This window comes from Rhodococcus sp. KBW08, from assembly GCF_003852455.1.
Lineage (GTDB): Bacteria > Actinomycetota > Actinomycetes > Mycobacteriales > Mycobacteriaceae > Rhodococcus_F > Rhodococcus_F baikonurensis.
This window is the reverse complement of record NZ_QAJJ01000018.1, coordinates 596,696-654,366: the sequence shown is the minus strand read 5'-3', so window position 1 is coordinate 654,366 and position 57,671 is coordinate 596,696. Positions and strand designations below refer to the sequence as shown.

At 62.9% G+C, this 57,671-nt stretch carries 43 protein-coding genes (2 of these 43 running past the window's edge); 21 read left to right on the top strand and 22 right to left on the bottom strand.

Annotated elements, in window-relative coordinates; genetic code table 11:
- Positions 1-16,030, bottom strand: partial view of a non-ribosomal peptide synthetase gene (locus tag DBV08_RS26810; RefSeq protein WP_124569405.1) — the 5' portion only. It extends 185 nt beyond the left edge of the window; only the first 16,030 of its 16,215 coding nucleotides appear in the window; it begins with the start codon at positions 16,028-16,030; the stop codon falls past the left edge of the window.
- Between the two features lie 192 nt (positions 16,031-16,222).
- Between DBV08_RS26810 and DBV08_RS26805 the strand changes: the two genes are divergently transcribed.
- Complete coding sequence (locus tag DBV08_RS26805) at positions 16,223-18,082, top strand: DUF4012 domain-containing protein (protein ID WP_124569404.1); 1,860 nt, start codon at positions 16,223-16,225, stop codon at positions 18,080-18,082.
- 182 nt (positions 18,083-18,264) lie between these two features.
- Complete coding sequence (locus DBV08_RS26800; protein ID WP_124569403.1) at positions 18,265-19,296, top strand: iron-siderophore ABC transporter substrate-binding protein; 1,032 nt, start codon at positions 18,265-18,267, stop codon at positions 19,294-19,296.
- Positions 19,297-19,332: 36 nt separating this feature from the next.
- Here DBV08_RS26800 and DBV08_RS26795 read toward each other — a convergent pair whose 3' ends face one another.
- From DBV08_RS26795 to DBV08_RS26770, 6 genes are all read right to left on the bottom strand, one after another.
- Entirely contained in the window at positions 19,333-19,836 is a 504-nt protein-coding gene (locus tag DBV08_RS26795) for a GbsR/MarR family transcriptional regulator (RefSeq protein WP_003942377.1), read from the bottom strand.
- A 74-nt stretch (positions 19,837-19,910) separates the two neighbouring features.
- Positions 19,911-21,149: a hypothetical protein gene (locus tag DBV08_RS26790; RefSeq protein WP_124569402.1), complete on the bottom strand. Its 1,239-nt coding sequence runs from the start codon at positions 21,147-21,149 to the stop codon at positions 19,911-19,913.
- Positions 21,150-21,180: 31 nt separating this feature from the next.
- On the bottom strand, positions 21,181-23,163 hold the full coding sequence (locus tag DBV08_RS26785) for a glycosyltransferase family 39 protein (RefSeq protein WP_124569401.1): 1,983 nt from the start codon (positions 23,161-23,163) through the stop codon (positions 21,181-21,183).
- A gap of 93 nt (positions 23,164-23,256) precedes the next feature.
- Complete coding sequence (locus DBV08_RS26780) at positions 23,257-23,769, bottom strand: GNAT family N-acetyltransferase (protein WP_124569400.1); 513 nt, start codon at positions 23,767-23,769, stop codon at positions 23,257-23,259.
- A 122-nt stretch (positions 23,770-23,891) separates the two neighbouring features.
- A complete protein-coding gene (locus DBV08_RS26775) occupies positions 23,892-25,190 on the bottom strand; it encodes an HNH endonuclease signature motif containing protein (protein ID WP_124569399.1) in 1,299 nt (432 codons plus the stop codon).
- Between the two features lie 48 nt (positions 25,191-25,238).
- Positions 25,239-26,132: a dihydrodipicolinate synthase family protein gene (locus DBV08_RS26770; RefSeq protein WP_124569398.1), complete on the bottom strand. Its 894-nt coding sequence runs from the start codon at positions 26,130-26,132 to the stop codon at positions 25,239-25,241.
- Positions 26,133-26,203: 71 nt separating this feature from the next.
- On the opposite strand from DBV08_RS26770, the gene DBV08_RS26765 reads away from it, so the two are divergent.
- Positions 26,204-27,112 carry a LysR substrate-binding domain-containing protein gene (locus tag DBV08_RS26765; protein ID WP_095969936.1) on the top strand — a complete coding sequence of 303 codons (909 nt, stop codon included), beginning with the start codon at positions 26,204-26,206 and terminating at the stop codon, positions 27,110-27,112.
- Between the two features lie 6 nt (positions 27,113-27,118).
- Here the strand turns inward: DBV08_RS26765 and nadC are convergent, their stop codons facing one another.
- From nadC to nadA, 3 genes are read right to left on the bottom strand one after another with little or no spacing between them, the layout of a single operon-like run.
- Complete coding sequence (nadC, locus tag DBV08_RS26760) at positions 27,119-27,991, bottom strand: carboxylating nicotinate-nucleotide diphosphorylase (protein ID WP_124569397.1); 873 nt, start codon at positions 27,989-27,991, stop codon at positions 27,119-27,121.
- The gene (locus DBV08_RS26755) at positions 27,991-29,562 is read right to left on the bottom strand and encodes an L-aspartate oxidase (RefSeq protein ID WP_124569396.1); all 1,572 of its coding nucleotides are present in this window, start codon (positions 29,560-29,562) and stop codon (positions 27,991-27,993) included. Before DBV08_RS26755 ends, nadC begins: the two co-directional genes overlap by 1 nt.
- On the bottom strand, positions 29,559-30,596 hold the full coding sequence (gene nadA, locus DBV08_RS26750; protein ID WP_095970016.1) for a quinolinate synthase NadA: 1,038 nt from the start codon (positions 30,594-30,596) through the stop codon (positions 29,559-29,561). Before nadA ends, DBV08_RS26755 begins: the two co-directional genes overlap by 4 nt.
- A 102-nt stretch (positions 30,597-30,698) precedes the next feature.
- Between nadA and DBV08_RS26745 the strand changes: the two genes are divergently transcribed.
- On the top strand, positions 30,699-31,427 hold the full coding sequence (locus tag DBV08_RS26745) for an NUDIX domain-containing protein (RefSeq protein WP_007733069.1): 729 nt from the start codon (positions 30,699-30,701) through the stop codon (positions 31,425-31,427).
- A 14-nt stretch (positions 31,428-31,441) separates the two neighbouring features.
- Here DBV08_RS26745 and DBV08_RS26740 read toward each other — a convergent pair whose 3' ends face one another.
- Complete coding sequence (locus DBV08_RS26740) at positions 31,442-31,774, bottom strand: SDR family NAD(P)-dependent oxidoreductase (RefSeq protein WP_095969933.1); 333 nt, start codon at positions 31,772-31,774, stop codon at positions 31,442-31,444.
- Positions 31,775-31,889: 115 nt separating this feature from the next.
- Positions 31,890-32,492 (bottom strand): TetR/AcrR family transcriptional regulator, encoded by a 603-nt coding sequence (locus tag DBV08_RS26735; protein ID WP_124569395.1) that lies wholly within the window; start codon positions 32,490-32,492, stop codon positions 31,890-31,892.
- A gap of 83 nt (positions 32,493-32,575) precedes the next feature.
- Between DBV08_RS26735 and DBV08_RS26730 the strand changes: the two genes are divergently transcribed.
- A complete protein-coding gene (locus DBV08_RS26730) occupies positions 32,576-33,406 on the top strand; it encodes an SDR family oxidoreductase (protein WP_095969931.1) in 831 nt (276 codons plus the stop codon).
- 11 nt (positions 33,407-33,417) lie between these two features.
- On the opposite strand, the gene DBV08_RS26725 is transcribed toward DBV08_RS26730, so the two are convergent.
- Genes DBV08_RS26725 through bioB form a run of 3 tightly spaced genes read right to left on the bottom strand, consistent with a single transcriptional unit; the run spans position 33,418 to position 35,239 of the window.
- Complete coding sequence (locus DBV08_RS26725) at positions 33,418-33,993, bottom strand: DUF2567 domain-containing protein (RefSeq protein WP_124569394.1); 576 nt, start codon at positions 33,991-33,993, stop codon at positions 33,418-33,420.
- 11 nt (positions 33,994-34,004) lie between these two features.
- Positions 34,005-34,229: a hypothetical protein gene (locus DBV08_RS26720; protein WP_095969929.1), complete on the bottom strand. Its 225-nt coding sequence runs from the start codon at positions 34,227-34,229 to the stop codon at positions 34,005-34,007.
- Positions 34,226-35,239 (bottom strand): biotin synthase BioB, encoded by a 1,014-nt coding sequence (gene bioB / locus DBV08_RS26715; protein WP_095970015.1) that lies wholly within the window; start codon positions 35,237-35,239, stop codon positions 34,226-34,228. Before bioB ends, DBV08_RS26720 begins: the two co-directional genes overlap by 4 nt.
- Positions 35,240-35,403: 164 nt before the next feature.
- On the opposite strand from bioB, the gene DBV08_RS26710 reads away from it, so the two are divergent.
- Positions 35,404-36,060 (top strand): TetR/AcrR family transcriptional regulator C-terminal domain-containing protein, encoded by a 657-nt coding sequence (locus DBV08_RS26710; RefSeq protein WP_095969928.1) that lies wholly within the window; start codon positions 35,404-35,406, stop codon positions 36,058-36,060.
- Here the strand turns inward: DBV08_RS26710 and DBV08_RS26705 are convergent.
- Together DBV08_RS26705 and DBV08_RS26700 are read right to left on the bottom strand one after the other, a co-directional pair.
- The gene (locus DBV08_RS26705; RefSeq protein WP_124569393.1) at positions 36,046-36,366 is read right to left on the bottom strand and encodes an AzlD domain-containing protein; all 321 of its coding nucleotides are present in this window, start codon (positions 36,364-36,366) and stop codon (positions 36,046-36,048) included. The genes DBV08_RS26710 and DBV08_RS26705 overlap by 15 nt on opposite strands.
- Entirely contained in the window at positions 36,363-37,058 is a 696-nt protein-coding gene (locus DBV08_RS26700; RefSeq protein ID WP_221621620.1) for an AzlC family ABC transporter permease, read from the bottom strand. Before DBV08_RS26700 ends, DBV08_RS26705 begins: the two co-directional genes overlap by 4 nt.
- A gap of 64 nt (positions 37,059-37,122) precedes the next feature.
- Between DBV08_RS26700 and DBV08_RS26695 the strand changes: the two genes are divergently transcribed.
- The 3 genes from DBV08_RS26695 (at position 37,123) to DBV08_RS26685 (ending at position 38,674) form a co-directional block, all read left to right on the top strand.
- Positions 37,123-37,755 (top strand): helix-turn-helix domain-containing protein, encoded by a 633-nt coding sequence (locus tag DBV08_RS26695; protein ID WP_260395772.1) that lies wholly within the window; start codon positions 37,123-37,125, stop codon positions 37,753-37,755.
- 101 nt (positions 37,756-37,856) lie between these two features.
- The gene (locus tag DBV08_RS26690; RefSeq protein ID WP_124569391.1) at positions 37,857-38,270 is read left to right on the top strand and encodes a glyoxalase/bleomycin resistance/extradiol dioxygenase family protein; all 414 of its coding nucleotides are present in this window, start codon (positions 37,857-37,859) and stop codon (positions 38,268-38,270) included.
- Positions 38,271-38,299: 29 nt separating this feature from the next.
- Entirely contained in the window at positions 38,300-38,674 is a 375-nt protein-coding gene (locus tag DBV08_RS26685; RefSeq protein WP_095969924.1) for a VOC family protein, read from the top strand.
- Between the two features lie 5 nt (positions 38,675-38,679).
- Here the strand turns inward: DBV08_RS26685 and DBV08_RS32435 are convergent, their stop codons facing one another.
- On the bottom strand, positions 38,680-38,844 hold the full coding sequence (locus DBV08_RS32435; RefSeq protein WP_166810477.1) for a hypothetical protein: 165 nt from the start codon (positions 38,842-38,844) through the stop codon (positions 38,680-38,682).
- Positions 38,845-39,132: 288 nt separating this feature from the next.
- Here DBV08_RS32435 and DBV08_RS33040 point away from each other — a divergent pair, with 288 nt between their 5' ends.
- The 7 genes from DBV08_RS33040 (at position 39,133) to DBV08_RS26655 (ending at position 46,140) form a co-directional block, all read left to right on the top strand.
- A complete protein-coding gene (locus DBV08_RS33040; protein WP_003941742.1) occupies positions 39,133-39,261 on the top strand; it encodes a hypothetical protein in 129 nt (42 codons plus the stop codon).
- Positions 39,245-39,778, top strand: coding sequence for a tail fiber domain-containing protein (locus tag DBV08_RS26680; RefSeq protein ID WP_260395771.1), 534 nt, complete (start codon positions 39,245-39,247; stop codon positions 39,776-39,778). Before DBV08_RS33040 ends, DBV08_RS26680 begins: the two co-directional genes overlap by 17 nt.
- 10 nt (positions 39,779-39,788) lie before the next feature.
- Positions 39,789-41,762: a helix-turn-helix domain-containing protein gene (locus DBV08_RS26675; protein ID WP_124569390.1), complete on the top strand. Its 1,974-nt coding sequence runs from the start codon at positions 39,789-39,791 to the stop codon at positions 41,760-41,762.
- Positions 41,763-41,873: 111 nt separating this feature from the next.
- On the top strand, positions 41,874-43,172 hold the full coding sequence (locus DBV08_RS26670; RefSeq protein ID WP_124569444.1) for a hydroxymethylglutaryl-CoA reductase, degradative: 1,299 nt from the start codon (positions 41,874-41,876) through the stop codon (positions 43,170-43,172).
- A 5-nt stretch (positions 43,173-43,177) separates the two neighbouring features.
- A complete protein-coding gene (locus DBV08_RS26665) occupies positions 43,178-44,146 on the top strand; it encodes a hydroxymethylglutaryl-CoA lyase (protein ID WP_124569389.1) in 969 nt (322 codons plus the stop codon).
- A 78-nt stretch (positions 44,147-44,224) separates the two neighbouring features.
- Complete coding sequence (locus DBV08_RS26660; protein WP_260395770.1) at positions 44,225-44,761, top strand: hypothetical protein; 537 nt, start codon at positions 44,225-44,227, stop codon at positions 44,759-44,761.
- Positions 44,758-46,140, top strand: coding sequence for a tripartite tricarboxylate transporter permease (locus DBV08_RS26655; protein ID WP_124569388.1), 1,383 nt, complete (start codon positions 44,758-44,760; stop codon positions 46,138-46,140). Before DBV08_RS26660 ends, DBV08_RS26655 begins: the two co-directional genes overlap by 4 nt.
- Before the next feature lie 55 nt (positions 46,141-46,195).
- On the opposite strand, the gene DBV08_RS26650 is transcribed toward DBV08_RS26655, so the two are convergent.
- From DBV08_RS26650 to DBV08_RS26640, 3 genes are all read right to left on the bottom strand, one after another.
- Positions 46,196-47,614 (bottom strand): sensor domain-containing diguanylate cyclase, encoded by a 1,419-nt coding sequence (locus DBV08_RS26650; protein ID WP_260395769.1) that lies wholly within the window; start codon positions 47,612-47,614, stop codon positions 46,196-46,198.
- 177 nt (positions 47,615-47,791) lie between these two features.
- Complete coding sequence (bioD, locus tag DBV08_RS26645; RefSeq protein ID WP_124569386.1) at positions 47,792-48,475, bottom strand: dethiobiotin synthase; 684 nt, start codon at positions 48,473-48,475, stop codon at positions 47,792-47,794.
- Positions 48,472-49,617 (bottom strand): 8-amino-7-oxononanoate synthase, encoded by a 1,146-nt coding sequence (locus DBV08_RS26640; RefSeq protein ID WP_124569385.1) that lies wholly within the window; start codon positions 49,615-49,617, stop codon positions 48,472-48,474. Before DBV08_RS26640 ends, bioD begins: the two co-directional genes overlap by 4 nt.
- A 38-nt stretch (positions 49,618-49,655) precedes the next feature.
- On the opposite strand from DBV08_RS26640, the gene DBV08_RS26635 reads away from it, so the two are divergent.
- The 5 genes from DBV08_RS26635 (at position 49,656) to DBV08_RS26615 (ending at position 57,640) form a co-directional block, all read left to right on the top strand.
- A complete protein-coding gene (locus DBV08_RS26635) occupies positions 49,656-50,948 on the top strand; it encodes an adenosylmethionine--8-amino-7-oxononanoate transaminase (RefSeq protein WP_124569384.1) in 1,293 nt (430 codons plus the stop codon).
- 57 nt (positions 50,949-51,005) lie between these two features.
- A complete protein-coding gene (gene glgX, locus DBV08_RS26630) occupies positions 51,006-53,357 on the top strand; it encodes a glycogen debranching protein GlgX (protein ID WP_124569383.1) in 2,352 nt (783 codons plus the stop codon).
- A gap of 13 nt (positions 53,358-53,370) precedes the next feature.
- Positions 53,371-55,737 (top strand): malto-oligosyltrehalose synthase, encoded by a 2,367-nt coding sequence (gene treY / locus DBV08_RS26625; RefSeq protein WP_124569382.1) that lies wholly within the window; start codon positions 53,371-53,373, stop codon positions 55,735-55,737.
- A 94-nt stretch (positions 55,738-55,831) separates the two neighbouring features.
- Entirely contained in the window at positions 55,832-56,644 is an 813-nt protein-coding gene (locus tag DBV08_RS26620) for a mycofactocin-coupled SDR family oxidoreductase (protein ID WP_019748832.1), read from the top strand.
- A 66-nt stretch (positions 56,645-56,710) separates the two neighbouring features.
- Positions 56,711-57,640 (top strand): NADP-dependent oxidoreductase, encoded by a 930-nt coding sequence (locus DBV08_RS26615; protein WP_124569381.1) that lies wholly within the window; start codon positions 56,711-56,713, stop codon positions 57,638-57,640.
- On the opposite strand, the gene DBV08_RS26610 is transcribed toward DBV08_RS26615, so the two are convergent.
- Positions 57,630-57,671 carry the final stretch of a PaaI family thioesterase gene (locus DBV08_RS26610; RefSeq protein ID WP_234036647.1) on the bottom strand. It continues 405 nt past the right edge of the window, so 42 of the gene's 447 nt are visible here — the last part of the coding sequence; its start codon lies beyond the right edge, outside the window; it ends in the stop codon at positions 57,630-57,632. The two genes, DBV08_RS26615 and DBV08_RS26610, sit on opposite strands and share 11 nt — an antisense overlap.

The following is a 57,671-nucleotide window of genomic DNA, read 5'->3' as shown; positions in this document are numbered from 1 at the left end:
CAGGCAGATCGTGCTGCGCCACAAACAGTTCCACCGAGCCCGAATAGGGTCTGGGCCCGTGATCCCGAACGATCCGTGACAGCTTTTCCACCCGCCCCACTACCGATTCCAGAACAGTATCGGTCAGGAAATCCATATCGGTCTGCCGTCGGATCTCTGCCGCAACCTCCGCAAAAGTCACTGGCGCAGAATCAGTTTCGACCTCTGCCAGTCCGATCTGCGCGAACAACTCGGAAGGCTTCGGGGCTGATTGCACAGACGGCATCATCTCGGGCAGCAGCGCGTCGAGCAACACGACCGAACCGACCAGATCGCCGGCCTCTTCGAGCTGGCTCGCCATCTCGAGAGCGATCGTTCCGCCGGCTGACCAGCCCAGCAGATGGAATTCACCCGACGGCTGCACCGTCCGTACGGCATCGACGTACCCCGACGCCAACTCCGCCACCGTGCCTGGCAATTCACCTGCACCCGTTGCCTGGATTCCGTACACCCGTCGACCCCGCAAGTGACCGACGAGTCCGGCGTAGCACCAGGCAATTCCGCTGACCGGATGCACACAGAACAACGGCGGCCGTTGGTCGTCGGGGTCGCCGCCGAGCATGACGACCGTGTCCAGCGGATCCGAATGAAGCGAATCACCCTCGAAGACATCGTCATGAACGAGGTCCATCCGAGACGCAAGCTCCGCCACAGTTCGATCGGTGAAAATCCATTGAACCGGGAATTCCCTGTTCAAGGTCTCACGCAAGCGCGAAGCCACTTGAACTGCACCCATGGATGTCCCGCCGAGCTCGAAGAAGTCGTCGTAGCGACCGACCGACTTCGCGCCGGTCACACCTTCGAATGCCTGTGCCACGTGACGTTCGGTATCCGAGACAGGTCGATCCACACTCGACCCTAGCTGGGGTGCAGGAGCAGGAAGTGCCGCTGCGTCTATCTTCCCCGAAGCGAGCAACGGTACCTCGCCCACTACCGTCACCGACGAAGGCAGCAGGTGCTTCGGCAGCAGGCCGGAGACGAACCCGCGAAGCTCCGATTCCGTCGCCGAACCGTTTTCCGCCAACGTCACATACGAACGGAGTTCAGCGGATCCGTGTCCGTCGTCAGCGACAACGGTTACCGAGAAGGTCACTGCTCCATGGCTTGACAGAGCCGCGTCGACCTCCGCCGGTTCCACGCGGACACCCCGCACCTTCACCTGTGCGTCGTTGCGACCCAGGTACTCGAGCGCTCGGTCGTGACGCCTACGACGCACGAGGTCACCCGTGCGATACATCCGAGTCCCCACCGCGTGAGGATTGGCAACAAAACGCTCGGAAGTCAGACCCGGGGAGGCGACGTACCCGCGTGCCACATTCTCACCGGCGAGGAATAGTTCTCCCTCAACGCCATCCGGAACCGGTCGGAGCCTCTGATCGAGAACAAATGCCGTCGTGCCAGGTACCGGGGTGCCGACAGTGACGTCCCCGTCAGTGATCCGAGCGGAAATCGATGCCGCAATCGTTGATTCGGTCGGTCCGTATCCGTTGACGATGCAATGTCGGCTCGACCAAGCCGACGCAAGACGGGCAGAGAGTGGTTCCCCCATCGATTCGACGATCAGCGGGGGTACTGCATCCGGATCGATCGTGGCCAGGACGGTCGGCGTCACGATCAAATGCGTGACGTCGGCGGCTACCACCAGATTCGTGAGTTCCTCTCCCCCGTAGACGAAGTCAGGAGCCAGAATCAACGTTCCACACCCTGCAGCCGCGAGAAGGATCTCGATCACCGACGCGTCGAACGTCGACGACGCCAATTGCAGGACGCGGGGGCCACGATCGAGCTGAGCGATCTCGGCGTGCGCGGTGCAGACATTCATGATTCCGCGGTGTGAAACCTCGGCACCCTTGGGTCTTCCCGTGGAACCCGACGTGTAGATGACGTAGGCAAGGTTGTCTAGGTCAGCCCTACTCGCCGAAACCGCGGCAGGCTCACTCGCAGTGCGGGATTCATCCATTGACAGCCACTCGACGCAGGCAGGCAGACTTGCGGCCGCACCGTCCGCCGTCAAACCGACAACCGAACCGCACTCCTCGATCATGGTCTGCCGACGCGCTGTCGGCAGCGCCGGATCGAGCGACAGCCACGCTGCGCCTGCCCGCGCTACCGCCCACAACGCAACGATCCACAGATGCCCGCGCCCGAGCGCAACGGCCACCACGTCATCGGGTCCGATTCCTCGGACCACCAACTCGCGCGCCCAGTACGACGACTCCTCGTGCAGGTCGCGATAGGTCCAGCGCCGGCCGTTCTCCTCCAGCGCGATGCCGTCGGGTACCTGCCGCAGCGCGCGTTCGAATATGTCCGCAATCGTCAGCGGTTCGACATGGCGAGGATTCGCAGCCGTCAGCGCCGAGCGTTCGAAACTGGACAGCAATTCGATCTCCCCGACCACGATCTCGGGTTCACCTGTCACTGATTCGGTGACACGTGCCACCCGCTGCATGAACAGTTCCGCGGTCGACTCGCGGAACTTGTCCGTGGCATACAGCAATCGAATCGTCAGACTGTCACCGGTGTCGACCAGGTCCCACGTCAAGTCGTAGCCGGTCGAGGACCCTGCGTTGTCGATGTCGAAGACGGTGATGCCGTCGATCTGCGGCACGTCGAGCGCTCGTCGATAGGCCAGCATGACCGTGAACAGCGGATGCTCGTTCATCCTGCGCGGCGGATCGACCCTCGCGACTACGTCGTCGAACGAGACGTCCGCGTTCGCCATTGCTTCCAGATCGACGCGGCGCACCTCGTCCAACACCGTGGTGAAGCGGTCGGCGGAGTTGATTCTCGTGCGCAATGCGACGGTGCCCACCATCATGCCGGCGACGTTCAGTAGCGCCGGATCGTTCCGCAGACTCACAGCTGCTCCCACCACGACGTCGTCCGTGACGCACTCGCGGGCGAGCAGTACGGCGATCACGCTGTGGACGACCATGAATACCGTGACGCCATGTGAACGAGCCAACGCCGACAACGCGTCGTAGGTGGCGCCGTCGAGGACTTCCGTCACCATCTCCTCGGATCGTGAAGACACGGCACTCCGGGGGTTGTCGACGGGTAGAGCCAGCACATCCTCGACGCCACGAAGTGCGCTCGACCAATAGTCGAGTTGCCGGTGAGCCACGCTGAGAGAATCCTCGGGGTCACCCAAACTCTCTCGCGCCCAGTGGCTGTAGTCGCCGTAGCTGACTCCGTCAGTGGAGCGGACCCATTCCTTTCCAACAGCCCTGGCCTCGAAGGCTGACGCGAAATCGGCCAGGATCGGGTCCATCGACGCACCGTCGACGGCAATGTGGTGAACCACAATCACCAGGACAGTCACTCCTGCAGAGTCGACTCCGTCATCCTCGGTGAATACACGCACCCGGAACGGAACATCGCGTTCGAGATCGAACGGCACAGTCGCGAAAGCCCGAGCGCTCGCTTGGAGATCGTCGACGGACACTGTCGTGAGATCGAATGCGACAGAGCCCATTTCAACCTGTTGTGGACCGAATTCACCCGGAACAAACACAGTTCGCAATACGGCATGGTGATCGACGACGTCACCGAGGGCGCTGCGCAAGACCGAACGATCGACTTCGTCTGCCAGGACCGCTGCAAACGTCAGGTTGTACGCAGTCGATTCCGGCTCGAGCTGATTGATCAGCCAAAGTCGTTGTTGCGAGGGCGCCAGAGGTGCCGGCATGCCAGAATCACGTCGAGTCAGTTCGCGGCGCTTGTCATCGGTCGCGCTTGCCGACAGCCACTGAGACATCGCTCGCGGCGACGGATTGTCGAAGACCGCGCGAACGGGCACATCCCGCGCGAAGATCGAGGCAAGTCGACCTGCCACCGCTGCCGCTGCCAACGAATCACCACCTGATTCGAACAGGTTGTGCAGAGCGCCGAAACTTCCGGACACGTGTTCCGACATGACAGCGGTGACGAGTTCCTCCGAGACCGTCACTGCGGCATCGGGCGCCTGGCTCTCGAACACGTGGCGCCGCAACGCATCTGCGTCCAACTTTCCGTTCGACGTGAGTGGGATCGACTCCAGCACGACAACTCGGCCGGGCATCAAATACGCAGGCAACATCGAGGCCAACTCGATTGTCAGCTGATCCGATTCCAAACAATCGCCGACCGCACACGCAACGGCGATCTCGTCGACGAGGACAACCGCAGCGGCCTCGACGCCCGTGCATCGACGCAGAGCTGATTCGATTTCGGCAGGCTCGACGCGGATTCCGCGCACGCTCATCTGGCGGTCGGAGCGTCCGACGAATCCGAGCGTGTCATCCGTGCGGCGGTGGACCAGGTCACCGGTCCGATAACGTCGGCGTCCCCCTGGTGCTGCGATGAACGAGCTGGCGGTGCCGGCGGGATCTCCGGCATAGCCCATCGCAAGCCCGGGCCCGCTGACATACAACTCACCGATCCCGGCCCACGGCACCGGACTTAGTCGAGTATCGAGTACCTCGGCACCGATTCCGGCGAGCGGGACTCCGATGGTGACCCGATGATCCACCTCGGCGACAGTCGTGACCACCGTGCATTCCGTCGGTCCGTACGCATTGAGCATCCGCGCGCGGCGACTCCACGCACGCGCGGTGGACGGTGAGAGCACATCGCCACCGACTGCCACCACCTCCAACGAATCGAACCGCTCCGGAGCCATCGTGTCGAGTACGGCTGGAGTGGACAGCATGTGAGTGACGCCGCGTTCTGCAACGAATTCTTCGAGTGCCCGTCCGCCGAAAGCCTCGCGAGGAGCGACAGCCAAGGTAGCCCCGGCGCCGATCGCCAACATCATCTCGAGGATCGCTGCATCGAACGTCGGTTTGTATCCGTGCAGCACAACCGAGTCCGACGTCACGCCGTACTTCCGGACAGCATCGTCGGTCAGCAGGCCCAGTCCTCGGTGCGTAACTGCAACGCCTTTCGGTTCACCAGTCGACCCGGACGTGTGAACAACGTACGCGACTGAATCCGGATACTGCCGACCTGGAACGGGACTGCGGTCGACGAGCACTGTGCGCAGTTGCTTCAACCGTGCCGGCGGCAGGTCGGGGTCGATCGGCACGAATGCCGCGCCCGTTTTCGAGATCGCCAACATTCGGACCAGGTACGCGATAGTCCGTACCGCCGGAATCTCGTACACCGCACCAGGTCCCGCTCCGCGAGCCACCAGTTCCCAGGCTTGCGCATCCGAGGCAGAGTCGAGTTCGGCATACGTCACCGTGCGCTGTCCGTCGTCGAGAGCAACGTTGTTCGGGAATCGCGCCGCGGTGGCGGTGAAGATGTCGGTCAGTGTCCGGGACGAATCGACGTCGACAGCAGCCCAACTGGGCGCCGTGCCCACCGCGAGATCCGAAACGAGTACAGGCACATCCTCGGCGATCGAGGCGAGCACTCTCGACAGTTGTCGAGTAACTGCGTCGGCGCTCGAAGGATCGAAAGCGCTCGCGGCATAGATGACAGCGCCGGTCAATGATCCGTCGACAGCGGGTGAGAACGAGACATGCATGGGGAACTTCGTCGTTGCGGTCTCGATTTCGCGAGCCTCGATCCTCAGACCCGCCACCTCCACGGCAGGAACCGCGAAATTCTGCAGACCGAGCGCAACCTGCGGAGTTCGTCCGCCGAGCACATCACCAACCAATTCGGCAGGAACAGAGCTGTTTTCGAACGCAGCCACATCAGCGTCGAAAGCTGCACCTATCAGAAGATCGATCGGCACATCCCCGTCGACCCGAAGGCGAAGAGGCACCGTATCCACGAACATGCCGACCACGCCGTCGAGCTGAGGCGTCCGCCGTCCGTCGACAGCTGTCGCGATCACGACATCGGGATTTCCACTCAGCTTGGCAAGCACCACGGACAACGCCGCATGAACCACCGCAAACAGCGAGACCTTCAAGCGGTCGGCTCGCGCCTGCAGTGCCGAGGTGATGACGGTTGGTATCACGAAGTTCACTCGCTGCGCCACGGAATCCGGCCCGCCATCAGAGTGATCCACCGTCAGCGGCGACACAGATGTCACACCGTCGAGCGTTCGGCGCCAGAACTCTTCGACGACAGGGGAAACGTCACGTGCTGCCTCCCACGCGGCAAAATCCCCGTACTGGATCGGCAGCGGAGACCATTGCGGATCCAGTCCCACTCGTCGCTTGCCGTAAGCGGTCAGCAGGTCGCCGACCACCGTTCGCATCGACACCCCGTCGACTGCGATGTGATGAAAACTCACTGCCAGAACGTGCCTGACCGGTGACACCTGGAGCAGCATCCAGCGCACCGGCAGGTCTGCTGCTACGTCGAAACCGCGCGAGCCGAACTCTTGCAGCAGGGCCTCGACCTCGATGTCGCCGACCAGTCGCGTTTCCACTGTCACGGCGGACGGAGGATCTACCACCTGAACCGGTGGGGTGCCCGGATACCGGGTTCTGAGGACGTCATGTCGGCCGACAAGATCCGTCATTGCCTGACGCAGCGCGGGCACGTCCAGTTCACCGTCGATCTCGATGCAGATCGGCAGGTTGTACGCACCGCTCGCCGTGTTCCGCTGGTTGAGTACCCACATCGAGCGCTGGTTCCGTGACAGGGGTGCGGGCGTGGGGTCGCGGCGCGGTTCCAGTCGGACAACATCGGTCGCCGTGCTGCTCCGCTCGAGCGAATCGAGCCGGGCCGCCAACGCCGCAACTGTTGGATGCTCGAATACGGTCCTCAGCGGAACAACTCGTCCCAGAGAACTACTCAGGAGTGAGGTGACCTCGGCAGCGGACAGCGAGTTGCCCCCGAGCGTGAAGAAGTCTGCGTCGCGATCGCCCCCGTCGCCGCCCAGAACCGCGGCGAAGGCCTCAGCCACCAGGTGCTCGGTGGCGGTGTCCGGGCCCTCGGTTCGGGAAGCATCGAGCGCCGGCAACGGTAGACCGGCGAAGTCGACCTTGCCGTTCCGCATCGGAAGCTCGCCCTCGAGGTCGAGGTCGAGGTCGACGACGACATGCGGAACCATGTACGTCGGAAGGAGTTCTGCAACGGTGGCGCGCAGTCCACCCGTGTCAACTCTCTCCGCGCCTGAACTTCTCACGTAGGCGACCAAGAGCGGACTTCCACTTTCGGTCGTCCGTACCCCGGCGACGCAGAAATCGACGTTCGCGACAGAGTGAATGACTGCCTCGATCTCGCCCGGTTCTATCCGGACACCATTGACCTTCACCTGCGAGTCGGTTCGCCCGAGATAGTGCAGGCGATACGTGTTGCCATCGGATGTGGAGATTTCGGATGTGGAGATTTCAGGCTTCCACATCACCAGGTCGCCGGTTCGGTACATCCGGACGCCTGAACTCGTTGCCACGAATCGTTCCGCAGTTCGGGCAGGTTGCCCGGCGTAACCGCGCGCAAGCATTCGACCTGAGAGATACAGTTCGCCGGCGACTCCCGGCGGCACCGGTTCGAGTCGATCATCGAGCACGACGGCGTCGACCCCGGCCAGTGGATACCCGACGGATCCGTCGTGAGTGTCAGATGACAGTTGTTCAACCGACAGAGGCTCGGTAGCAAGCGAATACATCGTCGACTCGGCAGGTCCGTATCCGTTGATCACTCTGCGTCCGGCTTGCCAGCGCTTCGCCAAGGCGCCGCCGAGTCGCTCGCCCCCGAACATCACCGTTGCAAGGTCCGGCAGCGCCGGATCGCCGATCGAGGCGACGACAGTAGGTGTGGCGCAGAGATGAGTAATTCGCTCGCGCCCGAGTGCTGCGGCGAGTGCCGAGCCGAACAACTCGTCGTTCTTTGCAAGGACGAGCGTCGCCCCCGACGCACTCGCAATGAGCACCTCGAGCAACGTCATGTCGAACCCTGGCGCGCCGCGATGGAATACGCGAGAACCTGGCCCGGCCGAGAATCGAGCGGGCAGGTCTTGGCCGATCACACCGAGCCCGCCGTTGGTCACGACCACAGCCTTCGGCGTTCCGCTCGTTCCCGAGGTGAAGACCACGTAAGCCGTCAGGCTGTCGGAATGTTCACGCGCGCTTCCACCGTCCGCGAAACCGCCTGCAGTGCCGTCGTTCGGTGAGCCCAGTGTCTCGAGGACTTCACGTACTCGCGCCTGCGGCTGTTCCGGGTCCACCAATGCCGGCGCCGCACCGACCTTCGCGATCGCCCACAATCGCACGATCGACGCGATGGACCGATCGGCAGTCCAGGCAACGACGTGGTCGACTCCGACTCCCCCGGAACGCAACTCGTCGGCCGCAACATCCGACTGTGCATCGAGGTCCCGGTAAGTGAGTGTGTTGCCCTCGCCCTCGACAGCTACGGCATCCGGAGCGGATTCGACCCCGTATCGCAGCATCGAGGCAAGCGTCGCACCGGAACGCCGAGATGGATCGGGACGTTCGGCCGCGCCGTGTGCGGGGACGAGAAGTGCTCGTTCCGCACGATCAAGAAGGTCGATTCCCCCGACGACGACGTCCGGGTCGATCGACACGTGATTCAGGACGCGCTCGAACCGACTCGCAAAGCTCGACACTGTCTGATCGTCGAATAGATCAGCGTTGTAGACGAATTCGAGACCGAGTCCGCCCCCGATCCCCTCGTCCACGACGTTGAGTTGCAGATCGAAGTTCGCCTGCCTGACCTCAGGCGCAATCTGCGTAACCGTCAACCCTGGCAACGACCACGTAGCGGAATGGGCTGTCTGGAACGAGAGCGCCACCTGGAACAACGGGTGTCGCGAACGCGATCGTGGCGGGTCGATCAGATCGACCAGCGATTCGAAGGGCATCTCTGCGTGCGCGAACGCCGCTACGTCGCGCTGACGAACTTGCTCGACCAACTGTCCGAACGACTTCGACGGATCGACTTCGGTTCGGAGAACAATCGTGCCGGCGAACATGCCGACGAGGTCGTCGAGTTCAGGTGCGACGCGTCCGGCGACCACGGTGCCGACAACCACGTCACTGCTGCCGTTGTACCTCGCCAGCAGTGCCGCGAAAGCAGCGTGAACAACCATGAAGATAGTCGCGTTGTTCGATCGTGCCACTGATTGCAGGCCCTCACGTACCGAACCTGAGATCTCGACCCGACGACTCGACGCACGGGCCGACGGCGAGCGTGGGCGGTCCAGGGGTAGTGTCACCTGCTCGGGAAGACCTTCGAGAGCCTGCTTCCAGTAGCTGGAAACCGTGTCCGGAATCCCCGCTTCTATCTGCCAGGCAGTGTAATCGGAGTATTCGAGCGCCGGTGGCGACCACTGCGGAGCGCGCTGCTCCGAGCGAGCGAGGTACGCGAGCGTGAAGTCACGTACCAACACTTCCAGCGATCGAGCGTCGGCGGCAATGTGATGGACTACGACGGCCAGGACGTGTTCGTCCGGTGAAACCTGGAAGAGCGCCGCCCGTACGGGCGGATCCACGGTGACGTCGAATCCCGAACCCACCAGTCCTGCAATGGCATTCCCGGCATCGTCGCCGGCCAGTACCTCGAGCTGAAGACGCGGACTCGCCACCTCGAGGTCGAGCACCTTCTGAACCGGGCGCTCACCGACAACCGGGTACACGGTCCGCAGAGTGCGATGGCGATCGATCAGGTCCCGAATTGCCAATTCGGCTGCAGCTACGTCCAATTCACCCGTCAGTCGCACTACGATCGGGATGTTGTATCCGGCGGACTCTGTATCCAGCTGGTTCAGGATCCACATTCGATACTGGGAAGCCGACAATTGCACGTCCGCAACGCCCGAACGAGGTACCGAAGACAACAGAGACGCGTGCCCCGTGCCGATTCGGGCAGCAGCGATGCCGGCCAACTGATCGACATACGGGTGCTCGAACACGTCGCGGACATCGAGGTTGCTGCCCAGAACGGCGTTCACACGCGACGAGAGCCGAGTGGCGGTCAAGGAATTGGCCCCTTGATCGAAGAAATCACGAACCGGATCTACATGCGGAACTTCCATCAATTCGCTCAGGATGGCTGCGACTGTCTGCTCGAAGAAGTCTCGCGACTGCCGAGACGACTGCGTGAGCGACGTCGGGTCCGGCAGCGATGCTCGGTCGATTTTGCCGTTGATCGTGACCGGTAGAGACGCGAGCGGCATCAAAGCCGACGGGACCATGTGCGCGGGCAACAACGAACGAGCTGTCCGTAACACGTCATCGAGGTCGTGCCCGCTCTCCGGCGTGATGTAACCGACCAAGGTCGGTCCGCTGTCGAGTTCTCGCACCATCACCGCGGCCTGCGACACCGACGGGTGAGCCAGTAGTGCGAATTCGACCTCACCCGGTTCGACGCGGTAACCACGCAAGGCAACCTGACCGTCGGCGCGGTGGACGTATTCGAGTCGACCGGCTCGCCAACGGACCAGATCGCCGCTGCGGTACATCCGCGATCCGTCGAATCCGGGTTCAGCCACAAATCGCGAAGACGTCGTCCCGGGCTGCCCCAGATAGCCTTCGGCCACCTGCGGACCGGCAACGTACAGTTCGCCGACAGATCCCGGCGGGACAGGCTTCAACGACGCGTCGAGTACGTAGCCGCGCAGTCCTGGTAGCGGAGATCCGATCGGCGAGGCAGCCTCGTCGCCGGACGAAAGCTCGAAACTCGTTACGTGGACCGTTGTTTCGGTGATACCGAACATGTTGACGCCGCGCACATTCGGGTGCCGTTCGAACCATGTCTGGACGCGCCCGAAGTCGAGACGATCACCGCCGAAAACAATCGACCGGAGCGGAAGCGGCTTTTCTTCTGCAACTTCCGCCAACGCATAGAACGCGGCCGGCGTCTGATTGAGAACGGTGACTCGTTCCCGCACAATCAGATCCACGAATTTTTCGGGTGAGCGTGCGACGTCACTGTCCACGATCACCACGGATCCGCCGGTGGTCAGAGCACCCCACATTTCCCACACCGAGAAGTCGAATGCGTACGAATGAAACATCGTCCATACGTCTTCGGGCCCGAAGGCGAAGATCTCGCGTGTCGAGGCGAGAAGAGCCAACACGTTTCCCTGAGACACCACAACGCCTTTGGGCGCTCCGGTCGATCCCGAGGTGTAGATCACGTAGGCGGCGGACTCCGAATGCGCAACAGGCCAGTCGGCAGTCGTGCCACTCGTCTCGTTCACGAAGATGACAGGTTGGTCGTACCCGGCGAACCGCACAGCTGATTCGGCCGTCGACAAGATCGACGTCGGGCGTGCATCGGCCAGAATGTACTGGATACGAGCGTCGGGATACTGCACGTCGATCGGTACATAGGCGGCGCCCGCGCGGACGACTGCGAGAATGGCTACGACGAGGTCGACCGATCGAGGCAGGGCGACTGCCACGCGATCCCCGACTCGAACTCCTCGATCGATCAAGACGGCAGCAAGCACCTCCGAGCGGACTCGCAACTCGTCATAGGTGACGCGACTGTCTCCACTCGTCACGGCGGTTGCATTCGGACGCCGCGCTGCGACGGCCCCGAACAGGTCCGGCAGCGACTGCGCGACACTTGCCGGCGCCGGCGCCGGCGCCCAAGCCAGCAGCTCCTCACGCTCCGCGGTACTGAGAACATCGATGTCACGCAACAGGATCGACGAGTTCTCGGATACCGAGTCGCACACTCGGCGCAGTCGCTCGACCCAGCCGCCTACGGTGGCCGTATCGAATAGATCGTCGGCAAACCGGAAGATGCCGTGAATACCGTTCGTGTCGCCGTCAACCGTGCGGTCTTCGCGCACCGTCACTTCGAGATCGAAACGAGGGTGTGCCGGGGGCAGCGCAGCGCCGTGGGCCGTCATCGCTCCCAACGCGATCTCGGGAATCGAGGACAGCGGATCGACGGCAAGAACCACGCGCAGGAACGAATTCTTCTCTCCTGCGGCCCCACCGACCGCGTGCTCGACCACCCAGTCGAACGGGACGTCGGCGTTGGACAGAGCCGCCACATCGACCTCGCGCACCCGACTCAAGAACTCACCGAAAGTCTCTGCGCCGCGAAGGAGCGTTCGCAGCGCCACGGTGCCGACGAACATACCGACGGCGCCGTCGAACGAAGGATGCGTTCGACCGGAGGTCGGCGTTCCGATGACAATGTCGGGCGCACCGGTGATCTTGCTCAGCGCGATCGCAAGGCAGGCGTGCAACACCATGAAAGTAGTGCAGTCGTGGGCTCTGGCGATCTCGTTCAGCGCCGCATGGACGGGCGCGGGCAACTCGAACGTCAGGTCTCGCGCCGACGCCGGCCGGCCCGGTTGGCGGGACCTGTCCGCGGGGAGAGCAAGAGTCGGATCAACGCCCGCGAGGGCGCCGGACCAGAATTCCAACTGCCGCCCAGCCAAGCTCTGCGGATCCGCAGGATCACCGAGAACGGTTCTGTGCCAAGCGGAATAGTCGCGGTGGTCGAGCGAGGTCGAAGGCCAGGTCGGCGATCGCCCGTCGGCGCGGGCGTCGTACGCCGCGATGAGATCCGAAACGATCGTTGCAAACGAAAGGCCGTCCAAGGCGATGTGATGCGCAACCACGGTCAAGCGGTGGTCGAGATCGCTGTCCGAGGTGAGGATCAAACGAAGCGGCGCATCGGTCGACAGGTCGAACCCTGCCGCAACCAAATCCGCTGACGCGGAGTCGTAATCCGCGGACGGAACCTCGATCAGGGTCACGGACCCCGCGGATGGTGCTTGGATCGGCCACGCGTCGTGATTCTGGTCGAACGAGAACACCGTACGCAGAACGAGATGGCGATCGGTCAGGTCACCAACCGCCGCGCTCATCGCCACTGCATCCAGCGCACCGCTGAACGTGACCTCGAACGCGATGTTGTACGCCGACGACTGCGGATCCAGACGGTTGAGAAGCCACAGACGTTGTTGCGCCGGAGCGATTTCCACGATGACGTCGCCCGAAATGCGCTCGGGCTCCACCACCCACTCCGCCCGACCCTCACGGATCTTCCGGGCCAACTGCGCCGGCGTCGGGGCACCGAACACATCCCTGACACCCACCCTTCTCCCGAAGGCGGAACTGACGCGAGCAGCGACATACACGGCGTCGAGAGAACTACCGCCCCAGGCGAACAGATCGGAGTGCGGTCCGAGAACTCCGACGCCGAGGACCTCGGCCATCACCGAGGCAATCAATTCCTCGTCGTACTCGATCGGACGGTGCGCCGCCGCGCGCTGCTCGGCGACCGCAGAAGACGTCGGTTCAGGAAGCGCTGATCGGTCTGTCTTTCCATGGCTTGTGACGGGCAACGCTGCCAGAATCGTCACCGAACTCGGAAGCATGGAACGAGGGAGTAGGGAAGTCAGGTGATCGAGCACCATCGCCTGACTCAATGGATGAGGTCTGCCATCCCCGAGTTCCGTCGCGGTCACATACGCCGCGATGGACCCCGCCCACTCGATCACCGCTGCTTGCGCGACGCCAGGCGTGGACAAGAGCACAGCCTCGATCTCGCCCAGTTCGATGCGTACTCCACGGATCTTCACCTGTTGGTCGGAACGGCCCAGGAACTCGAGTTGACCGGCGTCGTTCCACCGAACCACGTCGCCGGTGCGGTACATGCGCTCGCCGGCGCCGCCGGCACCGAATGGCGCGGCGACAAATCGCTCCGCGGTCAGCGTCGGCGCAAGGTACCCGCGCGCCAGTCCTGGCCCCATCACGTACAGCTCACCCGCTGCGCCGACCGGAGTCGGACGCAACAACGAATCCAACACCACAGCGGCAACGCCGTCGATCGGACGCCCGATCGGCGTATCGCCGTCAGACTCCAGAGGTTCGCTCATGAATGCCGCGACGGTTGCTTCACTAGGTCCATACGAGTTCACGAGGTCGACATGACTCGACCACGCATCCACCAGCGCGGCCGGCGGTCGCTCGCCGCCGACGTTCAACATTCGAAGATCCGGCAGTTTCCGAGGATCCATCGTCAGCGGAACCGACGGTGTCGAGATCAGGTGCGTGACACCCTCGAGCCGCAAATAGTCTTCGAGGTCCACTCCACCGATCAATCCAGGAGGAACGATCACGGCGGTCGCGCCGCAGCCGTGTGCAAGCAGAATTTCGAGGATCGCCACGTCGAACGAAGTAGCCGCCAGCAGCGCGATGCGGGAAGAACTATCGATCTTCAGTCGCCGTGAGTGAGAACGCAGCAACGGCGAGATGCCTCGGTGCGTGACCGCGACGCCCTTCGGCCGACCGGTCGATCCCGAGGTGTAGATCACGTAGGCGGTGTCCTCCAGGGACACGTCGGCGACGCATGAACCGGTCCCCGATCCTCGATCGATCGGCCCGTCGACAGTCTCGTGGACCGTCTCGTCGAGGTTGGGATTCACGACGCAGATCCAAGCCGGCACGTCCACCGGACCGTTCCCGACCACGACGGACACGTCGGCATCGTCGAGAATGAAAGTGACACGCTCGGAGGGTGTTCGAGGATCCACGAAGAGAACGGCCGCACCGGTCCGCACTACTGCATGAAACGCGACTACCGAATCGGTCGAGCGCTCGACGAGAATCCCGACGACGTCACCTCGGCCGACGCCGTTCTCCCTGAGCAAGGCGCACAGTGCCTCCACGCGGGCACTGAGCTGGGCGTAGGTGACGTCCACACCCTGCTCGCGGATCGCGACCGCACTCCCCTGCGCCAAGCCTTCCTCGAGCACAACGCCGAGCGTTGCGAACGTGTCTGCCTGCCGACCCAGCGCGGGGACCAGATCTTCCAGTTCGTCCGTTGCGAGGACGCGGAGGTCGCCGAGCGTACGAGTGGCAGAGTCGAGGAATCCCTCGAGTAGTCGGACGAACTGACGATGGTGCATCGCCAGGTCGCGCTCGCTGTACAGACGCGGATTGGCTTCGAAGGAGAGTCGAAGGTTTTCCCCCGCGATCGAGGGATAGATACTGAAGAACAGGTCTTCGGTGGGTCCGGATGTCAGGACGTGAAACTCACCGACGACGTCACCGAGCCGAATCGCCTTGTGAAACATCATGACGTTCACGGCCGGACCCGCCGACTCGCGGGATCCGCCCCGATCTCCCTGGAAACCCATGTCCTCGTAGCGAAATCGCTGATGCCGCAGCGCGCCGGTCATCTGCACCGAGATCTGCCGAACCAACTCCTGCGGCGACATGTCCCGTTCCAGTTGCGCACGGACGGGCACGATGTTGGACAGCATTCCGCCTGAACGTCTCGACTTCGCGGTGGTGCGGCCGGACACCGGCAAGCTCAGGACTACGTCGTCGGAATCGGCCATCCGGCCGAGATAGGACGCGAATGCACCGACGAGGATCGCCACCTCCGACGTGTTCCACTCCCCGGCGATACTCGAAAGCTGTTGTGCAAGTGATTGATTAAGTGATTGAACCATCATGCGCTGCGGCATCGACGTCAGCCCGGCGCCCTCGGCCAGACGAACCGGGCGAGGCAGCCCCTCGGACATCTCCGTCCAGTACTGCTTGTCCGATCGATATCGCGCAGAGGATCGGTAGTCGACATCGAGGTCATGCAGAGCGCGTACCCCCAGACCAGCGAAAGGAGACAGCGCCGTGCCCTGGACACGGTGCGAATAGCGCTCGGCCACTCGCATGGTGAGTGTCATCGCCGCAAGTCCGTCGAGCACGAGGTGATGGGCATGCGAGTACCAGTAGAAGTGGTTCTCTGCCAGCTGAAGCAAGGTCGCCGAGATAAGACGATCCGACATCACGTCAAGTGGCCGTGAGTATTCCGCTGTCATCCACTCGTTCGCGCGCTGAACCGGGTCGTCGTCGCTACGCAGGTCGAGGTATTCGAGATCGTCGACGATGGAGTGGTCGACGACCTGGTGCGGCTCGGCGTCCGTCGCGACGAGGCGAACGAACGCCGACTCCAATTCATGACATGCCGTGTTCGTTGCCTCGATCAGCGCGTCGACGTCAACCGGTCCTCGTAGTTCCACGTATTGAGCCACCACGAACGGAGTGGACGGACTCAGTTGCTGCGCGAACCACAGCGCGAGCTGAGCCCGAGACAACGGAAAAGCACTCAACCCGTCACCTCACATTTCACCAGCCTTGTTTTTCACGAACGTTCGGTGGCTGATCACGTGAATCCATGGGAGCGAACACCACGAACGGCCGAACCGAACCCTACTGTCTCGTCTAAGTTTTCACCACTGGTCCAAGCCTGCTAGACATGTCGACGCAGCTTTCACGCACTCAAACGTCAGGAGCTTCAGCGGATGAACAACGACACGGTGGGACCAAAGTCCGACGACGATTCCGGGGCTGAACCGAAGGGCTCCGACACCATCCCACCGAGCGCACCGGAGCGCGAACCCAAGGGAACGACTGCGTTTCCGCGAAGCCGTCGAATTGCGGTTGCAATCGCGGCAACGACGCTGGTCGTGGGCGGTTTCGTGGCCTGGCTCGGGTACACGGCATACGAGGCACAAGACAACCTTGAAGCAGCTCGCGACCATGCGCAATCGGCGAAGAGCGCACTCCTTGCCGGGGATACTCCGGTCGCAGAGTCCGCTGCGGCGGAGGCCGATCGAAAAGCATCCGACGCATACGACAACACTCACTCACTCCCCTGGAACATCACCGCCGCAATTCCGGTCATCGGCTCGCCCTTCGACTCGACACGCCAGATGACCGAGGTCGTCCAGGGACTCACGCGTGACGTTCTCGGCCCTGCCGTAACTGCCGGAACTTCACTCGCGCCAACGGAATTGGTGCAGCCTGGCGGACGCTTGGCACTCGCACCGTTACGCGAGGCGGCTCCGAAACTGGCTGAAACAGCTATCGCCGCGGAATTGCTGTCGTCGCAGGCACAGGAAGTTCCCGAATCGAAGTACCTGAGCCGAGTTAACGATGCCCGAGCAGAATTACAGTCGCAGACAAGCGAACTGGCTACCCTCCTGACGAACACCGCCACCGCGGCGCGCATCGCACCGGCAATGCTCGGCACCGACGGTCCGCGCAATTACTTCATCGGCTTCCAGACCAATGCGGAGGCCCGCGGAACCGGCGGCCTGTTGGGTGGATACGGCATCGTCCGAGTCGACGACGGCTCCGCTCGGGTGGACACACTCTCCCCCAACTCCGAACTAACGCTGGACAATCAACCGATAGACCTTGGTCCTGACTTCAATCAGCTGTACGGAACAAGTCGACCGACCACTGATTTTCGCAACAGCAACCTCAGCTCGCACTTTCCGTACGCGGCGCAGATCTGGCAGTCCCTGTGGTCACAGGAGTCCGGCGGTGAGATGGTCGACGGTGCGATAGCGACAGATCCGATCGCCCTGAGTTACCTCCTCGAGGCTGTGGGACCGGTAGAGATGCCGGACGGGGAGTCCGTCACTGCCGACAACGTCGTGGAACTGACCGAGTCGACCGCGTACGCACGCTTTCCCACCGACAACAAGGCACGAAAGCAGTATCTGCAGACCATCGCGGCCCGTGTCGTCGCGAAGATGACCGGGAACATCAAATCACCGAGCGCACTGCTGGAAGCTCTGGGCAAGGGCGTCAGCGAGGGCAGAATCGCAGTGTGGAGCTCCCACCCCGACGAACAATCGGTTCTTGCCGACACGGTTCTCGGTCATACGATTCCCGGAGATGCGGCGCCCTATGCGGGTGTGGTGATCAACAACCAGGCCGGTAACAAGCTCGACTACTACCTCACGAGAGAAATCGACTACACCGCTGAGACGTGCACCGGCGATACTCGAAAGACGACGGTCGCCGTTCGACTGACAAACAACGCACCCGACGCCGAGCTGACCGAATATGTCAGTGGGATCGTCGACAACCCCGGTCGACTACCCAAGGGCACCAATGTGGCTGCAGTCACACTACTGGCAACGGCCGGAGCGAAACTCGACGCAGTCTCGGTAGGCGGACAGATCTCGTTTGCCGTCAACGGATCAGAGCAGGGTCACCCGGCTTTCATGACCAGGGCGGTCATTCCCCGAGGACAGACTGTTGAACTGAAGTTCGATCTGACCGAACCCGTAACCGAGGGCGAGGCCCGCGTTCCCGTCCAGCCACTGGTCGACGAGCCGAAGATCACCGTCGACGTGCCTACCTGCTGAACGCGATAGGCAAGCGTCGACGGGTTCCCCGGATATGTCGACGTTTGCCGGTCCGTGAACTTTCAACAGATTTGAAACTTTAGCGAAGGCTAGCCTATGCTTCCTGACGCGCCTGGAACCGGCCGTCGGCTGTGATCCGTCGGAGTCACACTCCTCGGCGCATCGACAACGGAAGGTTCTCCATGCGATACGCCCGTGTGCGCTCACTTCGCCGAACTCTGGCTCTGAGCAGCTTGGTCATTGCCGCTCTTGTGGTCGGTGGATGCAGTAGCGACAACACCGCAACCGATTCGAGCAGCACCGACTTCGAGACCGTCACCATCGAAAGTGCGCTCGGAAACGCCGTCATCACCGAAAAGCCCGAGCGAATCGTGACACTCGGAATGGGATCGGCGGAGACCGTGATCGCACTGGGCACGATCCCGGTCGGCGTCGAAAAGTACGCGTGGGGCAGCGACGACACCGGGTATCTGCCGTGGGTGCACGAAGCGGTCACGAAGCAAGGTGGAGAACTGCCGGAACAGTTCACCGGCGGGACCGACCTCAACATCGAAGCGATCATCGCTCTCGAACCCGATCTGATTCTCGCCCCCTGGTCCGGCATCACACAGCAGCAGTTCGACTCGCTCAACGCGTTCGCGCCGACTGTGGCCTACGCAGAGAGTCCGTGGACCATCACGTGGGAAGAGCAGATCAACGTCATCGGCAAAGCCATGGGCGAATCCGAGAAGGCAACAGCCGAGATCGACAAGATCAAGTCGCAGTTCGCGGAATCGACTGCAGCGCATCCGAACTACGCCGACGTCAGCTTCTCCTTCATCTACAACACGGGCCCAGGAACCCTCGGCGTCTTCTTCGCGGAGGAGCAGCGCGTGGCCATGGTGCGTGCACTTGGCTTACAGGTGGATCCCGTCGTCTACACCTTGACGGAATCGGAAGGAACAGACTCCGCCGTCATCGGCCTCGAGAACGCAAACCTCCTCGACAAGTCCGATCTGCTCTTCACCTTCTACTCGGACCCGGCCAATCGGGCCGAGATCGAAGCGCAGCCCGCTTACCAGGCCATCCCCGCTGTGGCTCGGGGAACTGTCATCGCTCCGACCGAGCAGCCCTTCGTCACGGGTTCGTCGATGATCAACCCACTGACCGTGCCCTGGTCTCTCGAGCGCTACGTTCCGATGATCGACGAGGCAATCGCGAAACTGAACAAGTGATGTAGATCAGTATCGTGCGATCGAGAAGCCCGCGTCCTATTCGGATGCGGGCTTCTTGCCGTCACGTTCGGCCTTGAACCGCATCCATTCGCTGCTCAGCATGCGATTGTCGATGATCCACCCCATGTAGTCCCGCATATTGAGCACGCGAATGTACGCGGGGCCGTTGGGGTTTGCATACTGCAACGCCTCGGTCGCGAGCTTGCGCTGATTCTCGAGATACACGTGCTCTGTTTCGAGGAATCCGCCCCACACGTCGGAATCCATGACGTAGTAATGAGTCCGGTCGCGAGGCTTGCGCGTGAGCTTGACGAAGCCCCGGTCGATCAACCTGCGGATGTAAGTGGACACCGATCCGCGACTGGCCCCGAGCGCCTGAGCCAACTCCTCCGCACTGACTCCCGGCGACTCGCTGATCAACAGATAGCCCGCAATACGTCCTTCGATGCGAGCCCCACCACCGGACTGCCAGTACACGGAGAACTGGTCGATGAACCAAGTGGAGAAATCGTCACCGCGAGCAGGGCTGGCATCGCCCATTCGTTGAGCCTCCGACGTCTCTGGGTACAAAAACTGGGTACGAACAATTCCCCACTATTCTGCCAGCAGCACCCTCACTGAGCCGAAAGCATCAGTCCTGGTGTAGTTGCAATGAACTCGAGTTGCTCGATTGCCAAGGGTGGCACTGTCGTGGAGGCAGCCGATTTCACGAACTGGGTCACCACCACGGTTTCGCCGGAGGGGTGGACAACCCGGACCGTGTCGTCGCCCGAGCCATCGGGATCGACCAGGCGAGTCACCACGGTGGCGTCGGGCATCGTGAGTGTCTCACCTGGTTCCGGCACGGTCGTACCAATCGTTATCTCGACATCCCCGCGGCCGTCCGCAGTCAAGACGACGATTCGCTCGCACGCCCCACCCTGCCCGTAATCGTCTGGAACCAACGAACCGAGCGGACGTTCCAAGGTGACACCTGCCGCGCCGAGATCCCTCCAACGGGCATCCAGTGCCTGGTTCAGTCGGTCGATATCCACTCGCGTCGCAGTTGGGCCCGCATTCACGGAATCGGTGTAGCAGGATGCCATCGGTGGCGGCGTCGAGTCTGGAACCGGTGCGGTCACCGCAAGTCCTGGCGTGGTCGCGACCGCAATCAGTTCGTCCATGGTCAAAAGCGGGCCGCTACCCGTAGAAGTGCCGGTCGACGTGTCGATGCTCGCAACAACTCTGGATCCGTCACCGAGATACGCGACAACACCGCGCTCGCCCCCGACTTCCGAACCGTCTTTGTCTTCGAACTCTGCAATGTCCAGCACTGTTCCGTTCGCGAGGTGCTCGCGCCGATCCACAAGTCCCTCCAAGCACGGCGGCACCGCCTGATCCCATGCACGAACCTGAACCGAGATATCCGCACTCTGTCCGGTTCGAGTCAAGGTTCCGTTCGCCGACGTCGAACCGCTGAACTCGATCGGGTCGACTCCATCGGGAAACGAAGCGCCCCGGTAATTCTGGATCGGCGCAAACTCGAGCGATTGCGACGGACTCGCAAATACAACCTCGACATCGGAAGGTAACGATTCGAGTAGTGCATCGCTCATAGCGGTGGCCTTCGGCCCCGCGAACCACGGATAATCCGGATCGTCATAGCCAGGCTCGCCCGCAGAACCGTAGTTGAATCGCACCGGCGGACCCGGCGATTCCACCGAATCGCAGCCAGGAATCGACGTGCCCGTGTCCTCGTTCGTCACCGCCGCAACGACAGTTCCCAAGGCGACGATCGAGACGATCACCAACCCGTCGCGCCAGGTCCATTGCTCGCGACGACGTTTCAGCTCGTGTGCAGTGCGCCCAGACATGTCTCGATCATGGCCTACGGCAACAACTACGTCACTGTCCGACATACCCGGTGAGGTCGTACACCGTGGAATTTCCCACCGTCGTCGACGTGAAATTGGCCTCGACCCAGTCCTGGATGGCACTCGACGTGCCGTCCCCGCCTTGGCTGTTTCTCTGGCTTCCGCCCTGGCCACCGGCAATGTAGTAGTGGATTTCGCCGTCTGCCACGTATTGGATGAACTGGTCCAGCGTCGGTGCGGGATCAGAACTCCAACCGCCGATGGCCATCACCGCAGTATTGCTGGCCAACTCGTAGGTTGCTGCGCTTTGCGAACCGTTGGTCGCAGCCGACCACGTGGTGCCCGCGTTGACCAGCATTGCCGTCAACTCTGAAGTACTTTCGCTGCCACCGCCCGCTTCTGGCCCACTTGACACGAGATTATCGGTCGTCTCAATCGGTGGGGCCTCACCGTCTCGCTGCTCTGGGCTCCCACCGATGGCTCCTCCCCCGCCCAGTCCGGAATCGGACACCGCACCTGTTGGTCCAGCCGTGGGTATGGACCCGCCGTGCGCTGTTGCAGCGGTGGCAATTGCGTAAGACGCCGAACCGGTTATCCCTGCCAACGAGCCGATGATCAATCCAGCGACAGCGAGCTTCCGGAATCGATCCTGCGCTCCCATCAGAATCAGGATCGCGCCGACGACTGTGCCTGCCAACAGAATCCATTTCAGTATCGGCAGCCAGTCGGCGTTGCGATGCAACAACACCCAACTCCAGACTCCTGCGGCCAGCATCATCGCCGCCAAGCCGCAACGCCCGATCCAGCGGGCACGAACCGCCCACAGCGCGTATCCACCGGTCCCGATCATCCCTGCGACGGCAGGTGCAAGCGCAACTGTGTAATAGGGATGGATCGTGCCGGACATGTAGCTGAAGATCACGCCGGTCACGAGAAACCAACCACCCCACAGGATCAACGACGCACGGAGTAGATCTGTGCGCGGTGCGCGCCCACAGGCGAGGAGGCCGAACACCAACGCGATCAGTGCCGCGGGGATCAACCAGGAAATCTGTATGCCCATCTCGCCGCCGAACAGTCGATCGAGTCCCGTACTCCCCCCGAAGCTCGAACCTGCACCGCCACCGTTCATTCCGCCACCGGTGTTGCCGAAAAGTCGACCCAACCCGTTGTATCCCAACACCAAGTCCATGACGCTGTTGTTGGTCGACCCACCGATGTACGGGCGAGAATCGGCCGGCCACAGCCAGACAGCAAGTACCCACCACCCGGCCGATACGGTCACCGCCGCGGCTCCGATCACCAAGTGGACCAAGCGAGTTCGCAGCCGTGTCTGTCCGGCAATCACATACGCAACTCCGAATGCAGGTAATACCATCAAACCTTGCAACATCTTGGTGAGAAAAGCGAATCCCAGTGCAACACCGGCGAGGGCTGTCCACATCGCCGCTCGTCGACCCGCCGCCGTGCTCATGGCCCGCACCACGAAGTAGCCGGCAAGAGTCATGAGCAGAACCAGCAGTGCATCGGGATTGTCGAACTTGAACATCAGAGCGGCAGCGGGCGTAGCTGCCAACACAGCTCCCGCCACAAGACCCGCAGCAGGCGACGCCACTCGTTTGACAGCCGCATACACGAGTGCAACCGATCCGACGCCCATCAACGCCTGCGGAACGAGGAGGCTGGCACTCGAGAATCCGAAGATCCGTCCGGACAGACCCATCACCCACAATGAGGCGGGAGGTTTGTCGACAGTGATGAAATTCGAAGTATCGAGGGAACCGAAGAACCACGCTTTCCAATTCTGGGAGCCGGCCTGCGCCGCCGCAGCGTAGAAGGTGTTGGCGTAGCCACTCGCGGTCAGATCCCACAAATACAAGACCGCCGTTGCTACCAACAGGATCGCCAGCGCCAAACCTGTACGGCGAGTGCGGAACCACGACGGCGAGGGCTCGGCTCGATGGGCAGTTGTTGCCGGCCGATGAGGCGGGGCCGGATGCAGAACGGCGGTCATCAGGAAGTCCCTTCACGAGTTACTGTCCTGCCAACGATCGCGCTTTCAACCCCGGCGGCACTGGGAGCCGGCTGGAAAGTTACTGTGAATGAATCAGGTCAGGGAGCGCTCGAACAACACGACGCTGAACCAACCGTTGTCGACAACATCTCCGAAATCACGACGCCCGACCTCCACAAAACCCGCGTCCCGGTAGTAGCGGCGCAATCGCACGTTCGTTTCCACACAATCGAGCCGTAAGTACTGCGCGCCTTCCTCCGCGGACCGTCGAAGCGCCCAGCCGAGTAGCCGTTCACCCATCGAGGTGCCCGAAAACGCTCGATCGATGACCAAACCGTGCACGTAGCCAGCAGGCTCATCCGAATCCGGCCAGACCACAGGGTCCGACCAGATCAACCGCAACGCGCCGACAATTCTCGACTGCACGCGGTCTCGTGCGACAAAGAACTCGCCACGCGAGATCTGGGCCCTGATCTGCTCGAGAGTTACTTCACGCGGACGCCACTGGATGATTCCGCGTTCTGCCAACCAATCCTCTGCCGAGTGCCGCAGCGCCAGAATCTCCGGGCCATCGGTGTCGACTGCCCGCACAACGTCCACAATCATGCGCCTCCCCCACATCTGTGGCCGCTCGGAACAACACGGCCTCCAGGCTCCACGTCGGATGTACCTACGAGATGGAGCCTATCGGCGTGAAGTTATGTGGCTGTCCGGGTCTCACCACCCGCTCAGGTTGTGAAGGTGGTGTTCGCCGGCCGCGGGTGCCGCTGCGGATCGATCGAGGGCGGTGGGATGAACCAGGGTTTGTTGTCGACGCCGATCCGGATTTCCCACTTCCCGACGAACCCGGATTTGCGGTGCATCAGCCGGTGATGTGAACGGCACAGCAGGACCAGGTTGTTCATCACCGTCGGACCACCGTTGGCCCAGTGCCGAATATGGTGCGCATCGGTCCACGCCGGCACACACGTGCAGCCGGGGAACGCGCAGCCTTTATCTCTCGCGATCAGCGCGACGCGTTGTTCGGCGGTGACCAATCGTTTCCCGGGTTTCGCATCGAGCGGCGCGCCGTGATCGTCCAGCAGAACAGTGGACAGGAAACAATCACATCCGAGGAGCCTGGTCTGCGAGATCGAGAGTGGTCCCAGCCAGGGCATGTGCCCGACATCGAGATCCGACACAGACCCCCCACCATCAGTGGGTGTTGCGGCGCAGTCCCGGTGCTCAGCCAGATCACGGGCATTGATGTGCACGTTCACGTGCGGCCGCTGACCACCATCCATACCGGTCTTGGCGCAGTCCAGATACCGGCGGATCAGTTCGGTGAACCCGTCCGCGGTCCGCTTCGCCGCCGACCGAGCATCCGGGGTTCCATCGGGTGCCGGGGTGGGCATCGTCAGGTTCGACAGGGCGGAGAGCAGCATTTCGCCGGTGAGGGCGTCGAAATCCCCGCGAACCACCACTCGACCATTCAGCGTCGACGCGATGCGGAGTTCGTTGCGGTCGACGTCTTCGGCGGGTGGAATCTCATCGGATTCGAAAACGCGCTCCAACGTCGCGATCACATATCGGACCTTCGTCGTCGTTGCTTCCACTCCCGACGCGGCAGCCAACAACAAATCGATGCAGCGAGGCATCGCCTCGTCCGGCATCCCCTTCGGCGGCGATTCACAAAACGCCACGATCAACGCGGCGTGCTCGAACGAACAATCCCCGCAATCGAACCGGGCTGCCACCGTGGGAAACGGCCGCAGCGCCGCACCGAGGGCGGCGATCTTCTTCCCGTCCCGCACCTGCAGCATCGTGTTCGCCGCCAACCAGGCACCCACCCCGCGGCTGGCGATCACCTGATCATCGGGACGCAACGAGAGCTCGTCGACCACTGCCACCCGAATGGCCTCGAGGCGGAGAATCTCCGCGCTCGCGGACACGGCAGCCTCACGTAGCTCCGCAGCCGTCAACTGCCACAGGCGTCCGCGTAACCCCACCGCAGAGCCCGACACCACATCCGATGACAGAACACTCATTGAATCCCCCGATCCCCACCCCCAACAATACTCGAACACACGTTCGAGTCAAGAGTGGTAGGCCTCGAGCGACCGCGCTACCGATTCGTCACTCGCAGCCAGCAACGGCAGTCGCACATGGGGAGTCGGAATCTGCCCCAACGCGTGCAACACGCCCTTGATGACAGTGGGGTTCGGTTCGGCGAACAGAGCTCCGGACAGCGTCGACAACCGCCGCCCGAGGTCACGGGCGCCGTCGACATCGCCACTGTCCCAAGCCTTTACCAAGCGAACGAACTCCGCGGTCGACACATGAGCGGACGCCAAAATGCCGCCCGAGGCACCCAAGGCAAGAAGCGGCGCCAGAAACAGATCATCCCCCGCCAGTACGGCGAAGTCGTGCGGAAGGTCCGCGAAGAGTTCGACGGCAGCTGCGTCGATACTGCCCGCGGCATACTTCACACCGACAACCCCGGGCAAAGTACCCAGCTCCCGCAAAGTGCCACTATCCAGATCGCACGCAGTTCGGTACGGCACGTGATAGACGATCAGCGGCACTGGGCTCGACGACTGCAGATGCGCGAAATGCGCCACCACACCGGCTTTCGACGGCCTCGTGAAGGAGGGAACCGGCACCAAGGCCGCCGAAACCTCAGGCCACCGAGCCAGCCTCCCGAGCGCCTGCGCACTGCCCGCCGTGTCGTTGCTGCCCGCGCCGACGATCAACGTCGCACCTCTCGCACGGCACACGCTCGCACAGATATCCAGAACGGTCTCCCTCTCCCACTCCGTGAGTGTTGCGGTTTCCGCTGTAGTCCCCAGTGCAACGAGTCCGACCGCGCCATCGTCGAGGACCTGGTGCGCAAGCTGCTCGAGGGCATTGGTTGCAACACGCCCGTCGCTCTCGAACGGGGTGATCAGCGGGACATGGATTCCGGCGAGGTCGACTCGAGTCGTAGTCATACAACTCAGCCTCACCGAACAAACCTTGCAGGTCTAGTTCGTATTTCCGTCTTCCAGCGTAAGCTGAGCTGATGCTTGACGTTCGTCGACTGAGGCTCTTACGCGAACTGGCGTTGCGCGGAACCATTGTTGCCGTCGCCGAGGCGTTGTCGTTCAGCCCCTCCGCGGTGTCGCAGCAGTTGGCGGTTCTCGAACGTGAAGCCGGAGTACCTCTGCTGGAACGCACGGGACGCCGTGTGCGCCTCACACCTGCCGGTGAGAACCTCTCTCGTCATGCCGAAGTCATCCTGCAACGCCTGGAGCAGGCGTCGGGTGAATTGGTCGACGCCCGGCGTGGACTCGCCGGGCCGCTTCGAATCGGAACGTTCCCGACCGCAGCACGAGCGATCCTCCCTCAGGCCTTGATCGCACTGTCGCACGAACATCCGGGGCTGGAACCGATGGTCTCGGAGATCGACCCAGCTGACGTCGCCGACGCGTTACGAGCCGGAAATCTGGACTTGGCGTTGATTCACGATTACGACTTCGTCCCTCGCCCTACGGAACCGGGCCTGACGGCGCTACCACTGTGCAGTGAATCCGTGTACCTGGCCTCGAGCGACACCGAGTCGGATTCCGACGAGGCTGTCGCTTCGCTGACCGACTGCGTGGAACGTGCGTGGATTACCGCGATTCCCGGAACTGCTTGTCATGCAATGACTATTCGCGCGTGCCAAGCTGCCGGGTTCACACCGAAAGTACGTCACCACATAGACGAGTTCGCCACAGTTCTCGCTCTTGTTGCTGCAGGACAAGGAGTTTCACTGGTCCCCGAACTCGGAGCGAGTCATCCACCTCCGGGGGTGCGGCTCACGCCGATGCCGATTCGACGGCGAACCAAGATCGCTCACCGAGCAGGCTCCGACGCACACCCGGCGGTCGCAACCGTCACACGCGCGCTTCGCTCGGCAGTCCCGCCACTGCTGGACGCCGAGCAATAGCGGCTATTACATGTCGAGTCCGAGGTCGAGCACCGTCACCGAGTGCGTCAGTGCACCTACGGCCAGGTAGTCGACACCGGTTCTGGCGTACTCTGCGGCAACGTCGATGGTGAGACCACCGGAGGATTCGAGCTTGGTTTCGGGAGCAACAGCGTCTCGGCGCTGGACTGCGATCTGCGTCTGCCAGAGCGGGAAGTTGTCCAGCAGAACAAGTTCGACTTTTTCCGCCAGCACCTGATCGAGCTGAGTGAGATTGTCGACCTCTACCTCGCACTCGATGTCCGGCGCGAGTTCACGGACGGCGCGAAGTGCGGCAACCACCGAACCGGCAGCGGCCACGTGGTTGTCCTTGATCAACGCCGCGTCACCCAACCCCATCCGGTGGTTGACTCCGCCGCCCACGTGGACTGCATATTTCTGCAGTGAACGCAGGCCGGGCAGCGTCTTTCGACTGTCGCGCACCTTGGCACGAGTGCCGGCAATGGCGTCGACCCACTGCGATGTCGCCGTGGCGATTCCCGAGAGATGGCAGACGAGGTTGAGCATCGTCCGCTCTGCCGTGAGAAGTCCGCGGGTGGGCGCGACAACGGTGAAGACCGATTGACCTGGCGCGACCCGAGTTCCGTCGGACACCCGATCGACGATCTCGTAGTTACCCGCGCCGATCACTTCGTCGAGAACAAGCAGTCCGACGTCGATGCCGGCGACCGTTCCCGATGAGCGCGACACGACCGAGGCCTTCGCGACCGCATCGGCGGGAACCGTTGCGGTAGAAGTGATATCAGGGCCATAGCGCAGATCCTCGTCCAGAGCGAGCCTGACCAACGTGAGCAGCTCGTCACGGTCGAGCGGCGCGGGCAGGATCTTCTGCTCGGTCATCAATGAACTCCTGTCAACAACATGTCGGGTATTTCGAGCGTTCCATCGGCGCCCATCTTGATCCGAGTGCTGCGACGCTGATTCGGATCTGTTTCAGGATAGTCGGTGCGGGTATGGCAACCACGGCTCTCGGTTCGCGCCACGGCCACGTCGACCAATGCAGTCGCGGTCAATGTGAGCGCCGCGTCTTCGAGGTCCGCAGCAACCACCGCCACCGTGTGCCGAGCGCCGGCAAGCGCGGCTCGCGCAGTCTGGAGACCACCTCCGTCGCGAACTACCGACGCGTGTGCCGTCATGACGGACTGCACGGTCTCTCGCGGCAGGATCGGCATCGGCTTGCGCACCACATTGACTACCTCGGCATGAACCTCGCGACGCTCGGCAGCTGCGATTCCGGCGCGCTCCCCGACCACCAACCCCTCCAGAAGGCTGTTGGACGCAAGACGATTCGCGCCGTGCAATCCCGTGCGCGCCACTTCTCCTGCTGCGTAGAGTCCCGGCACTCCAGTGCGTCCATGGACGTCGGTGGCGACTCCACCGCACGAGTAGTGCGCGGCCGGAGCGACCGGAATGAGTTGGGTCCGTGGATCGATGCCTGCTTCGAGACAGGACGCAGTGATGGTCGGGAAACGCGAATCGAAACCGTCGAGCTTGCGGGCGTCGAGGTAGACGTGATCGGTGCCGAGATCGCGTAGGCGTGCTGCAATTGCGCGCGAGACCACGTCACGCGGGGCGAGATCACCCAGCGGATGAACACCTGCGGTGACCGAATCGCCGTTGGTGTCGACAAGAATCGCACCCTCGCCGCGGACCGCCTCACTGATCAAGGGTCGACGACCTAGTCCGCCGGGGGTGAAGAGCACCGTCGGGTGGAACTGAACGAACTCCAGATCCGCGATTGCCGCACCAGCCTCGAGCGCCAACGCGATTCCGTCGGCAGTTGCGCCGGGTGGATTGGTACTGCAGGCATACAGCTGACCGAGTCCACCGGTAGCGAGCAGGACCGCCGGCGCATGGATCACCCCGAGCCCTTCCGGCGAGGAGACGATCAGTCCGCACACCCCGCGGCGGTTGGTCACCACCTGAACTGCTGCAGCCCCGAACAGAACGGGCAGGCCGGCAGCATTGAGAGCTCGCTGCACTTCCGCGCCCGTGGCGTCACCACCGGCATGGATGATCCGACGTGTGCTGTGCCCACCCTCACGGGTGCGTGACACTTCGCCGTCCCGCCCGCGGTCGAAGACCGCACCCAACGCGGCCAGCGCAGCAACAGCATCGTGACCAGCTTCGACGATGGAGTAGACGGCTTCCTCGTCGCACAAACCGACGCCGGCCTCACACGTATCCGCAACGTGCGACTCGATGGAATCCGTATTCAGATCGTCGACTACCGCGATGCCACCCTGCGCGTACTGAGTCGCGGTGTCCGTCGGGCCCCCCTTGCTGACAGTGAGCACTTTCAGCCCCCGCAGAGAAGCGGTGCGCGCAGCGGTGAGGCCCGCGACACCGCCTCCCACGACGACCAGGTCGGCATGAGCCTCCCAGGCGAAACGCCCGGCAGGACTGGTCACTCGCCGCCGCCCGGATTACCGATCTCGATCATGCGCTGCACCGATTTCTGTGCACGCTTGGCCATCTCGAGATCGACGTGGACCTCGTCCTTGCCCTCGAGAAGGCAGCGAAGCAACGCGGCGGGCGTGATCATCTTCATGTACGGGCACGACGCGCGGTCGTTGACGGCCTGGAAATCGACGTCGGGCGCCGCCTTGCGCAACTGGTGCAGCATCCCGATCTCGGTCGCGACCAGAACCTGCTTGCTCTTGGTGACGCGCGCAGCGTCGAGCATTCCGCCGGTGGAGAGGATCTTGACCTTGTCCGCGGGGACCGCGCCTTCACCGGCGAGGTACAGAGCCGAAGTAGCGCAACCACATTCAGGGTGCACGAACAGCTCGGCGTCGGGATGCGACTTGGACTTGGCCGTCAGCTCGTCGCCGTTGATGCCGGCGTGCACGTGGCACTCACCAGCCCAGATCTGCATGTTGGTACGGCCGGTCACGCGCTTGACGTGCGCTCCCAGGAACTGGTCGGGCAGGAACAGAACCTCGCGGTCGGGATCGATCGAGTTGACCACGTCGACGGCATTGGACGACGTGCAGCAGATGTCGGTGAGACCCTTCACCTCCGCCGTGGTGTTCACGTACGACACCACCAGCGCGTTCGGGTTGTCAGCCTTCCACTCACGGAGCTGCTCGGCATTGATCGAGTCGGCCAGCGAGCAGCCGGCTCGCTCGTCCGGGATCAGGACGGTCTTGGACGGCGACAGGATCTTCGCGGTCTCCGCCATGAAGTGCACGCCGCAGAAGACAATCGTGTCCTCGGGCGCCTCGGCAGCGATTCGCGAGAGAGCCAGGGAGTCGCCGACGTGATCGGCGACGTCCTGAATCGCGGGCAGCTGGTAGTTGTGCGCAAGAATCGTCGCGCCGCGTTCGCGAGCCAGACGTTTGATCTCAGCGGCCCATTCGGGCGTCGCTTCGACTCCGCTGTATCCGCCAGGGCCGTCGTGAATCTGCGAGGCCGATCCCTCCCATAACGTCGTGGTCGTCATGGCGTTCTCCTTCACCGTGAACCCGGGCTCGTCACCCAGTTCAAATCCGGACGGGCTGGCCCGGATTTCCGTATTCGAGGTTTTCGACTTAGGATCGAAAACGTGCCCAATAGTAACACCACCCACGAAGTGCTTGCAGCGGTGTTCCAAGTTCGCACCTTCCCCGCAAGCATCGCCGCAGGTGACGGCGATCACTGCCCGCAAGGACGTGAAGAGTTGGCCGTACTGCTGTGGCAGCGCGCGCTCAACCCACAGAAGGGCACATGGTCCCTGCCCGGAGGCACTTTGCGCGACGACGAGGACCTGACGACGTCCGCTCGACGACTCCTCGCCGAGAAGGTCGACCTACGAAAAGTCGCTCACCTCGAGCAACTCTCCGTCTTCAGCGACCCACAGCGCGTGCCGGGCCCACGCCGCATCGCGTCGACCTTTCTCGGACTCGTCCCTCTCAGCGCCGATCCACAACTCCCACCGGACACCGCCTGGCACCCTGTTTCGAAATTGCCGGAGATGTCGTTCGACCACGGAACCGTCGTACGGCACGCGCGCAATCGACTGGCCGCAAAACTCTCGTACACCAACATCGCATTCGGGCTGGCTCCCGAAGAGTTCGCGATGTCCACACTGCGGGAAATATACTGCGCCGCACTCGGTTACCAAGTCGACGCCACCAACTTGCAACGCGTACTGGGGCGCCGAGGCGTCCTGACTCCCACCGGCAACACCGCACCGTCGGGCAAGTCGGGTGGACGTCCACCGGCCCTGTACCGTTTCACCGACTCCACCTTGCGGGTCACCGACGAATTCGCCGCCCTACGGCCACCGAGCTGACGCCGGTCACGTTGTCAGGCAACGGCTTCGAGACTTCCACGCTGCGTCCACACCGAGGTCACGGCGCCCGCCGGATCGATAACCCGATTTATTGTGCCGAATCGTGTCGTCACGCGGTCGAGAATCCGGTCGGCCTGCCAATGATCCGTCGGATCGGCGACTATCGCAAAGAAGCGATGGGCAGGTTTCCCAGCCATGATGCGTACCAACTCGGTTACCGTCCGCGCCGTGACCGCCACGCTCCAACCAGCGTCGAGAAACTCTGTGGCGATGCGCGCACCGTGCTCGAATCCGATGTCCGTGACCAGTACAACTCCCCTGTTGGGGGCGATCTCTGAAACGCTCATTGCGGAACCTCCACTCGGAATCAAACTTCTTGACTCCTATGTAAGTCCGCAATCTTGTGCTCCCCTTGTGCTGGTTCTGTGAGAACTCTGGGGAATTCCGCGTGTGTCCCGGACGTCAGACAGGTCGAGACAACCCCGCCCAGAAGACCGTCGACGCAGCGTTCACCACATCGCCGACCGGCACGTCGCCCAACATTCCGCCCGCGGCCAGCGTCGCGACTCCATGGAACGTCGCAAAGGCAACGAGCGCAATGCTTTCCGGATCACCAGCAGCAATGTCACCCGCGGCCTGCGCTTCCGATACGAGCCGAACGGTCAGGTCCATCGTCGCGTGCCCCGCGTTCACGACGGTCTCGGCCGCACCGGGTGCATGCTTGTTGCTGTACATCAGAGACAACAGGCCGGGATGCTCGAGTGCAAAATCCACGTAGGCATTGGCGAGCGAGGAGAACCTGGCCCTCGCGGTCGGCGGAGCCTCCGAAACTGCACGCTCGAGCGCACCGGTCATCCGATGGAAGCCGCTTTCAGCCAGGGCGTCGAGCAACGCTTGACGGTCCCGAAAATGCTTGCCCGGAGCCGCGTGACTCACGCCCGCCTCACGTGCAAGTTGCCTCAGCGACAGCTTGTCGACGCCGTCTCGCTCGAGGGTAGCTTCAGCCGACGCCAAGAGTTCCTGTCGCAGACTGCCGTGGTGGTACGGCTGTTCGTGGGCGGGCATGGAGGCACCTTATCAAAATGTTGTCATTGACAACTATGGTGTCAGTGCCTACATTTGGGACCACCCGAACCGAAGGAGCCACCATGGCCATCGACGTAGCCGGAACCACCGTCCTGATCACCGGAGCCAGCGCCGGGCTCGGCGTGGAATTCGCTCACCGCTTTGCCGCTCGCGGTGCAAATCTGGTTCTCGTCGCCAGGCGGGCAGATCGCCTCGAAGCCCTCGCTACGGAACTCCGCGTCGCCCACGGCATTACCGTGACAGTGCTGCCCGCCGATCTGGCAGCACCCGGCGTCGGCGCGACCCTTCACCGAGAATTGACCGGCCGCGACATCACCGTCACGTCACTGATCAACAACGCCGGGTTCGGAACGCACGGCGCGTTCGTAGACGAAGACCTCGAGCGCGTCACGTCCGAAATTCAACTGAACATCGCCACACTCGTCGAGTTGACGCACACATTCCTGCCCGACCTTCTCACCGGACGCGGCGCACTGGTCAACATCGCCAGCACCGCGTCGTTCCAGCCGACACCGGGCATGGCGGTCTACGGCGCATCCAAGGCCTTTGTACTCAACTTCACGGAAGCACTGTGGGCAGAAGCTCGCGGTAGCGGATTGACCGTATTGGCGGTATGCCCCGGTCCGACGCGCACCGAGTTCTTCGACGTCGTCGGGTCCGAAGATGCTGCGGTCGGCCGAATGCAGACGGCAACTCAGGTGGTGGACACAGCTTTCCGGGCACTGGATCGACGCAACGCACCGCCGACAGTGGTATCAGGTTTGCCGAATTGGGTGTCCTCGATCAGCACTCGCTTCGCGACCCGCCGATTGGGGGCGTTGATTTCGGGTCGACTCTTGGGAGACGTGCGAATGAAGTCCGCTGCGAACCGTCCGTCGACCTCGGCTGTTTAGCGACACGACGGTTACGGGAGTTTCGGCTGGACCTCGTCGTCGGTCCGTTCGACCTCGGCGGCCGGATCCTCAGATTCCGGATGGTCCCCCACACCGAGGTCGTCGTACGGATTGAGCACTGCGAGAACCAAAGTCACGACGCACGCCGCGAGCGGCTGAAACAACAGGACCAGCAAGGTTCCGATGTTGGGTGCTCGCGCGACGATCTCCCCCACCGCCGGATTGTCGGCCGCGGGGAAACGTAGTTTCGTCACACCCGAACCCACGAGTGCCATCAGGCCGGCTCCCACCGCTGAGCCGACGATCAATCCACCCAGGGCATACGGGCCTCGACTCAGGCGTGCCAGCCAGGCCGCCACCGCTGACAGCACGCCGACGATCAGTGCCAGCCAGATGAATACGGCGCTGGCATCGAACTGGTGAAGGCTCTCACCCGTCAACGCGACGCCGCGCCCCTCGGACACCACCAACAGGTGCTCTGCCGGAGCCAGGAACGCCCACAGCACACCGACGAACACGCTCACGCCCGCACTGGTTGCGGCGATCACGATCGCGGTGCGCAGTCGAGTCTGCCGAAGAGAGATCACACAGAGTGACGCTACCTGCGGGCGGCGTCGATCGAGTCGACGACACCGTGACGGGAGCATTTCGCCCACCAACCGTCAGGACTGACCTGAACGATCATGCGCCGTCCGCACTGCTCGCAGAAGCGAGGAGGCTCGAGGCCCATCGACGCCGCTGTCGGCGTCGGATCGTCGACGCCGTCGACGATCCGACGCCCGGTGAACGGGTTGTACCGCTCCTCGGTCACCGGAACGCTCACAGAGTGTCGTTCAGAGCTTTGATCGGCATCTGCAGATCAACCAACAAATCCAGATCCTTCTCGGCGGGACGTCCGAGAGTCGTCAGGTAGTTGCCGACGATGACGGCGTTGATTCCGCCGAGGATGCCCTGCTTGGCCCCCAGGTCACCGAGAGTGATTTCACGTCCACCCGCGAAGCGCAGGATCGTGCGAGGCAGCGCGAGACGGAATGCCGCAACGGACTTGAGCGCCTCGCCGGCGGGCAGCACGTCCAGATCACCGAACGGGGTACCCGGACGCGGGTTGAGGAAGTTGAGCGGAACCTCGTCCGGCTCCAGTTCAGCCAGGTTGGCCGCGAACTCTGCACGCTGCTCCAACGATTCGCCCATGCCGAGGATTCCGCCGCAGCACACTTCCATGCCTGCTTCCCGAACCATCCGCAGGGTGTTCCACCGCTCTTCCCACGAGTGTGTGGTGACGACGTTCGGGAAATGCGACTTGGAGGTCTCCAAGTTGTGGTTGTACCGGTGCACACCCATGGCGGCCAGTTGGTCGACCTGTTCCTGGGTCAGCATGCCGAGCGAGCAGGCGATCTGGATGTCGACCTCGTTGCGGATCGCCTCGATTCCGGCAGCCACCTGAGCGAGCAACCGGGCGTCGGGTCCGCGGACGGCGGCCACGATGCAGAACTCGGTGGCACCCGACTTCGCGGTCTGCTTGGCAGCTTCCACCAGGCTCGGGATGTCCAACCAGGCCGCGCGAACCGGCGACTGGAAGAGTCCGGACTGCGAACAGAAATGGCAGTCCTCGGGGCAACCGCCCGTCTTGAGGCTGATGATGCCCTCGACCTCGACCTCCGGTCCACACCACTTCATACGCACATCGTGGGCGAGAGCGAGCAGGTCTTCGAGCCTGTCGTCGTCGAGTCGGAGTACGTCGAGCACCTGGCTTTCGGTCAGGCCAACTCCTCTTTCGAGAACTTGCTCGCGCGCCTGGTCGAGGATGTCGACCGTCGCAGGGGCCGTGCTAATCGGGGGCGGGGTCACAGACGTCTCCTTCGAAACCAGCAAAATTGAACACCGTACAAGTTGAACGGTGTTCACGTTAGAGACGTGGTGGAATACTGTCAAAGGCGGGTCCGATCGACATTCGATCGCGAGCAGCCCACAGCGGGACGAAACGAGGGGAACAACAAGTGCAGTTGCGACGCGGCGACGTGCTGGACGGCGCCATGGCGATACTCGACGAGTTCGGACTTGCCGACCTCACGATGCGCAGGCTCGCAACGTCACTGGGTGTCCAACCCGGAGCTCTCTACTGGCACTTCCCGAACAAGCAGACCCTGCTCGGTGCGGTCGTCGACAAGATCCTCGAAGACCTCGACTCCCCCGTTGACGCGGACACGTGGCAAGAGGCGTATTCCGAACTGGCACACAGGCTTCGGTCTGCACTGCTGGCGCACCGCGACGGCGCCGAGTTGGTCAGCGCCACCTTCGCCTCGCGGATGACGAGCAGCAAGGTACGCGAGCACTTCGTACAAGCAGGGCAGGAATCCGGCCTCTCACGCGAGCACGCCCAACTCGCGGCATACGCCCTGCTGTACTACGTACTCGGCCATACCGTCGACGAGCAGTCCCGAGCGCAGATGGAAGAAATGGGGGCACTCACCCGAGCACCCATTTCCCCGGACTCCCCCGAGGTGATCGGCGGCGGTTCCGACGAGGACCTCCTCGACGGCGATCCGACGGTACGCTTCCAGTTCGGCCTGGATCTGTTCATCGACGGCATCCGCACCCGCCTGAATTCGACCCCACATTCAACGCGCACCGAATCGGCTCTACGACACTCCTGACAGTCGCAGTAATGCAGTAGTACCGGCCGCGACAATCACCACGACCACCAACGGCGCCCTGAACCAGGCGCAGATACCTCCGGCCACCACCCCGAGCACTCGCGCCGGTCCGGCAACGTCATGGCCGGTGAAGATCGTCGAGGTCACAACCACTGCGAGCAGTAGCACCACGACGGCACGATCGAGAGTCTTCTCGGCAAATCCCGAAAGCATCACCCGAGCGCGGAGCAGAACGCCACTCACCCGTAAAGCGTAAGAGCCGCAGGCGAATACGAGAATGCCGATCCAGACCGTTGCCGTATTCATCGGACCTTCTCCCGAAACGGTATCGTCACCGCAATACTCAGCAGGGCTACGAGCGGCGCGGTACCGGGCGGCAGGAACGGCGACGCGGCCACCGCGATCACTGCACCGACCACGGCGGCAAGCAGCGTCACCCTCTCCCTCAGCGCCGGCAAGACGAGAGCCAGAATGACAACCGGAAAAGCGGCATCCAACCCCAACGCGCCCGGATCCTGGACGACACTCCCGAGAAGACCGCCCAGCAGCGCTCCGATGGGCCACGCCACCGCGATTCCGGTCCCGCACAACCAGAAAGCAGCACGCTTCTGCTTCACCGTTGCTTGGGCCATGGCGACCGCGACGCTTTCGTCGTTGACCAGGTGCGCGCCGACCATTTTGCGCCAACCCGAGCCTCTGTGCCGACCCCTGTCGAGAAAGGATCCCGCCGACAATCCGTACGCGAAGTTTCGCGAGTTGATCAACAAACCGGCTGCAACCGCGGCGAGGGCACTCCCCCCGGCCGCGATGATTCCGATGAACAAGAACTCCGACGAGGCACCCAGAACGAGCACGGCCAACGCAAGGAGCTGCCACATCGAGAACCCGACCGATCCTGCCGTCACACCGTAGGAAACACCAACGATGGCCACGGAGAGACAGATCAGCACGCTCACCCGGAGCGTGTCGCGATCAACTGTTCGCCATAAAGAACGCATGTATTCTATGTTGAACGACGCAAGAACGTTCGTCAAGGGAAACGATCGATCGGAGAATCGAACGATGGCTAGTGGTGGATTTGGCAGTGGTGTACCTGACGGTGGTGTACCTGACGGTGGCCTACCTGACGGTGCCGGAATTGGTACTGAGCAGAGTCCTCAGAAGCTGGTGGCAGTCGCACTCAAACGTGAGCGCACCCGAGCGGGCTTGAGCCTCTCGGAGGTCGCCCGACGCGCTGACATCGCCAAATCCACACTCTCCCAACTCGAATCCGGCCTCGGGAACCCGAGCCTCGAAACACTGTGGGCACTCGGGAACGCCCTGGGTGTGCCGTTCTCACAACTCGTCGACTCGCAAGCACAGACCGTTCAGTTGATTCGAGCCGGGGAAGGGCCCGCGATTGCGTCGGCGAACGCGTCGTACATCGCGACCCTCCTGGCTCCCAGCCCACCGAACGCGCGCCGCGATCTGTATCGGATAGTTGCAGAACCGGGCGAGCCCCGCATTTCGACGCCGCATGCGCGCGGCACCACCGAACACGTTGTGATCGGCACCGGGCGGGCGGAGGTCGGGCCCACTGCAGATCCGATCGAGCTCGGGCCGGGCGACTATCTCGCGTATCCCGGCGACGAGGAGCACATCTTTCGGGCACTCGAACCAGGCACGACGGCGATCCTGGTTTCGGAGCACACCTGAGCCGCGATGAGTTTCGTCGCTGCGGGAAGTCTGTACCTGCGAGGTGATGTGGCCAGTGCCTCGATCGCCGACGGCAGCAACGACCAACAGCAGGAGGACCCATGTCCGGATCCAGCATCAGCAGCATTTTGCTCTCGAGCACCGACCCCCAACGCTTGCGCGACTGGTACGCCGAGGCGTTCGCTCCGAAAGTCGACCGCACTCCGGGCGAACCCGGCTACGACGTTCTCGACTTCAACGGTTTCTACGTGATGCTCGACAGACGCGACGACGTCGGCGAGACCAACCCGCAGCCCGGCCGGATGTTCCTCAACGTCGAGACCGACGACGCCCGGTCGATCGCGCAACGCATCGACGTACTCGGCGGAAACTGGCTCGCCCCACTCGAAGACCGCGACGGCAGTTTGTTCGCCACCGCGATCGACCCCGACGGAAACTACGTTCAGATCATCGAGTTCAGTGAGGCGGCCCGGGCCGAGATGGAATCCGGAATGACGGATTCCGAACCTACCTAGTCGGACAACAGCCAGGAACGGAGACAGTCATGCTTGCGGACACCAAAGCATTCAGCGGTTTTTCGGTGACAGACATCGATGCTGCAAAGAAGTTCTACGGCGAAACACTCGGGCTGAAAGTGACCGACGAAGACATGGGACTTGTGCGCCTACATCTTGCCGGTGGAACCGAGATCTTGGTTTACCCGAAGCCGAATCACGAACCCGCGACGTACACGATCCTCAACTTCGTCGTCGACGACATCGACACGACGGTCGATCAACTGACCGCACGTGGCGTGGAGTTTCTGAAATACGACGGATTCCCTCAAGATGCGCGAGGCATCATGCGTGGCAACGGTCCCGACATCGCGTGGTTCACCGACCCCGCCGGCAATGTTCTGTCGGTAATCAAGGAGTCCTGACGTGTTTAACCGCTGAACAGCTGTGACTGCCGCTGTTCAGCGGTGTCGGTATTGGACCGTTCCGCTGCCGCAGTTTCACGCTCGGCCGCCAGTTGCTCGGCGCTTTTCGCGTCGACAACGGACTCCGCCGCACTGAGGTCGGAAAACAAGCCACTGCTCGATTCGTTCACATGCCACCCTTTTGCCTGGTCATCGTTACCGCGCGCAGATAAACCTGCGTTAGAGATCGGTCGATGGCTACTTGATTACTGCCGCCCGTACGGCGCCGACAAGACGCCGATGACCCAGCAGTTCTTCACCCAGTGTTGCACGCCTGTGTTTTCCACGAGAAATTCGGTCCAGACGGGTTGTCATCGCCCGCGTGCTGGAGCAATGTGAAAGATGAGCGCGGAGCAGGTCGGCAGCACTTTCGTCGGACACCTGGCCCCTCAATTCACTGCACAATTTTTGGAGGAATCATGTTGGGAATTGCTTTGGGCCTCGGCAGCGCCGCTGTCGGAATCGGCCTCGGACTGCTCGGCGCAGGAGCCGGAATTCTGCTGAGCGACAAGACCGTCAAAACCGCACGACGTGAACTCACCGCCTGACGAGGGCGAGAGCACTGAAGACGGCGAGCGCACCGAATACTTGGGTGTCGGAGTCAGCACTCGGGTGAACGCCGCGCTGCGACATCCCGCGCAGTGGGTGTTCGCACGGGCCGCGCATCGACGTGGCGTGCATACCGGCGTAGATGTTCCGACGAGCGCTCAGGACGTGCTCGACCGGTTGTCGACACTCCGAATAAGCACGTGGAGTTACGGATTCGACCACAAGTCGGTCCGTCACCTGGGTCCGATGGCGCAAGACTTTGCGGCGATTTTCGGCTTGGGATCCAACACCCGCCGGATCTCCGCCGTCGACGCGAACGGCGTCTGCATGGCGAGCATCCAAGCGTTGAACCGCAAAATCAGTGCTCTCGAGACAGAAATCAGCGCGCTCGAGAAGGCCGTGAACAGACTGAGAAGGGAGACAGTAGACACGAGCGCGACTCGGAATGCATTGGAAGTAAACAACAATCACGCATCCACGCCGCTCGACGAATTCGGTGGATCCACCGGTCTGTAGTTTGTTCGGTGTGACCGCCCCTGATTCAGACTCCGACTCAGCACCCAACGTGATTGCCGCGCTGTTCGACGTGACATCCGACGCTGTCGGTGACGAACACGTCGAACAGGTACTGGCCGAATTCGGCGTTGGCGCAACGGAGATCGCGGAGACAGCGGCTCGCATCCGGGCCAGTCGGTCGGAATTTCGCCGACTGCGCCGTCGCGAAAACGAATTGGCGGTCCTCTATTCGAGTGCGCGTGAGCTTGCGCAAGTTCGCGACGTGGACACTCTGCTGCAGAGGCTGGTGAACCGCGCACACGACATCATGGGTACCGACGTCACGTACCTGTCCGAGTTCGACGTGATCACTCGTGACCTGAATGTTCGAAAGACGGCCGGCGCGGTCTCGCCGGAACTCCAGCATCTGCAGGTTCCTGCCGGCGCGGGACTGGTCAGCGCGATTGCCGAATCTCGAGCAGCCCAATGGGTTCAGAACTACAGCGACTACACGCAGTCGCGCCACGACGAAGTGGTCGATGCCGCGATCGTCGCCGAGGGTCTGGTGGCGATTCTGGGCGTGCCGATGCTCTCGGACGGCCAGATCCTCGGAGTCTTGTTTGCCGCCGACCGCCGGGAACGCCGCTTCACTGCTGATCAGATCGCCCTGCTCTCGGCGCTGGCGGATCACGCCTCGGTGGTCCTGCAAACCGCACGGGCCCTCGACCGCGCCGAGGAATCCGCCGCCGAGACCGGGCGAGCACTCGACGAGCTGCGTGAGCACGTGTCCGCGCGGGACAAGTCGAACATCGTCCACCAGGATCTCATCCATGCCGTTCTCCGCGGCGGCGGATACGCCCAGGTTGCACGAACCCTCAGCAGCTCACTCGAGCGCAGCACCGTCGTGGTCGACAGTGAGTTACGCCCTCTCGTGAAATCCTCGGGCGAGCAGATCACGACGGTGCCGTTGTCGCTACCTCGCGCCGTGTCCGAGGCCATCGACCAGAGTCGCCGCAGCGGCCGATGCACGTTTGTCACCGACGACAGTGAGACCGCCATCCAACTCGTCAGCGCTGTCACCGCCGGAGAATCGTTCCTCGGGGCCATCTTGCTGAATCGTTCGGACGCGCCGATCGGCCCCGTCGAACTCCGGACCGTGGAACGGGCAGCTCAGGTCACTGCCATCCTCGTGTTGCAACACTCGGCGGCAGCAGCAGCGGACCGGCGCGCACGTGACGAACTGGTCGCCGACTTGCTGAGCACTGCGCCCGAGCGCAGGCGCGATCTCGAACGTCGGACCCGCAACCTCGGCATCTCCCTCGGCGAACTCGACACTGTCCTCGTGGTCTCGGTCGCTCCGGAACTCCGGACGGCCGCGCTCCGCGCAATCGGGCAGAATCTGCCGGTAGCGGCATTGGCGGCGCAGCACGCCGGACTGATCGCGGTGGTCTCGCGCTCGGGAAACCCGGCAGCAGCGGCGACCGTCATTCACCGCCAGATCACCGGTTCGGTAGGACCCCACGCAGTAGTCATTGCGCCGGCGACGGCGGAGCGCCCCGAAGAACTCCCGGCGCGCTTCACCTCTGCGCTGCGCACGGCCCGCCTGATCACCGCGTTGGGCAAGACCGACGGCGCGGTCACGACTGCGTCGTATCTGCCGTACAGCGTTCTGTTCGGCGAGAATCCGGAATCACTCCATCAGTTCATCGACGAAGTCATCGGCCCGGTACTCGCCTACGACCATGACAAGGACACCGATCTCACTGCGACCCTTCGGGCCCTGGTCCGCAACGACGGAAGCCCGACCAAGGCTGCCCGCGCACTCAACTATCACCCGAACACCGTCGTTCAGCGTCTCGACCGCATCCGTACACTCCTCGGTCACTCGTGGCGTGAAGACGAGAACTTCTTCCGGGTATCCATGGCGACGAGGCTCGACGAACTTCGGGAAGTGGGAACCGAAGAAGGCGTAAGCGACAACACCGACAGCAACGATGGTGCATGACACCACAACTTCGACTGATCGATGTGTTATGAGCACGTGGCTTGGCAGGCATCAACCTCCCTACTGTGAAGCGGAGCACAGAACCACTTCAGGAGGACGACCCCCGTGTCTATGAACAATCGGTCCAAGAACAACCGGTCTGTCAACAGCCGTATCGCCGATTTCCGGTCCTACGACGTCGCCGCCCGGCGCGCCGAGATCGTCCGCCAGACCGACCTGACCGAAGCAGACATCGCGGTCTACGACGCCGCCGACGGCCTCACCATCGACCAGGCCGATCGCATGGTCGAGAACGTCCTCGGCGTCATCGGCATTCCGGTCGGCGTGGCCACAAACTTCACGATCAACGGCAAGGACTACCTGATCCCTCTTGCCACCGAGGAGCCGTCGGTCGTCGCAGCTGCGAGCAACGCCGCTCGCATCGCACGCGGACTGGGCGGCTTTCACGCCTCCAGCACCCAGCCGATCATGCAAGCCCAGATTCAACTCGTCGACGTCGTGGATCCGGAGGCGGCCCGGATCCGGCTCCTCGAGGCGCGTGAAGAAATCATGGCACTCGCCAACGAGCAGGACCCGAAGCTGGTCAGCGTCGGGGGTGGCGTGAAGGATATTTCGGTTCGCGTCGTGTCCTCGGACCAGGCCACCTACGTCGTCCTCCACCTTCATGTCGACGTACGAGATGCGATGGGCGCCAACGCAGTCAACACGATGGCGGAAGCAATCGCCGATCGAGTGTCCGAGATCGGCGGCGGGCACGTCGTCCTGCGCATTCTCACCAACAAGGCAGATCTGCGGCTCACCCGTGTTCGCGCCGTGTTCGACGCCGAATTGATCGGCGGCGCAGAAGTAGTGGACAACCTGATCCATGCCGCACGTTTGGCCGAGCTGGATCCCTACCGCGCCGCGACACACAACAAGGGCATCATGAACGGCATCAGCGCCGTGGTGCTGGCGACCGGAAACGACACGCGTGCAGTCGAAGCCGGGTGCCACTCTCACGCAGTCAACGCCGACGGAATCTACTCCTCGCTCTCGCATTTCGAGAAGAACGCCGACGGAAACATCGTCGGCACCCTCGAGCTACCCATGCCGGTCGGCCTCGTCGGCGGGGCCACCAAGGTGCACCCCGTAGCGCAGGCCGCGATCAAGATGCTCGGCGTCGAGAGTGCCGAGGAACTCGCCGGCATCATTCTTGCAGTCGGTCTCGCCCAGAACCTGGCTGCTGTCCGCGTTCTCGCCGGGGAGGGTGTCCAGCGCGGGCACATGGGACTGCACGCCCGCAACATCGCTGCCACCGCCGGAGCGCAGAAGAGCGAGATCGACGCCGTGGTCGCACGCCTGATCGCGGACAAGAGCATTCGCGTCGAGCATGCCGAGAAGGTTCTCGCCGAGATCCGCGGCGGAAACTGACGACAATGACGGAAACAGTTGCAGGATCACCAGTGTGGAAACCGGCGCCTCATCGAGTGTCGGCGCCGGGCCTACCGACCTCGGTCCGGGTCTACGAAGTCGGGCCTCGAGACGGACTTCAAGCGGAGACGGCGGTGATCGAGACCGAGACGAAGGCCCAGTTCATCGAACGCCTGGTCGCGGCCGGTTCCCGCACTGTCGAGTTGACGAGTTTCGTCTCACCTCGATGGATCCCGCAACTTGCGGACGCGGAAGAATTGATGGGTCGGCTCCACCTGCCGAACTCGGTACGTACGGTCGTTCTCGTCCCGAACCGCAAGGGTCTCGAGCGGGCCGTCGCCGCCGGAGCGCGTGAAGTTGCAGTATTCGTCAGCGCCACAGAGGAATTCGCAAAACGCAACCTCAATTCCACGGTCGACGGCGCGATCGCCGCGGCCGCCGAGGTCACGACCGCCGCTCGAGCCCTGGGACTTCCCGTCCGCGGGTACATCTCCATGTGCTTCGGAGACCCGTGGGAAGGCGTCGTGTCCGTCGAGCGTGTCGCCGACATCGCCAAGTCCTTGATCGACAGCGGTGCCACGTCGCTCTCCCTCGGCGACACCATCGGCGTCGGCACCCCTGGTCATGTGCTCGCTCTACTCGGCGCGATCCGCGAACGTGGCATCCCCACATCGCAGATCGCGATGCACTTCCACGACACCTACGGGCAAGCACTGTCGAACGTCTACGCGTCGTTGACCGCTGGAGTATCCGAATTCGACAGTTCCGCAGGTGGTCTCGGACGGTGCCCGTATGCCAAGGGCGCGACCGGAAATCTCGCCACCGAGGATCTTGTGTGGATGCTCCACGGCCTCGGGATCGACACCGGCATCGACCTGGATTCGCTCACCGACACAAGCAGTTGGATGGCCGAACAGATCGGACACTCCAGCCCGTCCCGGGTTGTCAACGCCCTCCGCGCTGCACGCACCTGACATTCGCCAAGCAAGTCCCCCGCCTCCCAAGCCTCTCGCCCTGTATGACCTCGCCCTGTATGACACTGGAGAAGACTGATGTCACCACCGCAGTCGGCAACGACGCCGACCACCACAACCGAGCCGACCGAGCAGCAGACATACCTCGAAGTCTGGGGCGACACCGTCAACGGTCGACACCTCGCGATCTCTGTCGCAGTCGGCAGTGTCGTCGGCGCCTCGGCTCTTCTCGCAGCCCAAGCACTGTTCGAACGGGTCGTCAGCGAGCCGTCGTTGGCCCAGGCGTACAGCCTGCTGGTCGGCATCGCGGCCTGCCTGCTCGCCGGCGTCGTCTGCGGAATCTTCATCAAGCCGAAGCGGATAGTCGCCTTGGCGGCCGCCGACGCGGAGTCGATCGACGGTGTCATCACGATGATGAGTGAACAACGCCAGGGTCTCGGGACTCTCGCCGACATTCCGGAACAGAGCCAACTGGAACTTCGCGAACTCGGTCTGTACGACCACTTCGCCGCTGCCGAGGCCGAGCACGCGCGGGTCCCGAACACACCGGTCTCGAAAGCACCGGCCTCGAAAGCACCGGCCTCGAAAGCACCGAAGGACGGTGGGCTCGCATGAGTTCGGTTCTGACCAACGAGATTCTGATTGCCGTTCTCTTCGGCATCATCGGTGCGGTCGCATTCACGTTCATCGGATTGATCTCCGGCACGGACGAGACAGCCACCATCGCACCGCTGACTCTGCTCGTGATCCTGCTCGGTGCTCCCCCGGCGGCAGTCTTCACGTTCTTCCTCTCCGGTGCGATCGCCAAACACATGACTCACGCGGTGCCGACGATGCTGTTGGGCATTCCCGGTGACACGATGGCGATTCCACTCCTGCCGGAGGCGCAGATGATGCGCTCACTCGGCATCCCGCACATCGCACTCCGCAAGGCGATCTCGGGAGCAGTGATCTCGGCGTTCGTCGCTGTGCCGGTTGCCGTCCTGTTCGCGACCATCCTCGCTCCGTTCGCCGACACCGTTCAGTCGATAGCACCGTGGCTGTTCCTGGTCGCCGCCGTCGGCATCGCCTACGCCTCGCCGGGCCGCTGGGCCGGAGTGGTCGCTCTCGTTCCCTTCGTGATCTTGATCCTGGGCGCACGCGCCTTGACGTCGAATTACGATGTGTCGCTCAACATCAGCTACTTCCTTGCCATCGCGGTCGGGCCGCTGATCGCGGACCTCGCGCTGACCTTGGGGCCGTCGAGTCGCAAGGACATGGAGCGCAGCGAACCCAAGACCGTCGCACTGGCCCCGGACATCAAGGGGTGGAAGGGATACTTCCCCAATCCTCTGAAGGTCCTCGATCGTAAGCAGATCGGCTACACCGCGGCGGCCTCCACGGTCTCCAGCGCAACGTTCGTCTTCAGCCCCGTTGCCATGACCGTTCTGATGGGTGAGCTGGTGGGTGCGCGGATCAAGAACGGCTATCACCGGCTGACCACCATGGTCTCGGCAAAGAACGGTACGACGGAATCCACGTACATCGCGGAAACCCTCATCCCTCTCGTGGCCTTCGGCCTTCCGCTCAGCCCGCTGGCAGCAGGTCCCGCGGCGCCTCTGTTCAACGCTCCGCCGGTCTTCGAAACCAATCAGGAAACCGGAGTGATCAACAATCTCTCCACGTACCTGACCCAGTGGGAGTTCCTGCTCTACGGCCTGCTCGCAGTCGTCACCGCGACGGTCATCGCATATCCGTTTGCCATGAACTACGCGTACCGCGCTGCGTCAGCGGTGGTCAAACACATCAGTCACGAAGCTGTGATCGCGGTGTTCACGGGACTGGTCGTGGTCATCAGCATCTGGGAGGGCGGCATCCTCGGGCTTCTGATCACCGTGACGGTCGGCCTCGTCGGCGGCTTGCTCGGGCGTCTGTTCAAGATCCACGGCGGTGTCCTGTTCATGGGTTACTACGTCGCGCTGTTCAGCGTCCCGGCTCTGATCAATCTGTTCTGAATCGCCCGACACCACCAACCCGTGCGGACCTGCAAACACTGCGGGTCCGCACGGGTTACTTCGCTTGTCCGACCGTGAGCGACACGGTTCGATTCCGGTCGAGTTTCTTCGCCCGGTACAACGCTTCGTCGGCGCAGTCGACCAATTGCGTCAGATCCGCACCGCCTGCAGGTGAACACGCGACACCGATACTGACGGTGGGCCCGAGTTCACCCAACACTGCCGACGAACTCTCGGCCTGCGCACGTCGAATCATCTCGGCCGTCTCGGTCGCACCCGCCAGATCGACACCGGCCATCAGTACGACGAACTCCTCGCCGCCCAAACGGGCGAACAGATGCTTGTCGTCGAGATTCCGCCGCACCTGATCGGCAAAACTCACCAACGCGGTGTCGCCGGCGCGATGACCGAGGTTGTCGTTCACCATCTTGAAGTGATCCAGATCCATCATCAGGACGCTGACCGGACGTCCCGAGTGCCGACGCGGTTCGGTCGCACCCGTCACGCTGCCGCCTCGCCGCAAGAACTCGTCCCGACGCAGCGCACCGGTGAGATCGTCGTGGGTGACTGCCTGGGTGAGTGCCTCGAGCGCGCGGCGGCGCTCGAGGATCACGCAGGCCACCGCGATCGGCGCTACCGCCAGCAGCGACAATCCGATCTGGACCGACGCACTGACGGGCGAGACGCCCTCGCTGGACAATCCGAGATGACCGTCGGCCGTCAATACCAACGTCCAGGCAGTTGATACGGCTGTGAGCACCGAGGTGACGAAGACATTGGTGAGCAAGGCGGCAGTCACCAGGGCCGGCATGGCAAACGCGATCGCTCCGGCACCGCCGATCACCCACTCCAAGATGATGCAGACGGCCAGCAGCGCTGTCGGAACCACAGATCGACGCAGAAGTGCGGCAACAGCTTTCGGGTCCCGATCCGCTCGCCGAAGCGAAGGGAATGTCAGCACCAACGGGACGATGGTCATGTAGTTGACGAACTCACTCGAGAACCAGAGCAACCAGCCGTCCCACCACTGCCCGCCGAACAGCACGCGGTTCGCGATTCCGCCGACGAGTGCTGCCATCGACGCGGCGACGACCGTCGTCGCCACGAGATATCCGACAGACTCGATACTGTTCAGACGACGATCCTCACCGTCGACCCAGCGAAAGGCGTAGAAGCCGCTGGCAACCCCGACGATGTTGGCGGCGTTGAGCCACATCGTGGACTCCCACGCCCCACCGGTGATCAGGTCGGCTCCGACATAACCGACTACTACGCAAATCCAGGTGAGCAGTGTGGCGGAACGCGGCGACCGAAAGAGAATCCCGAGTAGCAGCGCGTTGGCCGGCCAGAAGACAGCAAGCGTGCCCGGCAGACGGCTCAGAATTCCGACCAGGCACGAGACGAAGACGACTACGCCGACAAGCAGTGCGCGACGTACGGCCGATGACGACAACGACTTTTCGACCGTGCTCACCACCTACATTCGGCTGACCTACTCACAATTTCGACAACCACTATCGGCGCTCGGATGCAGGGTCGCCCCAAGACACCGGCTGAAACATACCGACCGGAATCGTACGCGAGAGACGTCGAAACCAAGGCGCCCCACTGTGCCTTGGCTATCGATGCAGACAAATCGGATGTTACGGCGTCAGATGGCCAACGTAGATTTACCGAGCGCGCTTGAAGCGGTCTGAGCAAACTCTTGGACACTCTCGCTGCCACTTCCCGCAGGCATCAACCCGAGAAGGGGAACACCGCTGACCGAGACAAGATCCTCGCGATTGCATCTCTCGGCGAGGTCCGGTTGTTGCGGCCATGAACCGATCACCAACCCGGCGCACTCCACGCCAACCGCACCCAGCGCTTCCACCGTCAGAGCCGTGTGATTGAGCGTGCCCAGGCCGGACGCAACCACCAGCACTACAGGTGCACCCAGCGCTGCCGCGAGATCGCGCGCGGTGAACCCGTCGGCCCCCAACCGGACCAGCAAGCCGCCGGCACCTTCGATCAGGGTCAGGTCGTGGGTGGTGTCCAGGTCGCGAGCAACTCGGACTACGTCGTCGAGCGCCAACAACGGCAGACCACTTCGACGTGCAGCAGTATCCGGCGCCAACGGTTCGGGATATCGCGCCAACTCGACCAGCGTCACGCCGCCACCGGTCAGACGCTCGATCTCGGCCAGATCACCCGCACCGTCCACGTCGACGCCGGTCTGGGCCGGCTTGAGCACTGCAACCGACTTACCCGACTGCACGGCGAGCGATGCCAATGCGGCTGTCACCACTGTTTTTCCGACGTCGGTCGACGTTCCGGTCACCAGGAGAATGCTCATGCTCGGGCCCCTGCCAATACTTCGCGCAGGACGAGAGCGATCTGCTCCATCTCGGAGGCCGACAGCGTCGCTCGAGCCGTCAGACGCAGCCGTGACGTTCCCTCCGGAACCGACGGCGGGCGGAAGCATCCGACATGCAACCCCTGGTCCCGGCACGCCGACGCGGCATCGAACGCCCGTTGCGGATCACCGAGAACGACCGAGACGACAGCAGATTCAGGCGACGGAGCACCGGTGACGTCCGCCAACTCGGATGCCCGGGCCAGGACGTCGAGCGCTCGCGTCGGCTCGCGCTGGAGTACTGCGAGTGCGGCTCTGGCCGCGCCGACGGCGGCCGGTGCGAGACCGGTGTCGAAGATGAACGTTCTTGCCGCGTCGACGAGATGCGCGCGGATCTTGTTGTCACCGAGTACAACTCCGCCCTGACTGGCGAGCGACTTGGACAGTGTTGCCGTCACGACGACGTCGGGTTCACCGGCCAGGCCCGACTCGTGGACGAGACCGCGTCCACCGGCACCGCGCACACCGATGCCGTGCGCCTCGTCGACCAGCAGGATCGCCCCGTACTCCCGGCACACCTGATGCATCTCCCGCAGCGGCGCGAGGTCTCCGTCGGCACTGAAAACCGAATCGGTGACGACCAGAGCTCGCTCTTCCACTCTGCTACGCAACGTGTCGGCGAGAAAGCTCACGTCCGAGTGCGGGGCAACGACGACCCGCGCGCGTGAGAGGCGGCAGGCATCCACCAGCGAGGCATGCGATCCCGCATCGGAGACGATCAACGATCCGGGACCCGAGAGCGCCGTCACCGCGCCGAGATTGGCTGTGTAACCGGAGGAGAAGACCAGCCCCGAGTCCGCCCCGACGAACTCGGCCAGTTCGACTTCGAGCAGTTCATGTTCGGTGGTGGTGCCGGTGACCAGACGCGAGCCCGTGGCGCCCGCGCCCCAACGGCGCAGTGCCGCCGTTGCACCCTCGATCACATCGGGGTGCCGCACGAGTCCGAGGTAATCGTTCGACGCCAGGTCGATCAACGGTGAGTCGACCGTGCGAGGACGAAGTTCGCGACGCAGTCCAGCGGCCCTACGGTCCGCTTCGACGGCAGTGAGCCAATTCAGCGAGGTGTTCACTTTTCCGACCATACTTGAACACCGTTCAACTCAATGGTTAGGGTGCATCCGTGCTCACAACCGGACTTGATCCCCAAGACGTCTCCGCCATCGATGCCGATGTTCTCTGGCATCCGTACGGATCGTTTCCCGCGTCGACTCGTCCGCTGATCGTCGACTCTGCCGAGGGGGCTACCCTCACGCTCTCCGACGGCCGCCGACTGGTCGACGGGATGAGCTCGTGGTGGGCCGCCATTCACGGCTACCGCAATCCTGTGCTCGACGCCGCGGCCGCGCGGCAGCTGGGCAAGATGAGCCATGTCATGTTCGGTGGACTGACGCACGAACCCGCCGCTCGCCTCGGACGACTACTGGTCGACATCACACCATCACGCCTCGACAAGGTGTTTCTCTCCGATTCCGGTTCGGTGGCCGTCGAGGTCGCCGTGAAGATGTGCCTGCAGTACTGGCGGAGTCTCGGCAAACCGTCGAAGAACCGATTGATGACCTGGCGGGGCGGATACCACGGTGACACCTTCACCCCCATGAGCGTCTGCGACCCCGACGGCGGGATGCACTCTCTCTGGACCGATGTCCTGCGCGCGCAGGTCTTCGCGCAGACTCCCCCCGCGGACTATCGGCCCGAGTACGCACAGGAGCTGGAAGCACTGCTGGCCGAGCATCACGAGGAACTGGCCGCGGTGATCGTCGAACCGGTAGTCCAGGGCGCCGGCGGAATGCGCTTCCACGACCCCGCCTACCTGATCGACCTACGTAATCTCTGCGACAAGTACCAAGTCCTCCTGGTCTTCGACGAGATCGCCACCGGATTCGGACGCACCGGCGAGCTGTTCGCCGCCGATCACGCCGGCGTCAGCCCCGACGTCATGTGCGTCGGCAAGGCACTGACCGGCGGATACATGAGCCTGGCGGCGACGCTGTGCACCACGGAGATAGCGGAGGCGATCACCGCCGGCGAAGGCGGCGGGCTGATGCACGGCCCCACCTTCATGGGCAATCCACTCGCGTGCGCCGTCGCAGTCGCATCGACCGAACTGCTGCTCGCGATGGATTGGCGGCGTGATGTCGCAGCCCTCGAATATGGCCTCGTTCGTGGCCTCGCCGAAGCCGTCACAATTCCCGGGGTCGTCGATGTCCGCGTCAAAGGCGGGATCGGAGTGATCGAACTCGAGCAGCCGGTCGAGATGCAGAGCGCCACCGATGCAGCCGTCGACTCCGGAGTGTGGCTGCGACCGTTCCGAAACCTCGTCTACGCGATGCCTCCGTACCTGTGTTCGGAGGCGGAGGTGGAACAGATCACAGCCGGAATGCTGGCAACCGCCCGCAGCCAGGCAAAACGGTGATCAGCGGCGTAGACAGTCGACAAGATTCGATCGGCTGCACCCGATAGGGTCTGATTCATGGATCAACCGCCGAGCGAGACCTCAGCCACTCCCATCCCGGTATGGCCTGGCAGTGCGTACCCACTCGGTGCCACCTACGACGGTGCGGGGACCAATTTCTCGCTCTTCTCCGAGGTCGCCGAAGCCGTGGAACTGTGCCTGATCGCCAAGGACGGAACCGAAACCCGGATTCGGATGGACGAGGTCGACGGTTACGTCTGGCATGCATACCTTCCGTCCGTATCCCCCGGCCAGCGATACGGCTACCGCGTCCACGGACCGTACGATCCGGCGGCAGGCCTGCGGTGCGATCCGAGCAAACTGTTGCTGGACCCGTACGGAAAAGCATTCGACGGAGACTTCGACGGAGACCGTTCACTGTTCTCGTACGACGTCGAGTCGGCAGGCGATCCCGAACCTTCGGGAGACGACGAAACTCCTGCAGCGGAGCCGGAAGACGCGACCGACGAGACGAGTTCGGAAGCCGAATCGGGCGAGGTGGTCCTCGAGGACGAGGTGGAAGACGCGTCACCCACGGGCGATCAGGAATCCGACGAGATCCTCGACCCCGAACCCTTCGATCCCGCCCCACTCACCGACGAACCCGCCACCATCCCTTTCCCCCAACATGATTCGCTCGGCCACACGATGTCGACCGTCGTCATCAATCCCTTCTTCGACTGGGCGTCCGATCGCTCGCCGAAGCGCCCGTACCACGAGACGGTCATCTACGAAGCGCACGTCAAGGGTATGACCGCGACGCACCCCGGAATTCCGGAGGAACTGCGCGGCACCTACGCCGGACTCGCGCATCCGGTGATCATCGAGCACCTCACCAATCTGGGTGTCACTGCTATCGAACTGATGCCGGTCCACCAGTTCATGCACGATCAGGTGCTTCTCGACCAAGGACTGCGAAATTACTGGGGTTACAACACCTTCGGTTTTCTCGCTCCGCATACCGACTACTCGTCGGCCGCAAAACCCGATGCGGCCGTAGCGGAATTCAAAGCGATGGTGCGCAGCTTCCACCAGGCAGGCATCGAGGTGATCCTCGACGTGGTCTACAACCACACCGCCGAGGGCAACCACATGGGGCCGACCATCAGCTTCCGCGGCATCGACAATGCTGCCTACTACCGCCTGGTCGACGGCGACGAAGCGCATTACATGGACTACACCGGAACGGGCAACAGCCTCAACGCCCGTCATCCGCACACACTGCAGCTGATCATGGACTCGCTGCGGTACTGGGTCACCGAAATGCATGTCGACGGTTTCCGCTTCGACCTCGCCTCGACACTCGCCCGTGAACTGCACGACGTGGACCGCCTCTCCGCCTTCTTCGATCTGGTGCAACAGGATCCGATCGTCAGTCAGGTGAAGCTGATCGCCGAACCGTGGGATGTCGGCGAGGGCGGTTACCAGGTCGGCAACTTCCCCGGCCTGTGGACCGAATGGAACGGCAAGTACCGCGATACCGTCCGTGACTACTGGCGCGGTGAACCGGCAACGCTGGGCGAGTTCGCTTCCCGCCTCACCGGATCCTCTGATCTCTACGAGGCCACCGGACGTCGCCCTGGCGCGAGCATCAATTTCGTCATCGCTCACGACGGTTTCACCCTGCACGACCTCGTCTCGTACAACGAGAAGCACAACGAAGCCAACGGCGAGAACAACAACGACGGCGAATCGCACAACCGATCGTGGAACTGCGGCGTCGAAGGCCCCACCGACGACCCGGAGATCCTCGATCTGCGTGGACGTCAGAGCCGGAATATTCTCGCGACGCTGATGCTCAGCCAGGGCACCCCGATGCTCGCTCACGGCGACGAGATGGGCCGAACTCAGCAGGGCAACAACAACGTCTACTGCCAGGATTCGGAACTGTCCTGGATGGATTGGACTCTCGCGGAAACCAACGCGGATCTCGTCGAGTTCACCAAGCGCGCAATTGCCTTGCGCGCCAAGAACCCGGTCTTCCGGCGTCGTCGATTCTTCGAGGGTCGACCTATTCGAAGTGGCGATCAGAGTCGCGACATCGCCTGGCTCACGCCGTCGGGCGAGGAGATGACTCCGGCCGACTGGGACAGCGGTTTCGGCAAGTCGTTGGCCGTCTTTCTCAACGGTGACGCGATCCCGGAACCGAACTACCGCGGCGAGCGCGTCACGGGAGATTCGTTCCTTCTATGTTTCAACGCCCACTACGAAGATCTCGAATTCTCCACCCCCAACGCGGACTACGCGTCGGAGTGGACCGTCGTACTCGACACCTCGGTCCCCACCGGTGAGAGCGACACCGTGGTCAAAGCCGGAACGACATTGGATGTAAAAGCCCGAGCATTGACGGTACTTCGCAGAACGGCTTGAGGGAGACGTGCAGATGGCCCCGATAACCAGCACCTACCGACTGCAGTTGCGCCCGGACGCGTTCACCCTTCGTGATGCGGCCGCGCAAGTGGACTACTTCGAGGCGTTGGGGGTCTCGCACCTTTATCTCTCCCCCATCCTCACGGCAACATCCGGGTCGACGCACGGCTACGACGTCACCGATCCGACAACCGTGTCCGAAGGACTTGGTGGCCGCGAGGCGTTGGTGGAGCTCTCGCACGCGGTTCGATCACGTGGGATGGGCCTGATCGTCGATCTGGTCCCCAACCATGTCGGTGTCGCCAAACCTCGCGAAAATGCCTGGTGGTGGGACGTTCTCACGCACGGGCAGTCGTCGGAGTACGCAGACTTCTTCGACATCGACTGGGCCGACGACAACGGAGCCAACGGCGCCGAGGGCAAGCTCTCGCTCCCGGTACTGGGCAGCCCGGCCGATCTCGACGCACTGACCGTCGAGAAAGACGGTGAGGAAACACTTCTCGCTTTCTACGAGCACCGCTTCCCCGTCGCGGCGGGCACCGAACTCGGATCTCCACAGGAGGTCCACGCCAGGCAGTCGTACCGACTCGTACCGTGGAACGCCGGAATCATCAACTACCGACGGTTCTTTGCCGTCAACGAACTCGCTGCAGTGCGCCAGGAGGACCCCAAAGTCTTCGAACTCTGCCATCGGCAAGTGAAGTCGTGGGTCGACGAAGGACTGATCGACGGCGTTCGCATCGATCACCCGGACGGACTCGCAAATCCGGCGGAATATCTCGGGCGCCTGCGAGAACTGATCGGACCAGATCAGTGGCTCGTGATCGAGAAGATCCTCGGCCACACTGAACCACTCGATCCGCTGCTCCCGATCGACGGCACCACCGGATACGACGCGCTCAATCAATTGGGCGGCATTTTCGTCGATCCCGCCGCCGAACTCGAATTGACCGAACTCTCGGCAGATCTGACCGGCGACGACGGGGACAGTACGTGGTTGCATCACACCGAACGTCAGTTCAAACGCGACACCGGGCGCGGTGACCTTGCCCCCGAGGTTCGCAGGCTCGTGCGCGCAATCCGACGTGAAACCGGAAGTCGTTGCAGTGAGACCGAACTGAACGACGCCGTGGTGGTCGCGATCGCTCGGATGCCGGTGTACCGATCCGATTACAGTCCCCTCGCCGGATTGGCCGCTCGTATCGTCGGCGACATGCACGAATTGGCTCCCGGGCATGAAGCAGCGTTCAACGTGTTGGCGCAGTCACTGGTGAACGGAGGTGAAGCGGCAGTTCGCTTCCAGCAGGTGTGCGGCGCTGTCATGGCCAAGTCCGTCGAGGATCGTCTCTTCTATCGGACGGCGCGCCTGGTCTCACGTCAGGAAGTCGGCGGCAACCCGGCGTCGCTTGCCGTCTCCGTCGCCGAATTCCATCTCCACAACGCGGACCGAGCGAAGCGGTGGCCGCGCGCGATGACGAGTCTGTCCACTCACGACACCAAACGCGGCGAGGACGTGCGGGCACGGATCGGTGTTGTGTCTCAGGTGCCTACCCTGTGGTCCAGGATGATTCGCGAGTGGGAAGGCGTGTGCCCCAGCCCTGATCCGCTGACCGGATTGTTTCTGTGGCAGAACATCATCGGTGTTTGGCCGGCCGACGGTAGCCCTGCGTCCTCGCTTCCAGAACTGCGCGAACGTTTACACGCCTATGCAGAAAAGGCCGTCCGTGAATCCGGCGCAAAGACGTCCTGGAACGATCCGGACGTCGGCTTCGAGTCGGCGGTGCATCACTGGATCGACCAGGTGATCGACGGTCTTGTCGCTGATTCGGTCAGCGAATTCGTCGGCCGGATAGCGCGTCACGGCTGGTCGGACTCTCTGGGCCAAAAGTTGCTCCAACTCCTCGGGCCCGGAGTTCCCGACGTCTACCAGGGCACGGAACTGTGGGAGGACTCGCTGGTCGACCCGGACAACCGGCGCGTTGTCGACTACGGAACGAGGCGATCACTGCTCGAATCCGGCGCCGCGCCGATCGACGCGACAGGAACCGCAAAGTTGCACCTCGTTCGCACGGCACTGACACTGCGGCGGGAGAACCCCTCGTGGTTCGATCACGGTGAGTACCGGCCCATCTTCGCTTCAGGTTCCGGATCCGGTCATCTGGTCGGCTTCTCGCGCGGCCCGGCAGGTGATCCGCCCATGGTCGTTGCTCTGGCGACGCGACATTCGCTCGGACTCTCGTCGCACGGCTGGCGAGACACACGAATCGACCTTCCCGAAGGCGAATGGCTCGACGCACTGAGCGGACAACCCGTCACGTCCGCAGATGCGCGCGATGTCTTCGCCGCCGGACCATGTGCCCTGTTGACCAGGGTGTGCTGAGCGGTTTCCGCTGACTGGACATTCACCCCCGAAAAGAACTTCGTCGCGCTAACTTCCGAAGAGCAGATCGTCACCACTATTCGGAGGTTTGAGCATGACTGCCAATCGATACACCGGAAAAGTTGCCTTCATCACCGGAGCAGCCCGCGGTCAGGGGCGGGCGGAAGCTGTCCGGCTGGCAGAAGAGGGCGCAGACATCATCGCCGTCGACGCGTGTGTTCAATTCGAATCCACGTCTTACGCCGGCGCCACCGAAGACGACCTGGCCGAGACAGTCGAACTGGTCAAGGCTCTGGACCGTCGAATTGTCGCTACCAAGACCGACGTCCGCGACTTCTCTGCGCTGTCCGCGGCGCTCGATGCCGGCATCGACGAACTGGGGCGCCTCGACGTCGTCGTCGCGAACGCCGGAATCTGTTCTGCCAACATGTCCTGGGAAATCACGCCCGAGCAGTGGCAGGAAACGCTCGACGTCAACCTGACCGGAGTCTTCCACACCGCCAAGGCAGCGATCCCGCACCTGATCAAGCAAGGCACCGGTGGCTCGATCATCTTCACCAGCTCCGTCGCCGGCCTGCGTGGGCTCCCCTTCCTCGGCCACTACGTCGCGAGCAAACACGGCATCACCGGTCTGGCCAAGACGATGGCCTCGGAATTGGGGCAGTACAACATTCGGGTCAACACCATCCACCCGCACGGCGTGGAAACCGGAATGCAGATGACGGACATGCGGCCGCTCATCGACGCCAACGCTCACACCCTCGGTCCGATCTTCATGCAGACCTTGCCAGACCCGGTCAGCCAGCCGGAGGACATCGCCGCAGCCGTCGCGTTCCTCGGTTCCGACGAGGCCCATCACATCACCGGCATCGCGATGCCGCTCGATCTGGGCACCCTGATTCGCTGATCGAATCTTCTCGAGTTTTTCCCGTCCTCGGGGAATATCGCTTCCCCGAGGACGGTTGCGCGAGACATGACCAAAACTGTTGTAGCGCAGACGTACGGCACGCCCGAGGTCCTGGAGCTGGTGGACATCGATTTACCGGCACCGAAATCAGGCGAAGTCCTGGTCGACGTGAAGGCGATCGGGGTGAATCCCTTCGACTTCAAGCTCTACAGCGGTGCTTTCGGCACCGATCCCGAGAAACTTCCGATCCGCCTCGGCGGCGAGGCGGCGGGCGTCGTCTCTGCCGTCGGTGACGCTGTCGCGGACGTGGCAGTCGGCGACGAGGTGATCGTCAGCCCGGGCAACGGTCTCTATTCCGAACAGGTTGTCGTTCCGGCCTCCTCGGTGACCGCGAAGCCCGCCGGCATCGGCTGGGAGCAGGCGGCCGGACTCCTTCTCGTCGGCGGAACTGCAGTCGACGCCCTCGACACGATTAGAGTCGGCTCCGACGATACCGTTCTCATCCACGGCGCGTCCGGCGGCGTCGGCGCGATTGCCGTCCAGCTGGCAGTAGCTCGCGGGGCCACCGTGATCGGCACTGCGGGAGCCTCCAATCAGGAGTACGTGCGTTCACTCGGCGCTACCCCGGTGGTCTACGGCAACGGCCTCGAAGCCCGCGTTCGTGAACTAGCACCGAACGGTGTCGACGCCGCTTTCGACACCGCCGGAACTGACGAAGCCGTCGATACATCTCTGGCGTTGGTCACCGACAAGAGCCGTATCGTCACCATCGTCGCGTTCGGACGCGCCCAGACCGACGGCTTCGCGTCTGTCGGCGGAGGCAATCCGGCAAGTGCCGAAGCACGTTTGAAGGCACGATCCGAACTGGTCGAACAAGCCGGTTCCGGACATCTCACCGTGAAGATCGCCAAGACCTTTCCACTGACGGACGTCGCGCTCGCTCACACCGAGTTGCAGAGTTCTCATCCCGCCGGGAAGTTCATCCTCATTCCCTGACTTTGCCTGGGGTTCCCTGAGATTGAGCGCC

Coding starts and splice junctions, on each gene's coding strand:
- DBV08_RS26805 (WP_124569404.1), top strand. CDS start 16,223: ATGAACAACGACACGGTGGGACCAAAGTCCGACGACGATTCCGGGGCT.
- DBV08_RS26800 (WP_124569403.1), top strand. CDS start 18,265: ATGCGATACGCCCGTGTGCGCTCACTTCGCCGAACTCTGGCTCTGAGC.
- DBV08_RS26795 (WP_003942377.1), bottom strand. CDS start 19,836: ATGGGCGATGCCAGCCCTGCTCGCGGTGACGATTTCTCCACTTGGTTC.
- DBV08_RS26790 (WP_124569402.1), bottom strand. CDS start 21,149: ATGTCTGGGCGCACTGCACACGAGCTGAAACGTCGTCGCGAGCAATGG.
- DBV08_RS26785 (WP_124569401.1), bottom strand. CDS start 23,163: ATGACCGCCGTTCTGCATCCGGCCCCGCCTCATCGGCCGGCAACAACT.
- DBV08_RS26780 (WP_124569400.1), bottom strand. CDS start 23,769: ATGATTGTGGACGTTGTGCGGGCAGTCGACACCGATGGCCCGGAGATT.
- DBV08_RS26775 (WP_124569399.1), bottom strand. CDS start 25,190: ATGAGTGTTCTGTCATCGGATGTGGTGTCGGGCTCTGCGGTGGGGTTA.
- DBV08_RS26770 (WP_124569398.1), bottom strand. CDS start 26,132: ATGACTACGACTCGAGTCGACCTCGCCGGAATCCATGTCCCGCTGATC.
- DBV08_RS26765 (WP_095969936.1), top strand. CDS start 26,204: ATGCTTGACGTTCGTCGACTGAGGCTCTTACGCGAACTGGCGTTGCGC.
- nadC (WP_124569397.1), bottom strand. CDS start 27,991: ATGACCGAGCAGAAGATCCTGCCCGCGCCGCTCGACCGTGACGAGCTG.
- nadA (WP_095970016.1), bottom strand. CDS start 30,596: ATGACGACCACGACGTTATGGGAGGGATCGGCCTCGCAGATTCACGAC.
- DBV08_RS26740 (WP_095969933.1), bottom strand. CDS start 31,774: ATGAGCGTTTCAGAGATCGCCCCCAACAGGGGAGTTGTACTGGTCACG.
- DBV08_RS26735 (WP_124569395.1), bottom strand. CDS start 32,492: ATGCCCGCCCACGAACAGCCGTACCACCACGGCAGTCTGCGACAGGAA.
- DBV08_RS26730 (WP_095969931.1), top strand. CDS start 32,576: ATGGCCATCGACGTAGCCGGAACCACCGTCCTGATCACCGGAGCCAGC.
- DBV08_RS26705 (WP_124569393.1), bottom strand. CDS start 36,366: ATGAATACGGCAACGGTCTGGATCGGCATTCTCGTATTCGCCTGCGGC.
- DBV08_RS26700 (WP_221621620.1), bottom strand. CDS start 37,058: ATGCGTTCTTTATGGCGAACAGTTGATCGCGACACGCTCCGGGTGAGC.
- DBV08_RS26695 (WP_260395772.1), top strand. CDS start 37,123: ATGGCTAGTGGTGGATTTGGCAGTGGTGTACCTGACGGTGGTGTACCT.
- DBV08_RS26690 (WP_124569391.1), top strand. CDS start 37,857: ATGTCCGGATCCAGCATCAGCAGCATTTTGCTCTCGAGCACCGACCCC.
- DBV08_RS26685 (WP_095969924.1), top strand. CDS start 38,300: ATGCTTGCGGACACCAAAGCATTCAGCGGTTTTTCGGTGACAGACATC.
- DBV08_RS33040 (WP_003941742.1), top strand. CDS start 39,133: ATGTTGGGAATTGCTTTGGGCCTCGGCAGCGCCGCTGTCGGAATCGGC.
- DBV08_RS26670 (WP_124569444.1), top strand. CDS start 41,874: ATGAACAATCGGTCCAAGAACAACCGGTCTGTCAACAGCCGTATCGCC.
- DBV08_RS26665 (WP_124569389.1), top strand. CDS start 43,178: ATGACGGAAACAGTTGCAGGATCACCAGTGTGGAAACCGGCGCCTCAT.
- DBV08_RS26660 (WP_260395770.1), top strand. CDS start 44,225: ATGTCACCACCGCAGTCGGCAACGACGCCGACCACCACAACCGAGCCG.
- DBV08_RS26655 (WP_124569388.1), top strand. CDS start 44,758: ATGAGTTCGGTTCTGACCAACGAGATTCTGATTGCCGTTCTCTTCGGC.
- bioD (WP_124569386.1), bottom strand. CDS start 48,475: ATGAGCATTCTCCTGGTGACCGGAACGTCGACCGACGTCGGAAAAACA.
- DBV08_RS26640 (WP_124569385.1), bottom strand. CDS start 49,617: ATGGTCGGAAAAGTGAACACCTCGCTGAATTGGCTCACTGCCGTCGAA.
- glgX (WP_124569383.1), top strand. CDS start 51,006: ATGGATCAACCGCCGAGCGAGACCTCAGCCACTCCCATCCCGGTATGG.
- treY (WP_124569382.1), top strand. CDS start 53,371: ATGGCCCCGATAACCAGCACCTACCGACTGCAGTTGCGCCCGGACGCG.
- DBV08_RS26620 (WP_019748832.1), top strand. CDS start 55,832: ATGACTGCCAATCGATACACCGGAAAAGTTGCCTTCATCACCGGAGCA.
- DBV08_RS26615 (WP_124569381.1), top strand. CDS start 56,711: ATGACCAAAACTGTTGTAGCGCAGACGTACGGCACGCCCGAGGTCCTG.